General features: G+C 74.0%; 51 protein-coding genes and 2 tRNA genes (1 of these 53 running past the window's edge). 29 read left to right on the top strand and 24 right to left on the bottom strand.

The annotated features are described in order from the left end of the window. Positions 1–484, bottom strand: partial view of a hypothetical protein gene (locus ACIF6L_RS22015; RefSeq protein WP_396489905.1) — the 5' portion only. Its footprint begins 3,491 nt before the window's first position; only the first 484 of its 3,975 coding nucleotides appear in the window; it begins with the start codon at positions 482–484; its stop codon lies beyond the left edge, outside the window. A gap of 249 nt (positions 485–733) precedes the next feature. On the opposite strand from ACIF6L_RS22015, the gene ACIF6L_RS22010 reads away from it, so the two are divergent. Continuing rightward, positions 734–1,207, top strand: a complete 474-nt coding sequence (locus tag ACIF6L_RS22010) for a carboxymuconolactone decarboxylase family protein (RefSeq protein ID WP_329489958.1) — start codon at positions 734–736, stop codon at positions 1,205–1,207. A gap of 70 nt (positions 1,208–1,277) precedes the next feature. Next, on the top strand, positions 1,278–2,201 hold the full coding sequence (locus ACIF6L_RS22005) for an RNA polymerase sigma-70 factor (RefSeq protein ID WP_396489902.1): 924 nt from the start codon (positions 1,278–1,280) through the stop codon (positions 2,199–2,201). Positions 2,202–2,278: 77 nt separating this feature from the next. Here the strand turns inward: ACIF6L_RS22005 and ACIF6L_RS22000 are convergent. The 4 genes from ACIF6L_RS22000 to ACIF6L_RS21985 all read right to left on the bottom strand — a co-directional run bounded on the left by ACIF6L_RS22000 (position 2,279) and on the right by ACIF6L_RS21985 (position 4,903). After that, positions 2,279–2,362 (bottom strand) — tRNA-Leu (locus tag ACIF6L_RS22000). Between the two features lie 71 nt (positions 2,363–2,433). After that, complete coding sequence (locus ACIF6L_RS21995; RefSeq protein WP_396489900.1) at positions 2,434–3,762, bottom strand: hypothetical protein; 1,329 nt, start codon at positions 3,760–3,762, stop codon at positions 2,434–2,436. A 147-nt stretch (positions 3,763–3,909) separates the two neighbouring features. Further along, positions 3,910–4,041: a DUF397 domain-containing protein gene (locus ACIF6L_RS21990; protein WP_380385873.1), complete on the bottom strand. Its 132-nt coding sequence runs from the start codon at positions 4,039–4,041 to the stop codon at positions 3,910–3,912. Beyond that, positions 4,004–4,903, bottom strand: a complete 900-nt coding sequence (locus ACIF6L_RS21985; RefSeq protein ID WP_396489898.1) for a helix-turn-helix domain-containing protein — start codon at positions 4,901–4,903, stop codon at positions 4,004–4,006. The genes ACIF6L_RS21990 and ACIF6L_RS21985 overlap by 38 nt, the downstream gene beginning before the upstream one ends. A 219-nt stretch (positions 4,904–5,122) precedes the next feature. On the opposite strand from ACIF6L_RS21985, the gene ACIF6L_RS21980 reads away from it, so the two are divergent. Continuing rightward, positions 5,123–5,617: an ATP-binding protein gene (locus ACIF6L_RS21980; RefSeq protein ID WP_396489896.1), complete on the top strand. Its 495-nt coding sequence runs from the start codon at positions 5,123–5,125 to the stop codon at positions 5,615–5,617. A 188-nt stretch (positions 5,618–5,805) separates the two neighbouring features. Here ACIF6L_RS21980 and ACIF6L_RS21975 read toward each other — a convergent pair whose 3' ends face one another. The 3 genes from ACIF6L_RS21975 to ACIF6L_RS21965 form a co-directional block, all read right to left on the bottom strand. Beyond that, the gene (locus ACIF6L_RS21975; RefSeq protein WP_329489950.1) at positions 5,806–6,324 is read right to left on the bottom strand and encodes a cupin domain-containing protein; all 519 of its coding nucleotides are present in this window, start codon (positions 6,322–6,324) and stop codon (positions 5,806–5,808) included. 176 nt (positions 6,325–6,500) lie between these two features. Beyond that, positions 6,501–7,349 (bottom strand): ABC transporter permease, encoded by an 849-nt coding sequence (locus tag ACIF6L_RS21970; protein WP_396489894.1) that lies wholly within the window; start codon positions 7,347–7,349, stop codon positions 6,501–6,503. After that, positions 7,346–8,266 (bottom strand): ABC transporter ATP-binding protein, encoded by a 921-nt coding sequence (locus tag ACIF6L_RS21965; protein ID WP_396489892.1) that lies wholly within the window; start codon positions 8,264–8,266, stop codon positions 7,346–7,348. The genes ACIF6L_RS21970 and ACIF6L_RS21965 overlap by 4 nt, the downstream gene beginning before the upstream one ends. Before the next feature lie 132 nt (positions 8,267–8,398). Here ACIF6L_RS21965 and ACIF6L_RS21960 point away from each other — a divergent pair, with 132 nt between their 5' ends. The 3 genes from ACIF6L_RS21960 to ACIF6L_RS21950 all read left to right on the top strand — a co-directional run bounded on the left by ACIF6L_RS21960 (position 8,399) and on the right by ACIF6L_RS21950 (position 10,917). Beyond that, positions 8,399–9,634 (top strand): sensor histidine kinase, encoded by a 1,236-nt coding sequence (locus ACIF6L_RS21960; protein ID WP_396489889.1) that lies wholly within the window; start codon positions 8,399–8,401, stop codon positions 9,632–9,634. After that, a complete protein-coding gene (locus ACIF6L_RS21955) occupies positions 9,631–10,308 on the top strand; it encodes a response regulator transcription factor (RefSeq protein ID WP_329489946.1) in 678 nt (225 codons plus the stop codon). Before ACIF6L_RS21960 ends, ACIF6L_RS21955 begins: the two co-directional genes overlap by 4 nt. An 81-nt stretch (positions 10,309–10,389) precedes the next feature. Next, on the top strand, positions 10,390–10,917 hold the full coding sequence (locus ACIF6L_RS21950; RefSeq protein ID WP_396489887.1) for a hypothetical protein: 528 nt from the start codon (positions 10,390–10,392) through the stop codon (positions 10,915–10,917). Positions 10,918–10,965: 48 nt separating this feature from the next. Here the strand turns inward: ACIF6L_RS21950 and ACIF6L_RS21945 are convergent, their stop codons facing one another. Next, complete coding sequence (locus tag ACIF6L_RS21945; protein WP_396489885.1) at positions 10,966–12,078, bottom strand: FAD-dependent monooxygenase; 1,113 nt, start codon at positions 12,076–12,078, stop codon at positions 10,966–10,968. Between the two features lie 246 nt (positions 12,079–12,324). Here ACIF6L_RS21945 and ACIF6L_RS21940 point away from each other — a divergent pair, with 246 nt between their 5' ends. Further along, positions 12,325–13,359 carry a TetR/AcrR family transcriptional regulator C-terminal domain-containing protein gene (locus ACIF6L_RS21940; protein WP_396489883.1) on the top strand — a complete coding sequence of 345 codons (1,035 nt, stop codon included), beginning with the start codon at positions 12,325–12,327 and terminating at the stop codon, positions 13,357–13,359. On the opposite strand, the gene ACIF6L_RS21935 is transcribed toward ACIF6L_RS21940, so the two are convergent. Continuing rightward, positions 13,260–14,318 (bottom strand): GlxA family transcriptional regulator, encoded by a 1,059-nt coding sequence (locus tag ACIF6L_RS21935; protein ID WP_396489881.1) that lies wholly within the window; start codon positions 14,316–14,318, stop codon positions 13,260–13,262. The genes ACIF6L_RS21940 and ACIF6L_RS21935 overlap by 100 nt on opposite strands. Positions 14,319–14,435: 117 nt before the next feature. On the opposite strand from ACIF6L_RS21935, the gene ACIF6L_RS21930 reads away from it, so the two are divergent. Beyond that, complete coding sequence (locus tag ACIF6L_RS21930) at positions 14,436–15,032, top strand: cysteine hydrolase family protein (protein WP_396489879.1); 597 nt, start codon at positions 14,436–14,438, stop codon at positions 15,030–15,032. Between the two features lie 204 nt (positions 15,033–15,236). Here the strand turns inward: ACIF6L_RS21930 and ACIF6L_RS21925 are convergent, their stop codons facing one another. The 3 genes from ACIF6L_RS21925 to ACIF6L_RS21915 form a co-directional block, all read right to left on the bottom strand. Further along, the gene (locus ACIF6L_RS21925) at positions 15,237–16,649 is read right to left on the bottom strand and encodes a hypothetical protein (protein ID WP_396489878.1); all 1,413 of its coding nucleotides are present in this window, start codon (positions 16,647–16,649) and stop codon (positions 15,237–15,239) included. Between the two features lie 173 nt (positions 16,650–16,822). Then, positions 16,823–17,341: a DinB family protein gene (locus ACIF6L_RS21920; protein ID WP_396489877.1), complete on the bottom strand. Its 519-nt coding sequence runs from the start codon at positions 17,339–17,341 to the stop codon at positions 16,823–16,825. Positions 17,342–17,363: 22 nt separating this feature from the next. Continuing rightward, a complete protein-coding gene (locus ACIF6L_RS21915; RefSeq protein ID WP_329489938.1) occupies positions 17,364–17,939 on the bottom strand; it encodes a nucleosidase in 576 nt (191 codons plus the stop codon). A 359-nt stretch (positions 17,940–18,298) separates the two neighbouring features. Here ACIF6L_RS21915 and ACIF6L_RS21910 point away from each other — a divergent pair, with 359 nt between their 5' ends. From ACIF6L_RS21910 to ACIF6L_RS21865, 10 genes are all read left to right on the top strand, one after another. Continuing rightward, positions 18,299–19,693, top strand: a complete 1,395-nt coding sequence (locus ACIF6L_RS21910; protein WP_396489875.1) for a hypothetical protein — start codon at positions 18,299–18,301, stop codon at positions 19,691–19,693. A 16-nt stretch (positions 19,694–19,709) separates the two neighbouring features. Continuing rightward, positions 19,710–20,654: a glutamate ABC transporter substrate-binding protein gene (locus ACIF6L_RS21905; RefSeq protein ID WP_396489874.1), complete on the top strand. Its 945-nt coding sequence runs from the start codon at positions 19,710–19,712 to the stop codon at positions 20,652–20,654. Between the two features lie 161 nt (positions 20,655–20,815). Then, on the top strand, positions 20,816–22,171 hold the full coding sequence (locus ACIF6L_RS21900; protein WP_329489935.1) for a hypothetical protein: 1,356 nt from the start codon (positions 20,816–20,818) through the stop codon (positions 22,169–22,171). Between the two features lie 5 nt (positions 22,172–22,176). Further along, entirely contained in the window at positions 22,177–24,798 is a 2,622-nt protein-coding gene (locus ACIF6L_RS21895) for a tetratricopeptide repeat protein (RefSeq protein WP_396489872.1), read from the top strand. 2 nt (positions 24,799–24,800) lie between these two features. After that, entirely contained in the window at positions 24,801–26,159 is a 1,359-nt protein-coding gene (locus tag ACIF6L_RS21890; protein WP_396489870.1) for a PP2C family protein-serine/threonine phosphatase, read from the top strand. Positions 26,160–26,226: 67 nt separating this feature from the next. After that, entirely contained in the window at positions 26,227–27,582 is a 1,356-nt protein-coding gene (locus ACIF6L_RS21885; protein WP_352293844.1) for a VWA domain-containing protein, read from the top strand. A gap of 73 nt (positions 27,583–27,655) precedes the next feature. After that, positions 27,656–29,020, top strand: coding sequence for an FHA domain-containing protein (locus ACIF6L_RS21880; RefSeq protein WP_396489868.1), 1,365 nt, complete (start codon positions 27,656–27,658; stop codon positions 29,018–29,020). Positions 29,021–29,231: 211 nt separating this feature from the next. Further along, complete coding sequence (locus ACIF6L_RS21875) at positions 29,232–30,149, top strand: ABC transporter ATP-binding protein (RefSeq protein WP_396489866.1); 918 nt, start codon at positions 29,232–29,234, stop codon at positions 30,147–30,149. Beyond that, the gene (locus ACIF6L_RS21870) at positions 30,146–31,306 is read left to right on the top strand and encodes an ABC transporter permease (protein ID WP_359810468.1); all 1,161 of its coding nucleotides are present in this window, start codon (positions 30,146–30,148) and stop codon (positions 31,304–31,306) included. Before ACIF6L_RS21875 ends, ACIF6L_RS21870 begins: the two co-directional genes overlap by 4 nt. A 92-nt stretch (positions 31,307–31,398) precedes the next feature. After that, entirely contained in the window at positions 31,399–31,803 is a 405-nt protein-coding gene (locus tag ACIF6L_RS21865) for a globin (RefSeq protein ID WP_329489928.1), read from the top strand. Positions 31,804–31,886: 83 nt separating this feature from the next. Here ACIF6L_RS21865 and ACIF6L_RS21860 read toward each other — a convergent pair whose 3' ends face one another. The 5 genes from ACIF6L_RS21860 to ACIF6L_RS21840 form a co-directional block, all read right to left on the bottom strand. After that, positions 31,887–32,582, bottom strand: a complete 696-nt coding sequence (locus ACIF6L_RS21860; protein WP_396489864.1) for a hypothetical protein — start codon at positions 32,580–32,582, stop codon at positions 31,887–31,889. A 56-nt stretch (positions 32,583–32,638) separates the two neighbouring features. Next, positions 32,639–33,118 carry a thioesterase family protein gene (locus tag ACIF6L_RS21855; RefSeq protein WP_329489926.1) on the bottom strand — a complete coding sequence of 160 codons (480 nt, stop codon included), beginning with the start codon at positions 33,116–33,118 and terminating at the stop codon, positions 32,639–32,641. 111 nt (positions 33,119–33,229) lie between these two features. Continuing rightward, the gene (gene ettA, locus ACIF6L_RS21850; RefSeq protein WP_396489862.1) at positions 33,230–34,894 is read right to left on the bottom strand and encodes an energy-dependent translational throttle protein EttA; all 1,665 of its coding nucleotides are present in this window, start codon (positions 34,892–34,894) and stop codon (positions 33,230–33,232) included. Between the two features lie 302 nt (positions 34,895–35,196). Further along, positions 35,197–36,666, bottom strand: coding sequence for a Cys-Gln thioester bond-forming surface protein (locus ACIF6L_RS21845; RefSeq protein ID WP_359834427.1), 1,470 nt, complete (start codon positions 36,664–36,666; stop codon positions 35,197–35,199). Between the two features lie 347 nt (positions 36,667–37,013). After that, positions 37,014–37,565 carry a single-stranded DNA-binding protein gene (locus ACIF6L_RS21840; RefSeq protein WP_352293828.1) on the bottom strand — a complete coding sequence of 184 codons (552 nt, stop codon included), beginning with the start codon at positions 37,563–37,565 and terminating at the stop codon, positions 37,014–37,016. A gap of 635 nt (positions 37,566–38,200) precedes the next feature. On the opposite strand from ACIF6L_RS21840, the gene ACIF6L_RS21835 reads away from it, so the two are divergent. After that, positions 38,201–38,273 (top strand) — tRNA-Arg (locus ACIF6L_RS21835). A 315-nt stretch (positions 38,274–38,588) separates the two neighbouring features. On the opposite strand, the gene ACIF6L_RS21830 is transcribed toward ACIF6L_RS21835, so the two are convergent. Next, a complete protein-coding gene (locus ACIF6L_RS21830) occupies positions 38,589–39,218 on the bottom strand; it encodes a TetR family transcriptional regulator C-terminal domain-containing protein (protein WP_329489922.1) in 630 nt (209 codons plus the stop codon). 95 nt (positions 39,219–39,313) lie between these two features. Here ACIF6L_RS21830 and ACIF6L_RS21825 point away from each other — a divergent pair, with 95 nt between their 5' ends. Then, positions 39,314–39,862 carry a GNAT family N-acetyltransferase gene (locus ACIF6L_RS21825; RefSeq protein WP_396489859.1) on the top strand — a complete coding sequence of 183 codons (549 nt, stop codon included), beginning with the start codon at positions 39,314–39,316 and terminating at the stop codon, positions 39,860–39,862. Positions 39,863–39,960: 98 nt separating this feature from the next. Here ACIF6L_RS21825 and ACIF6L_RS21820 read toward each other — a convergent pair whose 3' ends face one another. Then, positions 39,961–41,433, bottom strand: a complete 1,473-nt coding sequence (locus ACIF6L_RS21820; protein WP_396489857.1) for an MFS transporter — start codon at positions 41,431–41,433, stop codon at positions 39,961–39,963. A 222-nt stretch (positions 41,434–41,655) separates the two neighbouring features. On the opposite strand from ACIF6L_RS21820, the gene ACIF6L_RS21815 reads away from it, so the two are divergent. Both ACIF6L_RS21815 and ACIF6L_RS21810 read left to right on the top strand, forming a co-directional pair. Then, on the top strand, positions 41,656–42,354 hold the full coding sequence (locus ACIF6L_RS21815) for a TetR family transcriptional regulator (protein WP_359810450.1): 699 nt from the start codon (positions 41,656–41,658) through the stop codon (positions 42,352–42,354). Positions 42,355–42,443: 89 nt separating this feature from the next. After that, positions 42,444–43,253, top strand: coding sequence for an enoyl-CoA hydratase/isomerase family protein (locus ACIF6L_RS21810; protein WP_329489918.1), 810 nt, complete (start codon positions 42,444–42,446; stop codon positions 43,251–43,253). A 63-nt stretch (positions 43,254–43,316) separates the two neighbouring features. On the opposite strand, the gene ACIF6L_RS21805 is transcribed toward ACIF6L_RS21810, so the two are convergent. Next, positions 43,317–44,540 carry an acyl-CoA dehydrogenase family protein gene (locus ACIF6L_RS21805; RefSeq protein WP_329489917.1) on the bottom strand — a complete coding sequence of 408 codons (1,224 nt, stop codon included), beginning with the start codon at positions 44,538–44,540 and terminating at the stop codon, positions 43,317–43,319. Positions 44,541–44,832: 292 nt separating this feature from the next. On the opposite strand from ACIF6L_RS21805, the gene ACIF6L_RS21800 reads away from it, so the two are divergent. Continuing rightward, positions 44,833–45,465, top strand: a complete 633-nt coding sequence (locus ACIF6L_RS21800) for a TetR family transcriptional regulator (RefSeq protein WP_396489855.1) — start codon at positions 44,833–44,835, stop codon at positions 45,463–45,465. Between the two features lie 76 nt (positions 45,466–45,541). Further along, positions 45,542–47,017: a cellulase family glycosylhydrolase gene (locus tag ACIF6L_RS21795; protein WP_396489853.1), complete on the top strand. Its 1,476-nt coding sequence runs from the start codon at positions 45,542–45,544 to the stop codon at positions 47,015–47,017. A 36-nt stretch (positions 47,018–47,053) separates the two neighbouring features. On the opposite strand, the gene ACIF6L_RS21790 is transcribed toward ACIF6L_RS21795, so the two are convergent. Further along, positions 47,054–49,078: a M3 family metallopeptidase gene (locus tag ACIF6L_RS21790; protein ID WP_396489851.1), complete on the bottom strand. Its 2,025-nt coding sequence runs from the start codon at positions 49,076–49,078 to the stop codon at positions 47,054–47,056. Positions 49,079–49,246: 168 nt separating this feature from the next. Between ACIF6L_RS21790 and ACIF6L_RS21785 the strand changes: the two genes are divergently transcribed. Next, the gene (locus ACIF6L_RS21785; protein ID WP_396489849.1) at positions 49,247–50,962 is read left to right on the top strand and encodes a bifunctional 3'-5' exonuclease/DNA polymerase; all 1,716 of its coding nucleotides are present in this window, start codon (positions 49,247–49,249) and stop codon (positions 50,960–50,962) included. A gap of 62 nt (positions 50,963–51,024) precedes the next feature. Here ACIF6L_RS21785 and dhaM read toward each other — a convergent pair whose 3' ends face one another. Then, the gene (dhaM, locus tag ACIF6L_RS21780; protein WP_329489912.1) at positions 51,025–51,417 is read right to left on the bottom strand and encodes a dihydroxyacetone kinase phosphoryl donor subunit DhaM; all 393 of its coding nucleotides are present in this window, start codon (positions 51,415–51,417) and stop codon (positions 51,025–51,027) included. 159 nt (positions 51,418–51,576) lie between these two features. Between dhaM and dhaK the strand changes: the two genes are divergently transcribed. Both dhaK and dhaL read left to right on the top strand, forming a co-directional pair. Next, complete coding sequence (dhaK, locus tag ACIF6L_RS21775) at positions 51,577–52,572, top strand: dihydroxyacetone kinase subunit DhaK (protein ID WP_396489847.1); 996 nt, start codon at positions 51,577–51,579, stop codon at positions 52,570–52,572. Positions 52,573–52,588: 16 nt separating this feature from the next. Then, positions 52,589–53,218 carry a dihydroxyacetone kinase subunit DhaL gene (gene dhaL, locus ACIF6L_RS21770; RefSeq protein ID WP_359834408.1) on the top strand — a complete coding sequence of 210 codons (630 nt, stop codon included), beginning with the start codon at positions 52,589–52,591 and terminating at the stop codon, positions 53,216–53,218. 19 nt (positions 53,219–53,237) lie between these two features. Here dhaL and ACIF6L_RS21765 read toward each other — a convergent pair whose 3' ends face one another. Beyond that, entirely contained in the window at positions 53,238–54,410 is a 1,173-nt protein-coding gene (locus ACIF6L_RS21765; protein WP_396489845.1) for a PP2C family protein-serine/threonine phosphatase, read from the bottom strand. Positions 54,411–54,656: 246 nt separating this feature from the next. Here ACIF6L_RS21765 and ACIF6L_RS21760 point away from each other — a divergent pair, with 246 nt between their 5' ends. Then, a complete protein-coding gene (locus ACIF6L_RS21760; RefSeq protein ID WP_329489908.1) occupies positions 54,657–54,875 on the top strand; it encodes a cation transporter in 219 nt (72 codons plus the stop codon). A 69-nt stretch (positions 54,876–54,944) separates the two neighbouring features. Next, a partial coding sequence (locus tag ACIF6L_RS21755; RefSeq protein ID WP_396489843.1) for a heavy metal translocating P-type ATPase occupies positions 54,945–56,084 on the top strand: 1,140 nt, incomplete at its 3' end.

The raw sequence follows: 56,084 nt of genomic DNA, 5'->3' as shown, positions 1-56,084 counted from the left end.
CGCCCGACGGGCTCTCGCAGGTCACCGCGGTGCCGTCCGGGGCGGCCAGGGACTGGTAGATCCCCGCTCCGCCGCTCGACCCGACGGCCTGGACGAACACGAGGTCCTGGGCCTGCGTCAGGGTGAACGAGAGGGTGGCGCTCTGGTAGCCCTCGAGGGTGCAGGTGACCACCGTCCCCGCGGTCAGCGTCTCCGGGCAGGCGCCGGTCGGCCCGGCCTCCGCGAGCTCGCGGGCCGCGGCCGCCTGCTCGGTCTTCGGGTCCATCGTGGGCGCGGCCTTCGGGCCGGCGGCGGGCGCCGTGCCCGGGCTCGCGGACGGCGCGGCGGGCGTGGCCGGCGAAGCGGCCGACGGCGCGGCGGAGGCCGAGGCGGCCGGCGGTGTGGCCGCCGCCGCGGGGGCGATCTGGCCCACCAGTGCGGCCAGCACGGCGAGCAGCAGGGTCCCCGGAGCGGCGATGCCCGCTCCCCTCCGTCTCTGTCGCACGCGTCTGCCTGACGGCAGCATGCTCATACGTACCCCCCAAGGTCTGGAACGCCCGACTGCCGTGACCGTCACAGCAGCTCCTGGGCAGGCGGAGTCTAGCGACGACGGCCCCGCCTTGATCGCCAATTTCGCGCCCCGCGGGACGCACCGGCGACGCGGAGACGCGGGTCACATCCGTGCGTGTCACAACCCGGCCGCCCAGTCCGTCTCAAGGGGTGCAGGGACGGACGACAACGGAGGAGCACCCCCATGGACGCGCGACTGAGCCTGTTCGCCACCCCGGCCGCCGGGAAGGCCTTCAAGCACCTGATGGCGCTGGGCAGGACGCTCAAGGACGGACCGCTGCCGGCGGCGACGCAGGAGCTGGTGGCGCTGCGGGTGAGCCAGATCAACGGCTGCGCGGTCTGCATCGACATGCACGGCAAGGAGGCCGCGGCCGCCGGCGAGACCGCGGCGCGGCTCAACCTGGTGGCGGCGTGGCGGGAGGCGACGGTCTTCACCGAGGCCGAACGGGCCGCGCTGGAGCTGGCGGAGCAGGGGACGCGGGTCGCGGACGCGGCCGGCGGGGTCGACGACGAGGTGTGGGCGCGGGCCGCCGCGCACTTCGACGAGGAGCAGTTGGCCGCCCTGACGATGCTGGTCTCGCTCATGAACATGGTGAACCGGCTCAACGTCATCACCCGGCAGCCCGCCGGCGACTACGAGGTCGGTCAGTTCCACTGAGTACGCGACGGGCGGGGGCGAGGGGCTCCCGCCCGCGGATGGTTCGGACGATCAGGAGAGGGGATCCGGCGTGAGCAAGGTCGAGGAGTTCGAGGAGCTGCGGTCGCTGCTGTTCTCGATCGCCTACCGCATCCTGGGCAGCGTGAGCGAGGCCGAGGACGCGGTGCAGGAGACGTGGCTGCGCTACGACGGCTCGGCGACCCGGCCCACGTCGATCAGGGCCTTCCTGTCGGCGACGGTGACGCGGATCTCGATCGACGTCCTGCGCTCGGCCCGGGTGCGGCGGGAGGCGTACGTGGGCGCGTGGTTCCCCGAGCCGCTGCTGGACGACCCCTACCAGGACCCGGCGCGGTCGGCGGAGCTGGCCGACTCGGTGTCGATGGCGGCGCTGCTGCTGCTGGAGCGGCTCAGTCCGCTGGAGCGGGCGGCGTTCGTGCTGCGGGAGGTGTTCGGCTTCGGGTACGACGAGGTGGCGGCGACGGTCGGCCGGTCCGAGGCCGCCTGCCGGCAGCTGGTGGTGCGGGCCCGCCGGCACATGGAGGCCGGACGGCCGCGCTTCGAGGCGGTCCGCACGGAGCAGGAGGAGCTGTCGGCGCGGTTCTTCGAGGCCCTGCGCGAGGGTGATGTGGCCGGTCTGCAGGAGCTGCTGGCCGCCGACGTGACGATGGTCGGCGACGGCGGCGGCAAGACCCCGCAGCTGGCCAGGGCCATCGTCGGCGCCGGGAACGTGGCCCGGCTGCTGGCCGCCTTCTTCCCCCGGCTGGCGCTGGTCGACGTGACCTGCGAGCCGCACGAGGTCAACCGCCAGCCGGGCGCGATCCTCCGCGACCGGGACGGCAGGGTGCTGCAGGCGCTGTCGCTCGACGTGCTCGACGGCCGGATCCAGGCCATCCGCCTGGTCCTCAACCCCGACAAGCTCGGCCACCTCGGCCCGGTCGCCGACGCCTGGGCCGTCCACGACGAGGTCCGGAAGGCCGGCCGCCCGAGGCGGTGACCCCGGACAACGAGAAGGCCGGTCGGCCCGACGTGGTGTCGGGCCGACCGGCCTTCTGCTGGTCTGACGACCAAGTGTGCGCGAGGGGGGAGTTGAACCCCCACGCCCTTTCGGGCACTGGAACCTGAATCCAGCGCGTCTGCCTATTCCGCCACCCGCGCATCTGGGTGATGAGGTAAATCGTAGCCCATCCGCGCGGGTGCTCCGAACCAGGTCAGTGGGGCCGCCGGGATCAGCCGGCGAGGCGCTCCACGATCCAGTCCAGCAGCACGGGGGACCCGTTGCTGTGCACGGTGTTGTCGTCGTCGAAGGCGACCTCGTCCAGGTGGCCCCGGTCGAGGTCCGCGTCGGTGATGGAGAGGTTCACGTCGACGTTCCACCGCACCGGGTCGAAGTCCAGCGCCGCCGCGCTGACGGACGGGACGAAGGCGCCGCTGCGGAAGTCCTCGGAGATCTTCGCCTTCAGCGCGTCCGCGACCTTGCCGAAGGAGTCCAGGGTGCCGCCGGGTGCCCCGTCCAGCGCCGGGACCTCGGTGGTGGTGCTGCGGCGCATCGCCAGGCCGAGGTGCATGCCGCCGATCGGCTGCTCCTCGCCCCGCTCCGGCTGGAAGCGGGCCGTGGCGCTGGCGATCAGGGCCTGCCAGTCGAAGGCGACCTCGCCCGCCGGCAGTGGACGGCCGACGCCGTCGCGGCGGCCGTTGGAGACGCCCAGCTTGCGCGGGATCGACGGGAACTCACCGAAGCGCTTGAGGTCCGCGAGGAACTCCTCGCGCAGCGGGCTGGAGGTGGCGACCGGCCCGGAGTACTTGGAGTTCTCCACCCAGGCCCAGAGCAGCTGCTGGGCGGCGGGGCTGCGGATCAGGTCGGCCTGCTTGGCGCCGTCCGGGCCCGCCGGGGTGTAGTCCTCGAAGAAGTAGGCCATCTGCTGGAGCACGAGCGGAATCCACGCGCCGTTGTGGGGCGAGTCGTAGGAGAGGTACGTCTCCGTCTGGTGGTCCATCTTCTGCGTCTCCAGCTTGGCGAGCGCGAAGCGGGTGACGATCCCGCCCATGCTCACCCCGCCGACGGTCAGCCGCTCGTCGCCCACCCGCTCGTCGATCAACCTCTGGATCGCCGCGATCGCGACCTCGGCGTTGGCCTGGATGTGGGTGTGCCGCTCCTCGAAGCCGAGCAGGACGATGTCGAAGCCCCGGGCGAGCAGCTGGTCGAAGAGCCCCTGCTTGTCGCCGTAGGGCTGGTTGAAGTACGCGAACAGCTCGGGGAGCTTGCTCGGGCCGTAGCTGAAGCCGTCCGCGAAGAGGAAGGGCTTGCGCAGGCCGAACTTCGGGTTGGCGTAGTAGACGGCCGCCTTGCCCTTCGCGGCCTGCCCCTTGTACTCGGCGCCGGTCAGCTCCCAGACCACGTCGGCCTGGCGTCCGCCAGGGGCCGAGCGCTCCAGCGCGGAGGCGAACCACACGTCGGTCGTCAGCGAGGCGGCGAGCTCCGCCACCTCCGCCTGGCTGGGTTCCGCCTGGCCCCCCTTGAGGGTCAGGGCTACGTCGATCCGGGGTTCCTGTGTCATGACTACCGCCTCGGTCCAGTCGAACGGGGATCACGTGCGCACAGTTGGTGACCGTAATGGTTTGATCACGCACCGCACCAGCGGAACACGCAGAGTGATCGAGATTGTTCGGCCGCAGTTGGCGGATGACCGGAGTTGGCCGACCGGTCAGACGGGGAAGTCGCCGGCCCGGACGGCGGCGAGGAAGGAGTCCCAGGCGGAGGCGGGGAAGAGGAGGGCGGGCCCGTCGGGGTCCTTCGAGTCACGCACCGGCACGAGGCCGGGGAACCCGGGGGCCACCTCGATGCAGTCGCCGCCGTTGCCGCCGCTGTAACTGCTCTTGCGCCAGCCGGCTGCGCTCAGTTCGTTCCTGGTCATCCCTGAACCCCTCCAGCGCATCAGCGATCAGCGCGACCGAGTCGTCCGCCGAGAGTACGTCCCCGCGGAGACGATCATAGCTTCGCTGATGCCCCGACACGACGGCCGCGATATCGCAAGGATGCCCGCGATCAAGGCTTTCCGAGTAGACCCAGTGCTGGCCGTCGGGCATCTCCAACAACACCATCGACTTGTCGATGATCGTGCGGCGCCGCGCAAACGGCGCAACTTGGATGATCACATTCGGGAGCTGCGCAACCTTCAGGAGGTGTTCCATCTGGCGCATCATCACCTTGGACCCACCGAAGACCGTCCGAATGGCGCTCTCATCCAAGATTGCCACCAGCAGCGGCCCATCAGGGTCGAGGAAGCGCTTCTGCCGCCCCAATCGGGCAGCCGTCCGCTCCTCGATCAACTCAGGGTTCCCGGCGGCATCGCTCGCTTCGAACACGGCCCGCGCGTACTCGCGACACTGCAGTAGCCCGTGCACTACGGAGTGTTGGAAGACCCTTACGGCAACGGCCTCCGACTCCATGTCCGCATGGTTCTGGAACCAGTCCGGGTGCTCGATCTCCGCGTTCCAGTCCACCCGGTCCCAAAGCCGCTTCAGCAAGCCGCCGGTACCCATCAACTGGTCGGCTTCCTCCACCGACTCAGGAGGCATCCGGCGCTTGCCGCTCTCATATCGGGTGATGTTCGTCCGATTGCAGTGCAGGAGCTTGCCCAACTCCTCCTGCGTATAGCCGCCCAACTCGCGGTAGAACCGCAGCTCTTCGCCGAACATCACGGCGGAGCTGGCCGTCGGCCCCTGCTTCGCCCTCCGGTGTGACATGCCGTCCCCCCTCACGTGCCGCATGTGACCGGTACTCCGGATTGGTCGTCACCGTACCTCCGTCCCCTCGATGATTGATGCCGGAACGCAATCTTCTGCTTGCACCGCGTGACCACGCGCCGTCCCGCGAGCCGCTTCCACTCCCCCATCGCCCCAGGAGGTAGCCACGCCATGTCCAAGAACTGCGCAGACCGCCGGCTGTTCGGCCCCCAGCACCGTCGGCCGCGTGAATTCGCGGCGCGATTGGACTCCCGGGCCGCGTGCACTCCCCTGGCCCGGCTGATGCTGCGGGCCTATCTGGCCGGGATGCCGCAGGGCGAACGCTATTCGGACGTCGGCGAGTTGCTGCTCGGCGAACTCTTCGCCAACGCCGTCCAGCACAGTGACGCGCCGCCGGACCGCATGATCGAGGTCCGGTTCGCGCTGATCACCGACCGGCTCCGGATCGAGGTGCACGACGCGGGCACCGGCCGCCCGACCGCCCGGCTCTCCGCCACCGACGACGAGCACGGGCGGGGCCTCTTCCTCGTCAACGAGCTCGCGGACCGGTGGGGTTGCCGCCCGCGTGCGGGCGGGGTGGGCAAGTTCGTCTGGGCCCTGGTCGCCCCCGGGCCCGAGTACACCGGTCCCGCCTTCGGTCGTTCTCCCGGCGTCATCGCCTTCTGACGGCAGCGCCGCCCGGCGCACTCACCGTGCGCCCCGCAACGGTTTCCCCCCAACGTGGGGTTTGGCTCAACCCATCGGCCCGTGCGTACCGATGCCCCATGCGGCGCAAGTCCCGGGCGGGGTGGCGGCGCTGAGGGCTGCCACCCCGTTCGCCGCTCCTCCCCCGGTCGACGACTATCCGCTGCTCGTTACTTCGCGGCGTCGAGGGTGGCGCGCCACAGCGGGCTGTCGACGTAGTGGTTGTCGTACTGCTCGGAAGAGTCCTTGATCTCCTGCGGGCTCGCCTCGCCGCGCATCACCCGGCCGAGCAGGCGCAGGTAGTCGAAGCGGGGCATGCCCGGGGTGAAGACGAAGAGCACGTCGGCCTCGGAGCCGGGCGCCGCCGCGAAGGCGTGCGGGGTGTGCGGCGGGACGAGCAGCAGGTCGCCGGCGCCGAGGACCTTGATCTCGTTCTCGACCAGCACCTGCAGCGAGCCGTCGATCACGAAGAACAGCTCCGAGGCCCGGGTGTGGAAGTGTGCCGGGGCGCCGACCGCGCCCTTGGCGAAGGTCGAGCGGTAGCTGGTGATCGAGCTGCCGTCGGTGCCGCAGTCGGCCAGCAGGGTCATCACGCTGCTCGGGTCACTGGTGGTCTCGGCCTCGGCCGCGCGGGTCAGCACGGGCTTGAGGTCGGCGGCGGCCGGGATGAGGTTCGCAGCGGTGTTCACAGTCGTTCTCCGTGTTTCGGGTGGTGGGCCCCGGGTCTCTCGCCGTGGCCTTGTGTCTACGACTCTACGCAGTCGAGAGACCCGGGCCAGGGTGCATTTCCGACCCACTTCCATGGGTCAATTCTCGATGCCACCCGACATGACTCGGCGTCATCCAAGCTCTCCACAGCAACCGTTCAGACATCCCGGCGCCGCACGACGACCACCGCGAGCACGACGGCGACCAGCGGCCAGAGCAGGTACACCGCCCACGAGCCGGGGACGGTCGCGGTGTACGCGAGGGAGTCGGGATCCGCCGGCCAGTTCTGGACCAGGCGCCGCCAGGCGGTGGACGGCATCAGGTGGTTGACGTCCGCCGACCAGCGCGTCCCCTCCGAGAACATCGGGGGCAGCAGCACCAGCGTGAAGACCCCGGTGACCACGGTGGTGGCGGTGTGCCGGATCAGCACCCCGAGACCCAGCCCGACCAGGGCGCAGATCGGGGCCACCAGGGTGCACGCCACCAGGGCCCGGGCCAGCCCGGGGTGGGTGGCCGGGGCTCCCCCGCCCCGCACGGCCTGGGAGGCCAGGAAGGAGCCGACGGCGGTCACCGCGCCGACCGCGGTCCACAGCACGGCGGTGACGGCCGCCTTGGCGAGGACCACCTGGCCACGGGCGGGGACGGCCACCGTGGTGGTGCGGATCAGCCCGCTGCTGTACTCGCTCACCACGGTGATGGCGCCCATCGTGGCGGCGACCAGCATCAGGGTCCAGTACCCGGCCGCCGGAAAGGCGTTGAAGGGGAGGAACTCGCGGGGCGCGCCCGGGACCGCGCCGCCGTCGTGCGCCGCCATCGTCGCCGCGACGGCGGAGCCGATGACGAACACCGTGGTGACCGCGATCGCCCACGGGGTGGAGCGCAGCGACCGCATCTTGATCCACTCGGAGGCGAGCAGATCTCCGAAGCGCACGGGGGAGGCAGCCGCCGGGACGGCTGCGGGGGCGACTGAGGGGGCTGCCGCCGGGGCGGCCGTGGACGTGGTCATCGGGGCTCTCCTGCCAGGTATTCGACGCTGTCGGCGGTGAGTTCCATGAAGGCCTCCTCCAAGGAGGCGTTCCGGGTGGTCAGTTCGTCCAGCAGGATCCGGTGCTCCAGGGCGAGCGCGCCGATCCGGTCCGCCGGCAGTCCGGTCACGGTGAGCCTCCCGGTACCGGCCGGGTCCGGCGGTGCGACCGAGCCGCCCGCGGCGGTCAGCACCGCCGCCAGTTCGGCGGCCTGCCGGGTGCCCACCACGACGCCCCGGCCGGTACTGCGGGCCGCGAACTCCCCGACCGGCTCGGCGGCGATGAGCCGGCCCCGGCCGATCACCACGAGGTCGTCGGCGGTGTGCTCCATCTCCGACATCAGGTGGCTCGACAGCAGCACCGTGCGCCCCTCGGCGGCCAGGCGCCGGAACAGCCGGCGCATCCAGAGCACGCCCTCCGGGTCCATGCCGTTGACCGGTTCGTCGAAGACCATCACGGGCGGGTCGCCGAGCAGGGCGGTGGCGATCCCGAGCCGCTGCTTCATGCCCAGCGAGAACCCGCCGATCCGGCGGGCCGCCGCCTCGGCCAGCCCCACCTCCCGCAGCACCTCGTCGACCCGGCGCAGCGGAATGCCGTTGCTGCGGGCCAGGGCGGACAGTTGGGCCGCGGCGCTGCGTCCGCCGTGCACCTGGTTGGCGTCGAGGAGCGCGCCGACGTGCCGCAGGCCGCGCGGGTGGGTGCGGAAGGGGAGGCCGCCGACGGTGGCGGTGCCGGCCGTCGGCGCGTCCAGGCCGAGGATCATCCGCAGGGTGGTGGTCTTGCCGGCACCGTTGGGGCCGAGGAATCCGGTGACCCGGCCCGGCCGCACGGTGAAGGTGAGACGGTCGACGGCGGTCCTGCCGCCGTAGTGCTTGGTGAGTTCCTTGACTTCGATCACGAGGACGACTCTGCCCGGGCGGTCCTCGTCCGGGCATCGGGCCCGGGGCGACACCTCGGTCGGCGGGATCCACCCACGGGCGTACGCCCCCGGGCCGATGCCGCGTGGCCGGCCGCTGGCTAACCTCACCGCATGAACGTCGGAACGATCACCCCGCGCACCGCCACGCCCCCGCCCCGGCCGAGAGGCGCCGTGCCGGTGACCGGCACGCGGGTCGCGGCCTGGGTGGGCGGCTCCGTCTACGTCCTCGCGACGGCCCTGCTGGCGGGGGCCACGCCGCGGGCTCCGCACGCGCTGCACGCCGTCGGGTCGCTGCTGGCCGTGAGCCTGCTCGTCGGTGTGCTGCGGAGGATGCCGCTGCTGGCGCTGACGATGGCTCTGCTCGGCTCCGCCCTCGTGGTGGTGGGCACCGGGAACTCCGGCGGTCCGCACCTGGCGCTGACCTACCAGAGCCAGTTCCTGCCCTTCCTGGCGGTGGACGCGCTCCTGGGCTTCGTCGTCGCCACCGGTGCGCGCCGGGCCTGGATCGGCGCCGTGACCGTGTCCACCCTCGTCCAACTGCTGCTGGTCGGCGGCTTCGCCCACGGGGACAACCTGACCGCCAACGCCGTGATCGCCGTCCTGGCGACGGCCGCGGCCTGCACCGTCGGCCTGCTGGTCCGCGAGCGCCGCGAGCACGCGGTGGCGCTGCGCTCGCAGGAGGTGGCCGAGGCGGTGACCGCCGAACGGCTCCGGATCGCGCGGGAGTTGCACGACATGGTCGCGCACAGCATCGGCATCGTCGCCATCCAGGCCGGGGTCGGGAGCCGGGTGATCGAGACCCAGCCCACGGAGGCCCGGGAGGCACTACGCGCCATCGAGGCCACCAGCCGCGAGACACTGGCGGGTCTGCGCCGCACGCTGGTGGCGCTGCGGCAGAGCGACCCGGGGTCCGCGGAGTCGAAGCGGGCGCCGCTCGCGCCCTCGCCGGGCCTGGCGGACATCGACGGGCTGGTGGCGGCGACGGCCGACGCGGGGGTGCGGGTCGACCTGCGCCACCGGGGGGAGCGGCGTCCGCTGCCGGCCGAGATCGAGCTGTCCGCCTACCGTATCGTCCAGGAGGCGCTGACCAACGTGGTCCGCCACGCGGCCACCGGGCACTGCCGGGTGACCATCGATCACGGGGACGGGGAGCTGTCGGTGGAGATCGTCGACGACGGGCGCGGCGCCGCCACGAGCGGGCCGGACCACGGCTTCGGGCTGGTGGGCATGCGGGAGCGGGTCGCCCTGCTGCACGGCCGGCTGAGCGCCGGGCCGCGCCCCGGGGGCGGCTTCCGGGTGGCCGCCCGGCTGCCGCTGCCCGCCGGAGTCACGGCGGTGGCCCGATGAGCGTCCGCGTCCTGCTCGTCGACGACCAGCCGCTGGTGCGGTCCGGACTGCGCGTGATCATGGCCGACCACCCCGACCTGCTGGTGGTCGGCGAGGCCGCCGACGGCGCCGAGGCCGTCCGGCTGGTCGGCGAGCTGGGCCCCGACGTCGTGGTGATGGACATCCGGATGCCCGGCATGGACGGGATCGAGGCCACCCGACTGATCACGGCCGGACCGGCGACGGCCCGCGTCCTCGTGCTGACCACCTTCGACGAGGACGACCACGTCTACGACGCGCTGCGGGCCGGGGCGAGCGGCTTCGTGGTCAAGGACATGGCGCTGGACGACATCCTCGCGGCGGTCCGGGTGGTCGCCGACGGCGACGCGCTGATCGCGCCGGGCGTGACGCGCCGGCTGATCGCGGACTTCGTCGGGCGCCCGGGCGCCGCCCGCCCCGGAGCCGCCCCGGAGGGCCCGCCCCCGACGGTCGAGGGCATCACCGAGCGGGAGCGGGAGGTGCTGACCCTGGTCGGGCGCGGCCGGTCGAACGCCGAGATCGCCGAGGACCTCTTCATCACGGTGGCCACCGCCAAGTCGCACGTGTCGCGGCTGCTCGCCAAGCTGGGCGCCCGGGACCGGGTCCAGCTCGTGATCACCGCCTACGAGGCCGGGCTGGTCACGCCGTCCCGGTGACGGCCCGACCCGGTCCGGGGGACCGGCCCGCCGTGGTGTACTGGGCCAAGTCGGCCCGCGCAGCACACACTTGGGGGAGCCGTGTTCCACAGCGACGACCGGCGCCCGCCCGGCATCCGGACGCCCGACCGGGAGACCGCCGAGGAGTTCGGCGAGCCGGTCGCCGTGCTCCGCGACGCCCCGGCCGGGTGGTTCACCCTGCTCGGGCGGCAGAGCTCGGACGGGTTCCTCCACTGCCTCGACGTCGGCTACCACCGCGGCACCGACCTGATGGCGACCGTCCAGACCTCCCGGCCGCTGCCGGAGAGCCACCGGGTCCGGCCGTTCAGCACGCCCGAGTCCGAACTCTGGGTCTTCCTCGCCAACTCCGGGCGGATCGACCACAGAACGTTCCCGGAGGACCTCGGGCCCGTCCGCCACGAGGTCGTCCTCCGCCTGGACGGGGTCGCCACCCGGGTGGCGGGGTACCGGTCCCACGGCTGCACCAGCGCCTCGCTGCCGTGCGGCGCCGGGCACCTCGTCGTGACCGCGCCGGACGCCCACTGGGAGGCCGTCGCCGACCTCGTCCTGCGCCGGGCGGGCGACTTCCAGGGGCGTCCTCGGCCCTGAGCCCCTGCCCCTGCCCCTGCCCCTGCGCCCGCTCGGCGCCTGAGCCGCTCAGCGGTCGAGGGCGATGGCGTGCTTGGCCCGCTCGACCGACTCCTCGGCCGGCGGGCCGCCGGGGTTCTCGGTGGCCAGCGCCTGGTTGAGGGCCACGAAGGGGCGCATCCGCTCCTCGTAGCGGGTGAAGGCGGCGCGGTGGTCCCCGCCCGCCGCCCTTTCCCGCCCGAGCTCGTCGGCGAGCACATGGGCGCCGACCAGCGCGAGGCTGGTGCCCTGACCGGAGAGCAGCGAGGCGCAGTACCCGGCGTCGCCGACCAGGGCGGTCCGGCCGACGGACCAGCGGTCGAGGTGCACCTGGGCCATCACGTCGGCGTAGAAGTCGGGCGCCCGCTCCAGCGCGGCCAGCAGCCGGGGCGTCTCCCAGCGCAGCGCGCCCATCCGCTCGGCGACCTGCCGCCTGGCCAACGCCATGTCGCGCACGGCCGGTTCGTCGCTCCCGTAGCCGAAGGTGATCCGCAGCTCGCGGTTGCCGCGCACCGGGTAGATGCCGTAGCCGGCGTGGCCGTCGCGCTGCCAGACCTGCCAGTCCTCCAGGCCGAGGAAGTTGTCCGCGCCGAAGATGGCGACGTGGGAGCCGAGGTGGCGCAGGAACCGCTGCTCGGGGCCGAAGGCCAGCCTGCGGACCCCGGAGTGCAGGCCGTCCGCGCCGACCACCAGGTCGAAGGTGCGGGGCGCGCCGTGCGCGAAGGTGACGTGCACGGCGTGCTCGTCCTCCCGGAGCCCGGTGATGCTGTCGCCGCTCACGAACTCGACGCCTTCGGAGGCGTGTTCGTGCAGCAGGGCGACGAGTTCCTCGCGCAGCAGCTCGACGTCGTCGCTGTCGAGCCGGCCACTGCTGTAGGTGGCCTCGGTGGAGCGGTGCACCTCGTTGCCGTCGGCGTCGAGGACGGACATGCCGCGCATCCGGGTCCGGGCGGCCCGGATCGGCCCGGTCAGACCCATCCGGTCGACGACGTCGAGTGCGACGCCCCGGATGTCGACGGCCTGGCCGCCACGGCGGGGGGCGGCGGCGAGCTCCACCACCGTCGGGGCGAAGCCGTTGCGGCGCAGCCAGTGGGCGAGGGTGAGGCCGGCGATGCCGCCACCGGAGACGAGGACGGTCTGCATGAGGAACTCCCCCTGTTCGCGGCCGGTCACCCGGACGCCTGTGTCTGTACGCTGTAAGCGAGCTGCTCGCGCGCAGCTCACGCTCTGAATGTACGACGTAAATTCAGAGGCACGCAAGGGCCTGACCAGCGGGTTAGGCCGCATCTGTGCTAGTACAGCAAGCCTTTCGGCAGGCATCTCGGCCGGTCGGCTCTGAGCTAGTACAGGGCGGACGACCGCGAAAAGATCTTCCGAGGAGTCGACAGCATGGCCACGGACATGGACCCGCCCTACCGGCGCATCGCCGCCGACCTCCGACGGCGGATCACCACCGGCACGCTCGCCCCGGGCGAGCGGGTGCCCTCGAACCGCCGGCTCGCCCAGGAGTGGGGCGTCGCCCTCGCCACCGCGACCAAGGCGCTGACCGTGCTGCGGCTGGAGGGGCTGGTGGAGGCCCGGGCCCGGGTCGGCACCGTGGTGGCCGGCGGACCGACCGGACCGACCGGACCGGGCGTGGCGGTTCCGGCGGTCACGCCGGCCGCAGCTGCCTTCGCGCCCGTGCCCGCCCCGCCCACCGCAGCCGCCACCACCCCCGCACCGGACCGCGCGCCCGCCGGGGACGGCGAGCTGAGCCGGGAGCGGATCGTCCGGGCCGCGCTGGAGCTGGCCGACGCCGAAGGGCTCGGCTCGCTCTCGATGCGCGCCGTCGCCGGGCGGCTCGGGGTGTCCGCGATGTCGCCGTACCGCTACGTCACCAGCAAGGAGGAGCTGGTCATGCTGGCCGCCGACGCGGCCTTCGGCGAGGCCCGCTACCCGGCCGACCCGCCCGCCGGCTGGCGGCCCCGCCTGGAGCTGGGCGCCCGCACCCTCTGGGCCCTGTTCCGCCGCCACCCCTGGCTCGCGCAGCTCAGCCCGGTGACCCGGCCGCTGCTGCTGCCCAACCTGCTGGTGCACGCCGAATGGGCGCTCGCCGCGCTCGACGGCCACGCCCTCTCCGCGCCGGCCATGCTCGACATCCACGTGCTGCTGTACAGCTACATCGAGGGCATCGCCGTCAACCTGGAGCGCGAGGACCAGGCCCGGGCCGCCACCGGCGTCACCGAGGACCAGTGGATGGACCGCCAGCTCCCCGTCATCGGCGCGCTCGCCGACTCCGGCCGCTTCCCGGTGTTCGGCCGGCTGATGGCCGACCTCCCGAACGGCTACGACCTGGACCTGGACACCCTGTTCGAGTTCGGCCTGGCCAACCTGCTGGACGGACTGGCCTCGCGCGTCGGCCCGGGGGCGCCCGCCGGTCCCTGATCCCCCTCGCGCCCCCGGAAGGCCCGGCGGTACTCGCGCGGGGCGACCCCGACCCGGGCGACGAAGACGGGCCGCAGCGAGACCGCCGCACCGAAGCCGCAACGGACCGCGACGGCGTCCACCGGCAGGTCCGTCTCCTCCAGCAACCGCTGGGCCAGGAGCACGCGTTGCTCCAGCAGCCAGCGAAGCGGCGTGGTGCCCGTCGCGCCGGCGAAGCGGCGGGCGAACGAGCGCTCCGACATCAGCGCCAGCCCGGCCATCCCGCGGACCGTCCACGGGGTGTCGAGGGCGGCCAGGACCTCGGCGCGGACCCGGGCCAGGACGTCGTCACCGCCGGCGTCCTCGGGGACCGGCGACGGGATGAACTGCGCCTGCCCGCCAGCCCGGAAGGGCGCGGTGACCATCGCCCGGGCGATCGTGGCGGCGGCCTGCTGGCCGTGCGCGGCGCGCACCAGGTGCAGACAGAGGTCGATGCCGGCTGCCACCCCGGCGGAGGTCCAGAGCCCGCCCTCACCGGTGAAGAGCACCTCCGGGCGGACGTCCACCGCCGGGAAGCGCCGGGCCAGTTCGCCGGCGAGCGCCCAGTGGGTGGTGGCGGTCCGGCCGTCCAGCAGCCCGGCCTCGGCGAGGACGAAGGCGCCCGCGCAGAGCGAGGCGATGGCGACACCGCCCTCGTGGGCGGCGCGCAGGGCGGCCGGCACGGCCGGGTCGCGCGGCTCGTTCAGCCGCTCCATCCCCGGGACGACGACCAGATCGCACTCCCGCAGCGTCTCCAGGCCGAAGTCCGGCACCCGCTCCAGCCCACCGCCGAGCCGCACCCGGGCGCCCTGCGGCCCGCAGACCCGCAGGTCGAAGGCGGGCAGCCCGGGCCGGGTCAGCCGGTTCGACCACACCTCGCCGATCACCGCGTAGTCGAACGCCCGCACGCCCTCGAAGATCAGGCAACCCACAGTCCGCATGGCAGAAATCTAGCGACGAAGGGCGCCCGGGCGCCCGGGGCGCGGTGGCAGGAATCGATCGATGGGTGGCGCCGGCGCCCCTCACCCGGGCTGCCCGGGCGCCGACACGATGGACGCATGACGAACACCGACGCATTCGACGCCCCGCTCACCATCGACTCCGACGCCGTACTCGTCGTCATCGACGTCCAGAAGGGCTTCGACGACCACGCGTTCTGGGGCGAGCGGGACAACCCGGAGGCCGAGCGGCGGATCGGCGAGCTGATCGACACCTGGCAGGAGACCGGGCGCCCGGTCGTGGTGGTGCAGCACGCCTCGCAGACCGGGCCGCTGGCGCCGGGCACCCCGGGGTACGAGCTGAAGGACGTGGTGGCGGACGTCAAGGCGGACCTGCACATCACCAAGCCGGTGAACAGCGCCTTCTACGGCACCCCGGACCTGCACGCCTGGCTCCGGCAGCGGGGCGCCCGCCAGGTCGTCATCGTCGGGATCATGACGAACGTGTGCAACGAGACCACCGCGCGGATGGCGGGCAACCTCGGGTACGACACGATCTTCCCGACCGATGCCATGCACACCTTCGACATGGCCGGGCCGGACGGCGTGACCGTGCCGGCCGCCGAACTCGCCCGGGCCACCGCGACGGTGCTGCACGCGATGCGCTTCGCCAAGGTGGTCACCACCGGCGCCGTCCTGGCGGCGGCGGTCAGCTGATCAGCGCCTCACAGGCCGTGACCTCCACCGCGTCGAGCAGGACGAAACCCCGCCCCGGCAGTCACTCCAGGCACCGACAGGACCCGGCGGCGGGGGGGCCCCCCCCCCCCGGGGGGGGGGGGGGGGCGCGGCCGCCCCCCCCCCCCCCCCCCCCGGGCGGGGCCCCCCCCCCCCCCCGGGGGGGGGGGGGCGGCCGCCAGGGGCTCAGCCCTTCTTGGAGAGGAAGTCGTACGCCCCCGCGGCGACGTCGTCCAGGTACGGGCCGGCCTGGTACATCGGGTCGCCGGTGTGCTTCCCGACCGAGACGTTGCTGACCAGCGCCGGCTTGCCGTCCTTGACCGCCAGCCAGCCGCCCCCGCTGGAGCCGCCGGTCATGGTGCAGCCGATGACCAGCATCGGCGGGCGGGTCGGCTCGTAGGACAGCCGGCCCGGCTTGCCGCTCTCGCAGCGGTTCAGCTCCATGCCGTCGAACGGCGGGGCGGCCGGGTAGCCGTACTCGGTGACGCTCAGCTGGTCGCGCGGCGCGTTGAACCAGACCGGCACCGCACCGCCGACCGTCTCCTCCAGCGACTTCGCGCCGTCCGCGGGCTTCACCCGGATGACCGCGAAGTCGTAGTGGGTGGCCGCGTCACCGGTCTTGCCGCCCTCGGCCTTCCACTGCGGGGACGTCACCGCCTGGGTCGCGCCCCAGATGCCGAACGGCGCGTACTGGGACTCGTCCGCCTGCTTGCCACCGCTCATCGCGGCATTGCTGTTGAAGGCCGGGATGAAGGAGATGTTGCTGTAGAACGAACCGCCCTTGCCCTGGTGGACGCAGTGGCCCGCCGTCCAGACCAGGTTGCTCTTGCCGGGGTGGGCCGGGTCGGCCACCACGGTCGCCGAGCACTGCGAACGGCCCAGACCGCCGCCGGCCGCGCCGGCGCCCGGCTCGTCCGCGAACAGCTTCCCGTGCACGGCGAGCTTGGTGTACGGGTGCTGCAGGGGCTGGGCGTTGACGGTCTTCGGCAGCGGGTCGTTGCCGTTGTCGGCGGGCTGCGCGGGCGGCTGCCCGGGCTGGGCCGGCGGCTGCGCGGGCTGGGAAGGCTGGGCCGGGGCCTGGGAGGGCTGCCGCGCCGGCTGCTTGGGCGGCGCCGGGGCCTGCGAGGCCGGCTGCTGGGTGTTGGACGGCTTCGGCGCCGCCGGGGTGGTCGCGGCGGCCGGCGTGGTCGGGTGCCCCGGCTGGGTGGGCTGGCCGGCCGGCGGCTTGCTGCCCGCCGCCGGGGTGCTCGGTCCCGGGGCCGACGGCTGGGCGGGCGCCTGGCTGCCCGCGGGCTGCGGCGCCGGCGGCTCGATCGGCTCGTTCGGCTTGGCCTGGAGCAGCTTCTCCAGGGTCCAGAACCCCTTGGTGGCAGCCGGGAGGGCGTAGTCCTTCGCCCACTTCTCCCAGTCCTCGAACTTCCACTTCTTCAGGTCGTCGAGGTTGGCGGGGAGGCCGAGGGCCGGCGCGCCCGCCGCGGCGGCGGTGTCCGCCGAGCTGTTGTCCGGCCCGCACGCCGAGGTGCCGAGCAGGGTGAGTGCGAGGACCGACGCCCCGAGGACGGCCCGGGCGGAACGCGTGGATCTGACTGACGATGACATGAACTTCCGAATCCCCCATGGGTGAAAGCGCGCGGCGCCGTCGAGACGGCGCCGCGGTGCGCGGGGGAGTATTCCACTGTCCGTCAGGTGCGGGCGCACCCGCCCCCGGCGTCGCGCCGCGGGCGGGTGCCCGGCAACGGGGTCCGGGGGCGGGGCGGGGTCCGGGCAGGGCCCTACCGGCCGACCGAGCCGTCCAGTTGCTCGCGGAGGATGTCGGCGTGGCCGGCGTGCCGACCGGTCTCCTCGATCATGTGGACCAGCAGCCAGCGCATCGACGGCGCTTCGGCGCCGGGCCGCAGCGACCGGACCCCGGGGCGGTCGAGCCGGTCGGAGGCGGCGGCGATCACCTCGTTGGCGCGGGCGATCGCGGCCCGGTAGGCGGCGACCGACCCGGCCACCGTCTCGTCGCCGGGCGAGGCGGCCTCGTCGTCCCACGGTTCGTCGCCCTCGCCCCGGTAGGCCCAGAGGAACCAGTTGAGCTCGACGGCGGTGAGGTGCCGGACCAGCCAGAGCAGGCTGGTGCCGGAGGCGACGCCGGGGCGCCGGGCGTCCTCGTCGGTGAGGCCGTCGGTCTTGCCGATGACGGCCTCGCGCAGGTAGTCCAGGAAGGTCAGCAGGGTGGTCGGTTCGTCGGCGTCGAGGCCCGGCGGGCGGACGTCACGGTGCTCGTTCGCGGCGGTGTTGTCGGTCACGCCCGCCAGGCTAACGAGCCCGTCACCAGCCCTGGTGGTGGACCCAGTCCCCGAGGTGGCGGGCGCAGTCGTCGACGGACTCCCGCCAGGAGTGCACGGCGCCCTCGCCCGCCTCGTCGCTGACGTGCTTCACCAGCCGCACGGAGAGCCCGGCCCGGTGGGCGACGGTGGCGACGGCGTAGCCCTCCATGTCGACGAGGTCCGCGTGCTCGGCGAGCCGGTCACGGGCGGCCGCGCCGGAGACGAACTGGTCGCCGGTGGCCAGCACCGGGCCGTCCCCCTTGCCGACCATCAGCGGAGCGCCGTAGGTACGGCCGGTCAGCTCCAGCAGCGCGGGGCTGTCGAGGTCGTGCTGGATCACCTGGACGACCGTGTGGGTGCCCGCCCAGCCGGAGCGCAGCGCGCCCGCGGTGCCGAGGTTGACCACCTCGGAGGGGTGCTCGCCACGGGCGAGGACGGTCGCCAGCGCGGCGGTCGCGTTGACCTTGCCGATGCCCGTCAGCAGGACCGGGAGCCGGTCACCCAGGTACGCGGCCTCCTCCCGGACGGCGACGACGAGCAGCGGACGGTCGGCGGAGATCGTTCCCAGAAGTCGCATGCCGCCATGGTACGGACGGCCCTTCCGGAGACCGGGGCGGCACAACCGGACCCCTCCCCTCCGACTGTCCGGGGAACCGCATAGGGTGCATCCCGCGTCGACCCGATCACCGACCCGCCCCGCGCACCGGGGCGACGGACCCCGGCGAGCCCTGGCGGCCGCCGGCAGGGCTCGACCCCGTGGTCGGCCGCACTCGTACCAGTGATCGCAGCAGTGCCCGCGGAGCGGGGCCCGGGACCGGGCCCCCGCGATGCTCAAGATCGGCGCAAGTCGGGTGTGGCCGCGGGGAGTGACGGCCATACTGCTGGCAACGGCCGGGCCCCGGATGACGGAGCCGGCCACAGGGGAGGGTGAGGCCGGTGGCGACACCAGTACGTACGGAGCGGCCCCGCACGGTGGCGCCGGCGCGGCCCGGCGGCACGGCCGCGGCCCGGGAGACCGGCCCGCTCGGCCGGCTGCGCCGCGCCACCCGGACGGCACCGGGCCGGCTGCGGCTGGCCGGAGCGCTGCTGGCGGTGCTCACCGTGGCCTTCGGCGCGCTCACCGCCTGGCAGGTCAACTCCCGCGCACAGGCGGCTCAGCGGGTGGTCTCGTACAGCCAGCCGCTGAGCCAGGCGGCCGCCGACATCCACCGCTCACTGGCCGACGCGGACACCACGGCGGCCACCGGCTTCCTGCTCGCGGGCGCCGAGCCGAAGGCCGTCCGGGACCGCTACGAACAGGACCTCGCGACGGCGTCCCGGCTGATCGCCGAGGCGGCGGCGCGCACCACCACCTCCTCCCCCGCCCAGGGCTGGCTCGCCACGCTCAACCAGCAGGTCCCGGTGTACGCCGGCCTGGTGGAGACGGCGCGGGCCGACAACCGCCAGGGCTTCCCGCTCGGCGGCGCCTACCTGCGCCACGCCTCGGACCAGATGCGCACCGTGCTGCTGCCCGCCGCGGCCCAGCTCAGCGCCGCCGAGAACCAGGCCCTGGCGGACGACTACGCCGAGGCGCAGTCCATCCCCTGGGCCGCGTACGGGCTGGGCGTGGTGACGCTCACCGCGCTGGTCTGGGTGCAGACGACGCTGTACCGGCGGACCAACCGGGTCTTCAACATCGGGCTGCTCGGCTCGACCGCCGCCGTACTGGCCGCGGTGCTCTGGCTGACGGTGGCCGGGACGGGCGCCAACTCCACGCTGCGCGAGAGCCAGATCGACGGCGCCAACCCGCTGAAGGCCCTCAACGCCGCCCGGGTCGACGTGCTGACCGCCCGGCTGGCGGAGAACCTCCACCTGGTGGCCCGCGGCTCCAGCACCCAGTACGCGGACCTCTGGACGAAGACCACCGAGCACCTCTTCAGCTCCGACACCGGTCGCCCCGGGACGGCCGGCACCCTGGCCGAGGCCCGGCGGCTGGCGCCCGAGGACGCCGGCGCGGCCATCCTCGACGCCATGCGGCAGTACGACCAGTGGCGCGAGCGGCACCAGGCGGCGAGCAACCTGGAGAACGTCGAGGCGGACTACCAGGGCGCGCTGGACGCCACGGTGACCGTCAAGGAGGCGGACGTGCCGAAGACCTCCGACGCCGCGTTCAACGCCACCGACCAGCGGCTGGCGCAGGCCGCCGCGACCGAGCTCCAGGAGTTCAAACGGGCCGCCGAGGGCACCGACGGGGACTTGCGCACCGCCGCCGCGGCGGTCGCGGTGCTGGCCCTGGTGGCCGCCGCCGCGGCCCTGCGCGGCCTCGGCCGGCGACTGGCCGAGTACCGGTAGAAGGGGGACGGACACGATGGGCAGGACAACGGTACGGGCCGGATCGGCCACCGCGGTGGCGCTGCTCGCCTGCTGCGCGACGGTGCTCGGCACGGGCGGCCCGCAGGGCGCGGTGCTGCCGGCGGGCGCCGCCGCGCCGGCCACGGCGCCCCGGCAGGAGCAGGCCGGCAACGACTGCGACGTCTACCAGAGCGTGCCGCCGAGCAACGAGGACGGCCCGGCGGTGAAGGCCGTCAAGGCCAAGCGCAGCCTGGTGATCGGCGTCGACCAGAACAGCTTCCGCTGGGGCTCCCGCAACCCCAACACGGGCCAGATCGAGGGCTTCGACATCGACCTCGCCCGGGCGATCGGCGCCGCGATCATGGGCGATCCGGACAAGGTGACCCTCAAGGCCGTCCCGACCGCCGAGCGGGTCAAGTTCATCCAGGAGGGCCGGGTCGACCTGATCGTCCGGACCATGACCATCACCTGCGACCGGCTCCAGCAGATCGCCTTCTCCAAGCCGTACTTCAACACCAGCCAGCGCGTGGTGGTCCCCAAGGCGTCTGCGGCGAGGACGATCGACGAGGCGGTGGACGGCAAGACCGTCTGCGCGGCGACCAGTTCCTCCGCCGAGGACGAGCTGAAGTCCCGTCCGAAGGTCGCGAAGATCGTCTCGGTGGAGAACCACCTGGACTGCCTGGTGCTGATGCAGCTCGGCAAGGTCGACGCGACCATGACCGACGACGGCCTCGCGGCCAGCCAGGCCGCCCAGGACCAGACCGTCCGGCTGGTCGACGGCGAGGTCCGGCCGGCCGTGATGGGCGTCGCGATGCTCAAGAACAGCACCGACCTGACCGCCCGGGTGAACCAGGTGCTCGCCGACTACCACGCGAGCGGCGCGTGGCGGGCGGCGTACGACCGCTGGCTCAAGCCGTACATGCTGAACGACGCCGAGCACTACTGGCCGGCGCAGCGTTGACCGGCCCGGCGCGACCCCGGCGCCCCCCGAGGAACCGATGACGGCCCGATGACGACCCGTCGGCGCCCGGCCCCGGTCCGGCCCCGCGGCCACAGGCTAGGGTCGGGGCGGATCGGTCCGGGGCAGCGAGAACGATCCAGGACAGAGAAGGAGAGAGGGCGTTGGCAGCTTCCGCTGGCCCGGTACTGAGCCGGGAGGAGGTCGACCGTGCGCTGGCACGCCTCGGCGCGGACCGCGACGCGGTCGAGTCGGCGCTGCTCTCGCTCCAGGACCACGCGGGCCTGCGGCTGCTCGACGGCGCCGCGCTGACCGGGCGGACGCAGGAGCGCTGGTCCGTCGCCGGGCAGGGCCTGCCGCTGCTCTGGTCGCTGTTCGACCGTTATTCGGAGGCCCTGGCCTCGGCCCGCGCGGTGCGCGCCCGCCGGTCCAGGCCGGGCGCGGCCGAACTCGCCGAGCTGAGCGAACTGCTCACCGGCGAGGCGGTCACCGTGCCCGGCGGCGCGGTGCCGGACGGCCCGCAGCTGCTCGGCGCACCCGCCAAGCTGGTCGAGCGGGTCAGCCTGGACGACCTGATGACCAGGATGAACTCCTGGTACGCCACCGTGCTGGAGGTGGTGAGCGCCGCCGACGCCGTCTGGTCGGCGCTGCCCGCCCGGATCGACCTGCTGCTGGCCGAACTGCGCCGGGTGCAGACGCTGGCGGCCTCGCTCGGCGTGCACACCGGCAACCACCCGCTCGGCGACGACCTGGCCGGGCTCGAAGCCGATCTGACGGAGCTGCGGACCGAGGTGCGCGGCGACCCGCTGGCGCTCTGGCGCCCGGCCCGGGTACCGGCCCAGCGCGGCACCCGCCCGGACGGCACCGCGCTCGCCACACCGTCCGGCGTGGTGGACACCGAGCGCTTCGACCGGGCCGGCCGGGCGCTGGACGGCGTCCGGGTCGAGCTGGAGGACCTGCTGCGGCTGCGCGACGACGCGGAGGAGCGGCTGCAGGGCGTCGGCGACCTGCTGCAACGGGCCGACGCCACGCTGGCGCAGGCCCGTCGGGCGCGCGGCGAGGTGCTGGCGAAGATAGCCGCCACCGAGGTGCCGGCCGTGCCGGGACCGGCCTCGGCGCTGCGCGAACAGATCGTGCTGGCCCTGGAGTTGCGCCAGAGCGGCCAGTGGCACCGGCTGGCGCCGCTGCTGGACGCGCTGGAGGACGCGGCCGCCAAGGAGCTGGGCCGGGCCCGGCAGTCGCTGACCGAGGTGACCCAGCCGCTGGCCGTCCGCTCCGAGCTGCGGGGGCGCCTGGACGCGTACAAGGCGATGGCGGCCCGGCTGCGGGTGGCCGAGGACCCGGTCGTGATCGAGCGCTACGAGAAGGCCCGCTGGCTGCTCTGGAGCGCGCCCTGCGACCTGCGGGCGGCGGCCGGCGCGGTGGCCCGCTTCCAGCAGTCGCTGCGGCCGGCGCAGGCCGAGCCGCCCGGCGCCGGGCCGGTCGACGGACAGACACAGCAACACGGACTGGGGGGCTGAGGTTCATGGCGCAGGCGTGCGTACGGCCGGAGTGCACCGGCGACGGGACGATCGACGCGGACGGCTACTGCGACGAGTGCGGGCTCGCCCCGACGGGCGCGGGCTCCCCTGCGGCCGCGGGCTCCCCGGCGGGCGCCGCCCCGACGGGCTCCCCCTCGACGGGCTCCGCTGCCCCGGCGGGCACGGCCGCGGCGGGCCCCGGCTCGCCCTGCCCCCGGGAGTGCGCCGGAACCATCGACGACGACGGGTACTGCGACGAGTGCGGCCTGACCGCCCCCGGCGGTGACACCGGACTGACCCAGCCGTACGTGCCGTCCGCGCGGGTCGACCCCGACTCGGCGCGCTCCTCCCGGACCGGCTCGTCCCGCTCGCTGTCCGGCCGCTCCCGCTCGCACCGCTCCACCCGGACCGGCAGCGGCCGTTCGGTCTCGGTGCGCAGCAGCCGGGGCAGCGTCAGCGCGGGCACCCGCCACCGGCTCGGCGCCGGTCTGGTGACGGTGCCGACCGTGCCGGCGGCCGATCCGACGGCGGCGGTGCTGGCCGACCCGGAGGTGCCGGAGCGCAAGCGGTTCTGCTCCAAGTGCGAGACCCCGGTGGGCCGGGAGAAGAACGGCCGGCCGGGGCGCCCCGACGGCTTCTGCACCAAGTGCGGCACGCCGTACTCGTTCACGCCCAAGCTCCGCCGGGGGGACCTGGTCGGCGGGCAGTACGAGGTGGTCGGCTGCCTGGCGCACGGCGGGCTCGGCTGGATCTACCTCGCCATCGACCGGCGGGTCAACGACAAGTGGGTGGTCCTCAAGGGCCTGCTGGACACCGGGGACGAGGACGCGCTCGCGGTGGCCGTGGCCGAGCGGCGCTTCCTCGCCGAGGTGGACCATCCCAACATCGTCCGCATCATCAACTTCGCCGAGCACCCGGACCTGCGCACCGGCTCCACCGACGGCTACATCGTGATGGAGTACGTCGGCGGCAAGTCGCTCAAGGACATCGCCAACGAGCGCCGGGCGCCGGACGGCCGACGGCTGCCGCTGCCGGTGGAACAGGGCATCGCGTACGCGCTGGAGGCGCTGCCGGCGCTCGGGTACCTGCACAGCCGGGGCCTGGTCTACTGCGACTTCAAGATCGACAACGTGATCCAGAGCGGCGACGCGCTCAAGATCATCGACATGGGCGCCGTCCGCCGCCTCGACGACGACGGCCCGATCTACGGCACCATCGGCTACCAGGCCCCGGAGATCGCCACCGACGGCCCCTCCCCCGCCTCCGACCTCTACACGGTGGCCCGCACGCTGGCCGTGCTCACCTTCGACTTCCAGGGCTACAGCACCACCTACCGGGAGAGCCTGCCCGGGCCGGAGTCGGTGCCGGCCTTCGCCGAGTACGAGTCCTACTACCGCTTCCTGGTCCGCGCCACCGACCCGGACCCGGCCCGCCGCTTCGGCTCCGCCGAGGAGATGGCCGACCAGCTCACCGGCGTGCTCCGCGAGGTGCTGGCGCTCCAGGACCAGCGGCCCCGCCCCGCCCTCTCCACCCTCTTCGGCCCGGAACTGCGGGTGGTCGACACCGAGCTGGTGCTCCCCGCGGTGCGCCGCGGCGAGCTGCGGGTGACCGCGCTGGACCCGGCCGCCGCCGCCCTGGCGCTGCCCGTCCCGCGGGTCGACCCGAACGACCCGAACGCGGGCTTCCTGGCCGCCCTGCTGGCCGCCGACCCGGCGGAGGCACTCGCCGCGCTGGCCGGCGCCCCCGCCGTCTCCACCGAGCGCCGGCTGCGCGAACTGCGCGCCCACCTGGAACTGCGCAGCCGCGCCGACGCCGACCGGATGCTCGCCGCCCTGGAGAAGGACCACCCGGACGACTGGCGGGTGGTCTGGTACCGCGGCCTCGTCGCCCTGGTCGACTCCGTCAGCGGCTCCTCCGGTCCCGGGTCCCCCGGCGAACCCGACGAGGCGAGGCTGCGGGCCGCCGCCGAGGCCTTCGACGCCGTCTACGACGCCTTCCCCGGCGAGTCCGCCCCGAAGCTCGCCCTCGCCATCTGCGCCGAACTGCTCGGCGACGGCGGCGACGCGGCCGAGTTCTACCGCCTGGTGTGGACGACCGACCAGGCCTACCTCAGCGCCGCCTTCGGCCTGGCCCGGGTCCGCCTCGCCGACGGGGACCGCCCCGGCGCCGTCCGGGCGCTGGAGTCGGTACCGGCCACCTCCAGCCAGTTCACCGCCGCCCGGATCGCCGCCGTCCGGGCCCGGCTGCGCGAACGGCCCGCCACCGACCCGCTCGGCGCCGACCTCGGCGCCTGCTCCGAGCAGTTGACCGCCCTGCGGCTGGACGACCGGACCCGCGAGGAGCTCTCCGTCGAGGTGCTCGACAGCGCGCTCGGCTGGGTGTCCGCCGGCTCGCCCGGCGGCGCCGGGCAGGCGGGCGCAACGGCCGGGGCGAGCGGGGCGGACGGGACCGGTGGGACCGCGACGACCGGCGCGGTCACCGTCCTCGGACGGCCGGCCGCCGACCGGGAACTGCGGCTCGCACTGGAGCAGTCCTACCGGGTACTCGCCCGGTTGGCCGACCGGGCCGAGATCAGGATCGAGATGGTGGAGCGGGCCAACCGCGCCCGCCCCAGAACGTGGGTGTAGCAATGCCGCAGCAGACCGTGTGCCAGAGCTGTTCCGAGCCGCTGGACCAGGAGGACGCGTACTGCGGCTCCTGCGGGGCGAGCCGGAACGGCCGTCCGGCTCCGGGCGCGATGCCCGCGAGCTGGTCCGCCGCCCAGGGCGCCGGCGGGGCGGACCACGCGCCGACCGTGCCGGTGCCGGTGGTGCCCGCCGCCGCGCCCGGAGCGGCGGTGCCCGCCCAGGGCGGCCCCGGCTGCGTGCACTGCGGCCTGCCGCAGGTCACCTCCGACGGCTACTGCGAGGCCTGCGGGGGCGCCCAGCCGCGCCCGCGCGACCACATGGAGAAGGCCCTCGGGGGCGTCGCCGGGGTCAGCGACCGCGGTCTGCGCCACCACCGCAACGAGGACTCCTTCACCGTCGCCGCCACCTCGCTGCCCGGTGGCGAGCCGGTCGTGGTGGCCGTGGTCTGCGACGGGGTCTCCTCCTCCGACCGGCCCGACCAGGCCTCCGAGACCGCCGTCGACGCGGCGTCGGAATCCCTGCTGACCGCGCTGGAGGCCGGCCGCGACCCCGAGGCCGCGATGCGCGACGCGATCGCCGACGCGGCCGCCGCCGTCGCCGCGCTCGCCGAGGACGGCGGCGCGCCCGCCCGGCCCGACGTCAACGCACCGGCCTGCACCTACGTCAGCGCCATAGCCTCCGGCGGCCGGGTCACCATCGGCTGGGTCGGCGACACCCGGGCGTACTGGATCCCGGACGACCGGGTCGCCGCCGAGCCGTTCCGGCTCACCCAGGACGACTCCTGGGCCGCCCGGATGGTCGAGGCCGGGCTGATGGGCGAGGCCGAGGCCTACGCGGACCCGCGCGCCCACGCCATCACCGGCTGGCTCGGCGCGGACGCCGAGGAGGTCGTCCCGCACACCCTGGACTTCACCCCGCACGTCCCCGGCGTGCTGCTGATCTGCACCGACGGCCTCTGGAACTACGCCGAGGCCGCCACCGACCTCGCGTTCTACGTGCGCCAGGACGCCCGGACCGAGCCGCTCGCCGCCGCCCGGACGCTGGTGAAGTTCGCGGTCGCGGCCGGCGGGCACGACAACATCACCGTCGCCGTGCTGCCGATCGACCCGCCGACCGGTCTGGCCGGTGCGGCGTGGCCGGACGCCGAGGACGAGCGCACCGCCACCGCCCTGGACCTGCCGGTGCTCCGCCCGGCGGCCGCCCCCGCCGGCGGACCGGCGGACGACGAGGAGGACCACGACCCGACGCTGCCGGACCTGCCGGTGATCGGCTCGCCCGCCGCGCCCCTGCCGCCGGCCCCGCCGGCTCCCCCCGCGCGGCCCGGCGTCCCGCCGCGCCCGCCGCAGCCGCCGCTGGGCTGACGCCCTGCCGCGGCCCACTCCACCGACCGTTCGCACCATCCGACCACCCGACGGGAGCCACCGGCCCATGGCAACACTGGCTAAGCCGAACCTGCCCAGGTTCGACGTGGAGATCTTCCAGAACGCGTTCCTCGCCGACGGCGCCCGCGAGGTGAACGCCATCGTCACCGTCACCGCGACCGGCGGCGGCACCTCCGGCGGTCGGCCGCTCGGGGTGACCGACAGCGGGCCGCTGGACGCGGGAGCGCACTCCGCCGCCGTGGTGATCATGGTGGACTGCTCCGGCTCGATGGACTACCCGGCCAGCAAGATGCGCGGCGCCCGGGAGGCCACCGCCGCCGCCATCGACACCGTCCGCGACGGCGTCGCCTTCGCCGTGGTGGCCGGCACCCACGAGGCCCGGGAGATCTTCCCCGGCGACGGCGGCCTCGCGACCGCCTCGCCGGCCACCCGGGCCCAGGCCAAGGAGGCGCTGCGCCGGCTCAGCGCGGCCGGCGGCACCGCCATGAGCACCTGGCTCGCCAAGGCCGACGCGCTCTTCCTGACCCGCCGTGACATCGCCATCCGGCACGCCATCCTGCTCACCGACGGCAAGAACGAGCACGAGTCGGCGGCCGACCTGGAGCGCGTGATCGAGCGCGTCACCGGCCACTTCACCGCCGACTGCCGCGGCGTCGGCACCGACTGGCGGGTGGACGAACTGCGCCGGATCTCCTCCGCGCTGCTCGGCACCGTCGACATCGTCGCCGAACCGTCCGGCCTCGCCGAGGACTTCCGCTCCATGATGGAAGGCGCCATGGGCAAGCAGGTCGCCGACGTCGCGCTGCGGATCTGGACGCCGGCCAACGCCGTGGTGACCTTCGTCAAGCAGGTCGCCCCCACCGTGGAGGACCTCACCGGCCGCCGCACCGAGGCCGGGCCGCGGGCCGGCGACTACCCGACCGGCTCCTGGGGGGACGAGAGCCGCGATTACCACGTCTGCGTGGAGGTCCCGGCCGCCGCCGTCGGCAACGAGATGCTCGCCGCCCGGATCAGCCTCGTCCTGCCGCCGCAGACCGGGAGCACCCCCGAGGTGCTGTCGCAGGGCCTGGTCAAGGCGGTCTGGACGGACGACCTGGCCTCGTCCACCCGGATCAGCCCGCAGGTCGCCCACTACACCGGGCAGGCCGAGCTGGCCTCCTCGATCCAGGAGGGCCTGGAGGCGCACCGCGCCGGGGACGTCGACCGCGCCACCGCCAAGCTCGGCGCCGCCGTCCGGATCGCCCACGCGACCGGGAACGAGGGCACCTTCAAGCTGCTGCAGAAGGTGGTGGACGTGGTCGACCCGAAGGAGGGTACGGTTCGGTTCCGTAAGAATGTGAGTGAGGCCGACTCGATGACCCTTGAGACCCGGTCGACCAAAACCGTCCGTGTGAAGAAATGACCGCTGAAGTACCGGTGGGGCCGCGGCCCGGCCGGACGCTGCCCCAGCTGGCTGGAAATCGAGGGGGGACCTGATGCCGATCTGCCCGAGGGGGCACGAGTCGCAGGCCGAGGACTGGTGCGACTTCTGCGGCTTTCCGATGACACCGCCACCGCCGATCCCGCCGCCGCCCGGCACCCACCCGGGCGCGCCCGGGGCACCGGCGGCGCACGGTGGTCACGGCGGGCACGACGGTTTCGGCGGCCCCGGGGCGCACGGCGGGCAGGGGTACCCCGGCCACGGCGGCGCGCCGTTCGGCGGGCCGGTGCAGCCGCGCCCCGAGCAGCCGGGCCCGGGCGCCGTCCCGCCGGGCGCGCAGGGCTTCCCGGACCTCACCGAAGGCCTGGTGGTCTGCCCGATCTGCCGCAGCCCGCAGACCGGCCGGTTCTGCGAGGAGTGCGGGTACGACTACGACCTCTCCTCGCCCTCGCGGCGCCAGCCCCCGCCGTCCGGCGGGGCACCGGCAGGCGGGCCCGGACCCGACCCGCTGAACATCCCGGCGGCGTACGGCGGCCCCCAGCCGCCGGCCCAGCAGCCGCAGCCGCCGCACGCCCAGCAGCAGCGGCCCGCCTACGGCTACCCGCAGCTCGGCGGCGAGCCGTACCAGGAGGCACGGCACCAGGAGCCGGCGTACCAGGAGCAGCCCTACCAGGAGGCCGCGTACCAGGAGCGCCCCCACCAGGAGTCCGGCTACCAGGAGCAGCAGCCCTACCAGGAGCGGCCGCGCGAGGACTCCGGTCCGGTCTACGCCCAGCCCGGTCCGAACGGGCGCGGCGCCGAGTTCGGCACCTCGTTCAACCTGGCCCCGCCGGTCCTGCCGCAGCCGCCGCAGGCCCCGCAGGCTCCGCAGCAGGTCCAGCAGCAGCCTCCGCAGCAGCACCCGCACGGTCAGCAGGTCCCGCAGCCGCCCCAGCCCGCCCCGCAGCCGGAGCAGGCCCAGCAGCAGGCGCACCAGCCGCCGTACCAGGGCGCGCAGCCCGAGCCGGTCCGGACCAACTGGATCGCCGTGGTCTCGGCCGACCGCGACTACTTCACCGACATGATGGCCCGCAGCGGTCCGGAGGCCGCGGGTCTCTTCTTCCCCCCGTACTGCCCCGAGCGGCGCATCCCGCTGACCGGCCGCGGCCAGCTGCGGATCGGCCGGCGCAGCCAGCACCGCGGCACCGTGCCGGAGATCGACCTCTCCGTCCCGCCGGAGGACCCGGGCGCCTCGCACCAGCACGCGCTGCTCGCCGAACAGTCGGACGGCAGCTGGGTGCTGGTCGACCAGGACTCCACCAACGGCACCACGATGAACGGCGGCGCCGAGTCGCTCACCCCGCACACCGCCGTCCCGCTGAACGACGGCGACCGGATCCACATCGGGGCGTGGACCACCATCACCCTGCACCGCGCCTGACCCCGAGGTCGGGCCCCTGATGCCCGGGCCCGGGCGGGAGTCGACTCCCGCCCGGGCCCCTCGGCGTCCGCCCCCGCGCGCAGTGGCCCTCACCCCGTACACGCACGGTCCGGACCCCTGGTCGGGGGCCCGGCGGCCCGGCAAAATGATCTTCAAATCACGTCCGACCGGTCTCCCCAGCACACCCCGTGTACCCCTACGCTCAGGCCACATGACTGCAGCTATATCCGCCGACGGAATCCGTCAGCGGTACGGGGATGTGCAGGCCGTCGACGGGGTGTCCCTCACCGTCGAGGTCGGCGAGTTCTACGGGATCCTGGGCCCGAACGGCGCCGGGAAAACGACCACACTGGAGATTCTGGAGGGAATCCGGAAGCCCGACGAGGGCCGGATCGAACTGCTGGGGATGGCGCCCTGGCCGCGCAACGCGAAACTGCTGCCGCGGATCGGCGTGCAGTTCCAGGCTTCGGCCTTCTTCAACAAACTGACGGCGCGGGAGACGATCCGCACCTTCGCCTCGTTCTACGGCGTCGGCCCCAAGCGGGCCGACGCGATGCTGGAGCGGGTGGGCCTCACCGAGTCGGCCGGGGTGATGACCGACAAGATGTCCGGCGGCCAGGCCCAGCGCCTCTCGATCGCCTGCGCGCTGGCCCACGACCCGGAGCTGGTCTTCCTGGACGAGCCGACCACCGGTCTCGACCCGCAGGCCCGCCGCAACCTCTGGGACCTCCTGCGGGACATCAACGCCGAGGGCCGCACGGTCGTGCTGACCACCCACTACCTGGACGAGGCCGAGGTGCTCTGCGACCGCGTCTCGGTGATGGACCACGGCAAGGTCCTGCGCACCGGCGCACCGGCCGCGCTGGTCCGCGAGATCGACGACACGGTGCGGATCAGCGTGGAGTCGGGGCTGCTGACCGTCGAGCGGGTGCGTGACCTGCTCGACGCGGCCGGCGCCGAGATCGCCTCGGTCGAGGACGACGGCGTCTCGCTCGCGGTCTCGACCCGCCTCCCGGCCCCGGTGCTCGCCGTGCTGGCCGAGCAGAACGCGCTGCGCGGACTCGAAGTCCGCGGCGCCACCCTGGAGGACGTCTTCCTCCAGCTCACCGGACGGGAGTACCGCGCATGAGCGCCGAACGCACGCGGGACGCGGCCGTTCCGGCCCAGCGCACGCCCGAACCCGCCGGCGCGCCCGCCGGGCAGCCGGAGCGCGAGCGGGTGAGCGCGTTCGCCAGCCTCTCGCGGGTGATGGTGGTCGCCTTCCTCCGGGACCGCACCGCCGTCTTCTTCGTGATCCTCTTCCCCCTGATGTTCCTGCTGCTGTTCGGCACCCTGCTCAAGGGCGCGACCAGCCCGCACGCCAAGGTGGCGCAGGTCGGCGCGGTCCAGGTGCTGGACTCGGTGCAGGGCGACGGCCGGGCCGCGCTGGAGAAGGTCCTCACGATCAGCCGCGGCGACGACGAGGCCGCCGCGCTGGAGAAGGTCCGCAAGGGCGACCTGGACGCGATGATCAAGGAGGGCCCGGACGGCAAGGTGGTGCTGCGCTTCAGCGCCGCCGACCAGGTCCGCGCCGGCTCCGTCCAGGGCATCGTCAACTCCGTCGTCCAGCAGGCCAACCAGGCCGCCAGCGGCAAGCCCGCCGCCTTCGTCCTGGACTCCGGCCAGGTCGAGGACAACTCGCTGAAGCCGATCCAGTTCCTCACCCCCGGCCTGCTCGGCTGGGCGGTGGCCACCGGCGCGGTGTTCGGTGCCTCGCTGACCCTGGTGTCCTGGCGGAAGAAGCAGGTGCTGCGGCGGCTGCGGCTGGCCCCGGTGAGCGCCGGGTCGATCGTGGCCTCCCGGATCGCCGTCTCGGTGCTGACGGCCCTGGTCCAGACCGCCGTCTTCCTCGTCGTCGCCACCATGCCGTTCTTCGGGCTGAAGCTCACCGGCGACTGGTGGCTGATCATCCCGCTGGTGGTCTGCGCCACGATCGCCTTCATGTCGATCGGCCTGCTGGCCGGGTCGCTGGCGAAGACCGAGGAGGCGGCCAACGGCATCTCGCAGATCATCGTGCTGCCGATGTCGTTCCTGTCCGGCTCGTTCTTCCCGACCGATGACATGCCGACCTGGCTGAAGGCCGTCTCCGAGGCGCTGCCGCTCAAGCACCTGGTCACCGCGGCGCAGTCGGTGCTCTCCCGGGGCGGCGGCGTGATGGACGCGCTGCCGACCATGGGCGGGCTGCTGGCGTTCGCCGCCGTGCTCACCGCGATCGCCTGGCGGTTCTTCCGCTGGGAGGACGCCTGAGCCGAACGCTGACGGCGGCGGGGTCGTACGCCCCCGGTCCTGGTCCCCAGGTCCCGGTGTACGGCCCCGCCGCCGTCTGCGACCATGGTCGGGTGAAAGAGATCCGGCGTGGCACGCTCAGCGAGGAGACCTTCTTCGAACAGGTCGGCGGCGAGCCGACCTTCCGGCGACTGGTGCACCGGTTCTACCAGGGCGTCGCGGGGGACGAGTTGCTGCGGCCGATGTACCCCGAGGAGGACCTCGGCCCGGCCGAGGAGCGCCTCACGCTCTTCCTGATGCAGTACTGGGGCGGCCCGCGCACCTACAGCGAGCAGCGCGGGCACCCGCGGCTGCGGATGCGGCACGTGCCGTTCCGGGTCGACCGCGCGGCGCACGACGCCTGGCTGAAGCACATGCGGGCCGCGGTGGACGAGCTGGCGCTGCCGGCCGACGCCGAGCGGCAGCTGTGGGACTACCTCACCTACGCCGCCGCCTCGATGGTCAACACCGAGGGCTGACCCGGGCCCCTTCGCCCGGGGCCCCGCGCATCGGGGTCCAGCAGCATCGGGGTCCGGCGCATCGGGGTCCAGCGCATCGGGGTCTAGCGCATCGGGCTGAGCCCGAGGCCGGCCCCGGGCGCCGCCGCGGTCCGCACCGCCACCGACCCCGCCGGTGCGCTCAACCGCAGCCAGCCACCGGCGCGGTGCACGGTCAGCGGCGCACCCGGCTTGAGGAACCCGATCACATAGGCCGCGTGCGCGGCGCGCAGCGGCAGCTCGGGAAGGGCGCCCACCGGCCGGGACCAGATCTCGTCGGCCAGCCCGTCCAGCACCGCACGGGTCCGGTGGTGCGCCGGGACGGCCTCGCTGCGCTCACGGAACTCCCGCACCCCGGCCATCAGTTCGGGGTACACCTCGGCCACCGGCGGCTCGCCGACCGGGCGCCAGCCGGAGCGCGGCGGCAACAGGCCGGCCCAGGCCGGACCGGTCACGGGCGCGGGCAGCTCCACGGCGTTCCCGGCACTGTCCAGGCCGTCCAGCAACTGCCCCGCCGAGACCGTGCGGTCGGCCGGCCCGACCGGCCCGGCGAGCCGCGCGGTCCGGACCGCCAGCGCGCCGGAGCTCCCCAGCGGCAGCCGGCCGAAGACGGCCAGCACGCCGTCGCCGCCGGCCTGCTTCGCCACCGCCTGCAAGCGCACCGCCGCCGCCCGGTCGAAGCGCAGCAGACGGACCAGGAAGGCGCCCAGGTCGGCGGCCTCCCCGGCGTCGGCGAGGGCGAGGGCGGCGGTGGGGGTCAACGCGCTTCAGCTCGAATCCGTGTATTCGGTGATGGGTGGTGGTCCGGGCCGGGGGCTCAGGCCGCCGCGGCGTCCAGGCTGCGTCCGTCCCGGCTGTGCCCGTCCGCGCCGCGGTCGTCGTCCGTGAAGCGGCCCAGGAACTCCCGCTCCACCGGGCTGATCCGGCGCGGGCGGCCCTCGGCCAGGTCGTAGGGGACGACCACGGTGGACGCCCGGACGTACACCGTCTCGGTGCCGTCCTCGGCGGTGTCCTTGATCTCGTACGACACGGTCAGCGAGGCGCCGCCGATCTTGGTGACCCAGGTCTCGATGGTGACCGGCTCGGGCCGGTGCACCAGCGGGCGCTTGTAGTCGATCTCGTGGCGGGCCACCACCGAGCCGCCCGCGAACTCCCCCGCACCGGCCGCGGCGGCCTGGGTGAACATGAAGTCGATCCGGGCCTCCTCCAGGTAGCGCAGGAAGACCACGTTGTTGACGTGCCCGAAGGCGTCCATGTCGGACCAACGCAGCGGACAGGCGTAGATGTGGCGTGCCACGGGTGTTCTCCTCGATGTCCGGTGACCCGCCGGCGGGTGACGGCCGGTGGGCCGCGGCCCGGCAGGCCGCCCCCGGGGGGCAGTCTGCCGGGCCGTTGTGACAGCTGGGTGTCAGCCTCGGGTCAGCTTCTTGTAGGTGGCCCGGTGCGGACGGGCCGCGTCGGCGCCCAGCCGCTCGATCTTGTTCTTCTCGTACGACTCGAAGTTGCCCTCGAACCAGAACCACTTGCTCTCGCCCTCGTAGGCGAGGATGTGGGTGGCCACCCGGTCCAGGAACCAGCGGTCGTGGGAGATGACCACGGCGCAGCCGGGGAACTCCAGCAGCGCGTTCTCCAGCGAGGAGAGGGTCTCGACGTCCAGGTCGTTGGTGGGCTCGTCGAGGAGCAGCAGGTTGCCGCCCTGCTTGAGGGTGAGCGCCAGGTTCAGGCGGTTGCGCTCACCGCCGGAGAGCACGCCGGCCGGCTTCTGCTGGTCCGGGCCCTTGAAGCCGAACGCCGAGACGTAGGCGCGGGACGGCATCTCGACCTGGCCGACGTTGATCCAGTCCAGGCCGTCGGAGACGACCTCCCAGAGCGTCTTCTTCGGGTCGATGTTGGCGCGGCTCTGGTCGACGTAGCTGATCTTGACGGTCTCGCCGACCTTGACGATGCCGGAGTCCGGGGTCTCCATGTCCTGCAGCATCTTGAACAGCGTCGTCTTGCCGGCGCCGTTGGGGCCGATGATGCCGACGATGCCGTTGCGCGGCAGGGTGAAGCTCAGGTCGTCGATCAGGACCTTCTCGCCGAAGGCCTTGTTGAGGTTCTCGACCTCGATGACGATGCTGCCCAGACGCGGGCCCGGCGGGATCTGGATCTCCTCGAAGTCCAGCTTCCGCATCTTGTCGGCCTCGGCCGCCATCTCCTCGTAGCGGGCCAGACGCGCCTTGGACTTCGCCTGACGGCCCTTGGCGTTGGAGCGGACCCACTCCAGCTCCTCGCGGAGCCGCTTGGCGCGCTTGGCGTCCTTCTGGCCCTCGACCTTGAGGCGCGACTGCTTGCTCTCCAGGTAGGTGGAGTAGTTGCCCTCGTAGCCGATCGCGCGGCCGCGGTCGAGCTCCAGGATCCAGCCGGCCACGTTGTCCAGGAAGTACCGGTCGTGGGTGACGGCGACGACGGTGCCGGCGTACTTGGCCAGGTGCTGCTCCAGCCAGTTCACCGACTCGGCGTCCAGGTGGTTGGTGGGCTCGTCGAGCAGCAGCAGGTCGGGGGCCTCCAGCAGCAACTTGCAGAGCGCCACGCGGCGCTTCTCGCCACCGGAGAGCTTGGTGACCGGCCAGTCGCCGGGCGGGCAGCCCAGCGCGTCCATGGCCTGCTCCAGCTGGGCTTCGAGGTCCCAGGCGTTGGCGTGGTCCAGGTCCTCCTGGAGCTTGCCCATCTCGTCGAGCAGCGCGTCCGAGTAGTCGGTGGCCATCAGCTCGGCGATCTCGTTGAAGCGGTTGAGCTTCCCCTTGATCTCCTTGACGCCGTCCTCGACGTTCTCCAGAACGGTCTTGGTCTCGTCGAGCGGCGGCTCCTGGAGCAGCATGCCGACGGTGAACCCGGGCGAGAGGAAGGCGTCGCCGTTGGACGGCTGCTCCAGGCCGGCCATCATCTTCAGCACGGTGGACTTACCCGCGCCGTTGGGGCCCACGACGCCGATCTTCGCCCCCGGGAGGAAGCTGAGCGTCACGTCGTCAAGGATGACCTTGTCTCCGTGCGCCTTGCGTACCTTGCGCATCGTGTAGATGTATTCCGCCACGTGAGATCGCTCCGGCGTCGTCGGGAGTAATTCGGCTTGCAGCCTTCCATTGTGCCGCACCCGGCCGAGAGCCCGAACCGCCAGCCTTGCCCCACTGGGGTATCCCGCCGGTATCCCGCCCCTGACGCCCGCGCCGGCCCCGGCCACCACCGCCCGGCGCGGCCCCGCCCGGACGCACCGCGGCCCGGCTCCCCGCAGCGAGTGCGGGGAACCGGGCCGGGTGGTGGGCGCCCGCCCTGCCGGAGCAGGCCGGGCGCCCTTCACTGCGTTCAGTACTGCTTCAGTACCGGTGCGGCGCTGCCTCAGGCGGCGCTGCGACCGTGGCGACCGCGGCGGCGCAGGACGAAGACCGCGGCACCGCCCGCCACGACCAGGCCACCGGCGACGGCGGCGAGGATCGGGGTGGCGTCGTTACCACCGGTGGCGGCCAGGCCGCCCGTGGTGCCGGGAGCCGGGCTGCTGGCGGCCGGGGCCGGGTGCGCCGAGGAGCTGGACGGAGCGGCGGTCGGCGTACCGGTACCGCTCGGGGTCGGCGTGGCCGTGGCCGTGGCGCTGGTGCCGGCCGACGGGGTGGCGGTCGGCGTGGTCACGCTGGTGACCTTGCAGTCCAGGATGCCCTTGAACTCCTTGGTGAAGCCGTTCGGGCCGGTCACCTTGATGTCGTAGGCGGTGTCCTCGTTGACCTGGACCAGCACGCTCTCCATCTTGCCGGGCTGGACGGTGACCGTCTTGCCCGGTGCGACGGTCACGGAGGCCGCCTCGTCGCCGCCGTTGGCGACGTTGACGCGGACGCCGTTGGAGTCGCACTCGACCTGGGCGTTGCTGTCCAGCAGCGGGCCCTTGCCGGCCTTCCACGCGGCCTTGGCCGCGTCCACCACGCTGAGCTTGGTGGAGCCGGCCAGGATCATGGTCTGGCTGTGCTTCTCGGGGGTGTAGCCCTTGCTCAGGAAGACCCGGCCGTTGGGCACGACGGTCTCGGCCGAGGCCGTCACCGTGGCCGTGCCGTCCGGGGTGCCGGCCGGCACGTCCAGGAACAGCTGGGTGTCCTTGGCGACCGGGCCGGTCAGGCCGGTGACCGGCTTGCCGTCCTTGTCGACCAGCTTCGCCTTGTCCGCGGCGTCGCCGGAGAGCGCGAGCTTCACCTCGGAGGCGCTGGTGTTGATGGTGAACGGACCGAGCTTGTTGCCCGGCTTGCCCGACACCGAGTCCGGAGTGAGGCTCAGCGAGGGCTTGGGCTCGGCCGCGATGCCCTTGTTGGCGTCGCTGACCAGGTAGTCGCGCAGCTTCTTGGCCTGCGCGTCGACCGGGGTGGCGTTCTTGCCGTCGGAGAACTTCCAGATCGCGGCCTGGGTGCCCGCGGCGGCGTCGTCGGCGGTGAGCTGACCGTCCTTGATGCCGGCCGCGTCGGCCAGCTTCTTGAGGTCGGTGACCTGCGGGTAGGAGTTCTCCAGGATCCAACGGATCTTGGCGGCGTCCTGAGCCTTCTCCTTGCGGCCGAGCGAGCTCGACTTCCAGTCCGACTCCTGGTACTCGACCCTGCTCTCGATGTTGACCGGGTGGTCGATGTCGATGCAGTACGTACGAAGCTCGCCGTTGGCCGTCTTGAGGGTGAACAGACCGCCCTGAACGGAGTGACCGCCCTCGATGGCGATCTCCTCGCTCTGCATGGTCGGCTGGATCACCGCCGTGACGCCCGCACCCGGTGCGTCGGCCGCAGCCGCCGCACCGGCTGCGAGCAGGCTCCCGCCCAGCGCTACGCTGGTCGTGAGCATGACAGTGGTTATGCGCGGAAGACTCCGCCCCTGCCTCTGGAACATCTGGGATCCCTCCGGGCCGGGCCATGCCGATGGGCTGCCCGCCTTGCATTGCCGCGCCCCCTGTGGCGCCGCTGCACGTGTGTGAACCAGACGAATCCTATTGAGCCAGGGAGGCGCGCAAACCCCCATGCGAAATCAGGACGATTCCGTATCTGTATCGTTATCAATGCTCCCATCACCCACACAAGCTGACGATCAGCCAGAAACTCCCGATCTTTCACTTAACCGGTCCGGTGTTTGCACGCGCGGGCACAACAACCGTCTCGATCAACATATTTGTCGACAGTTGAGACGGTCGACGGTCAGACCGAAGAAGCCAGGGCGTCACTCTCCGTTCCCCCGCCGTCCACCCGCGCCCCGACCCCGGCGACCGCCAACAGGGGTGCCACCGGCGGGCCGACCGCCGCCCTCCGCGCCTGCAGTGCGTCCGCGATCCAGCCCGGTACCGCCTCGCCCACGGACACCTCCCGACCCTCCGCCGGCTCCGCCCGCGAGGCCGCACCCCACGTGAAGACGGCGGTGCCACGACTGAGGTCGTGCCCGACCGACCGGGCGTCGATCTCGACTCTGCTGCGCCGCGCCTCGCCGTCCATCCACTCCCGGACCCTCAACCGCCCGCTCACCACCACCGGATCACCCTTCGACAGCGAGCCGATCAGATGAGCCGCCAGCGCCCGCCAGGCCGTCACCGTCACCCACTGCGTCTCGCCGTCCACCCAGGCCTCCCGCAGCCGGTCGTACCGGCGCTCCGTCGACGCCAGCCGGAAGTTGGCCACCGCCACCCCGTCCGCCGTCCGCGTGCAGCTCACCTCGGTCGCGACATTGCCGATGACCGTCACCTGGGTCTCGTTCACAGAACACGCTCCGTTCTCCCGGATGCACCGTACGGAATCGACCGGCGCGAGTTGAGAGTGCGCTTCCCGGAAAATCCGCACCAGGCAGATCGGAAATCCTGTGGACAAGTCGGCCCTGTGGAAAACCGGTGTCACTCACAGGGGTGAATTTCGGCCCTTCCGGTCCTACTTTCGGCCTGGCTTCTACGGGGCCATGACAACAAACGCCCCGCTTCCCGCCGTACCCGCGCACCCCCAGGGGTGGCCTGCCCGGCCGTCCGCCCACGTCATCCGACCGAACGAACCCGAATACGGCCCCCCACCCGCGCCGAGACCGGTAGTTTCTCCGTGCCGAATCCATAACGGGTGGGGCGGCAGCCCCGTAACGACTGCACAACGTCCGGCGCCGAAGCGGGCCAGACCGCTGCACGCACGGCCGTCACCTGCGATTATCGGACCGCTCCACCGAAGCCGACACACCCGCGACGGTGTTGTTACACCCGGCCGAGGTTCTGGACACCCTTATCCTGTCCCCGACAGGGCAAGGCCCCGCCAACCCCCACCCCACCCTCAGGCAGGGGCCGGACAGCGGGCGCCCCGCGCGCTCGTCGCCCGATCCCGGCAACGGTCACGCCCATCAGGGCGCCGTCCGTCCCGCCCCCATAGCTCAGCGGATAGAGCACCCGCCTTCTAAGCGGTAGGTCGCAGGTTCGAATCCTGCTGGGGGCACCGCACCGAATTCCCGCAGGCCACGCCCTCGGCGAGGGCTTTGCCCGGCCGGGCCGCCGGATAATCCCGTGTACCGAACGCGCATAGCCCGTGACAATGCGTGTCGTGGCGGGGGCGGAAACGACACCGGGGGAAACACCGGTACGAACCGGTCGTACGGCCCGAACGGAAACAACGGGCGAATCAGACAACACCCCCGGGGCCGCCGCGCCACTCGCCTCCGGTGCCGCTCCGGACGGCGGCCGCGGGCCGTCCCCGGCGCCGCGGAGCCCCGCTCAGCGCCGCTCAGCACCGCGAAGTCCCGCTCGGCTCCGCTCAACCCTGGCCGGCGGCCGCTCCGGGCAGCCCCGCCAGATAGGCGTCCAGTAGCGCCACCTGCCGCTCGGGCGGGAACTCCGCCGGGGCGAACAGCGCCTGCACCACCAGCCCCAGCGCGAAGGCCTGCGCCCCCGCGGCGAGCTGCCCGGCGTCCACGCCGTCCGGCAGCTCCCCCAGCCGCTGCGCGGCGGCCACCGACTCGGCCAGCAGCGCCCGCGCCCGCCCGTAGCGGGCCGCGTGCGCGGCGGCCAGCTCCGGGTCGGCCAGCGCGACGTCCCAGGAGCCGACCCAGATCCGGTTGCCGGCCGTGCCGGCCCCGTCCAGCGGAAGGATGTCGAGCAGAGCCGCCCGCAGCCTGGGCAGTCCGGCGGGCGGCGGCGGGCTGCCGTCCGCCGGGGCGGTCCGGCGCGGCCGCTGCTGGGAACGCCGGTCCAGTACGTCGAGGGCGTGTGCCACGAGCGCCCGCTTGTTGGGGAAGTAGTGCGTCAACAAACCGGTGGAGGCGCCCATTTCGGCGGCCACCGCACGCAGCGTCAGCCCCTCGAAGCCGCGCGAGGAGAGCACCCGCCAGACCGCCTCGGAGACGTCCTCGCGGCGGGCTTCATGGTCTCCCCGGGCTGGTGTCATAAGCGGTATGGTACCTACCAAACGTTTGTTATGTATGCCGGAACGGCCGGGCCGCGCCCCGCCCCCACACCCGGCCCCGCCCGAAAGGCCCGCCGATGTTCGCCATCCCGCTCGCCGACCGTGCCGAACTGCGCCCTCTGGAACCGTGGCAGGCCACCGAGTTCCTGACCCACATGGACCGCGCCCGCGACCACATGAACCCGTGGATCACCTGGGCCCACCGCTCCACCGACCTGGCGTCAGCCCGCGCCACCCTGCAGGGCTACGCCGACCGGCAGGCCGCCGACGCCGGCCGGCTCTACGGCATCTGGCTGGACGGCACGCTGGTCGGCGGCACGATGTTCGTCTCCTTCGACGCCGTCGCCGGGGTCGCCGAGATCGGCGTCTGGACGGAGCCCGCCGGCGAGGGCCGGGGCCTGGTGGGCGCCGCCGTCCGCCACCTGGTCGACTACGCGTTCACCACCCGCGGCCTGCACCGCCTGGAGTGGCACACCAGCCCGACCAACCTCCGCAGCCGCTCGCTCGCGCAGCGGCTGGGCATGCGGCTGGACGGTGTCATGCGGGAGTCGTACCTGGTCAACGGCGTCCACCAGGACTCCGAGATCTGGTCGCTGCTCGCCCACGAGTGGCAGCCGACCGGCTGACGGCGGCGCACAGCGCGGGGCCCGGTGGACGGTCGTCCACCGGGCCCCGCGCCGCACCACTCCCGCGCCGCACCACTCCTACCCCGTACCGCTCCCGCTCAGGCGGCCAACGCCTGCCCCTGCGCCGCCGGCTCGGGCACCGGGCGCGGGCGCAGCCGCAGGGCCAGGACGAGGACCAGCGCCATCACCCCGGCCGCCGAGAGGAACACCACGTCCACCGCGCCGATGAAGCTGTGCACCGCGTGCGTCCTGGCGGCGCCGGTCAGCCGGCCCACCGCACCGAGCGCGGTACCGGGCTCGCCGCTGTCGAAGACCCGGGCCAGCACGGTGCCGAAGAGCGCGGCGCCCAGCGCGCTGCCGAGCGTCTGGAAGAACCGGACACCGGTGGTGGCGACACCCAGCTGGTGGGCCGGGGCGGCCTCCTGGACGACGGTGATGAGGCGGCCGATCAACTGGCCGAGGCCGAGGCCCAGCAGGACGAGCTCGGCCCGCACCAGCCAGAGCGAGGTGTCCGGGCCGCTCAGCCCGAGCAGCAGCAGGGCGACCGTGGCGCAGGCGGCGCCGGAGGCCAGGATCGCCCGGACCGACCAGCCCCGTGCGGCGAACCGGTTGGCCGCGAGACCGACCGCCGTCATGCCGAGCGCCATCGGGATCAGATAGAGGCTGGCGGAGGTCGCGGCGACCCCGCGGGCCACCTGCAGGTACAGCATCACGTACATGATCGCGCCCATCAGGCCCATTCCGACCAGCCCCTGCACCGCGAAGCCGATCCGGATCTCCGGGATGCGGAACAGCGAGAGCGGCAGGACCGGCTCGGCGGCGGTGGCCTGGCGCCACAGGAAGAGGCCGAGGGCCGCGAGGGTGGCGGCGGCCAGACCGAGGATCTCCGGCGACGTCCAGGCGTAGGTCTTGCCGCCCCACTCGGTCACCAGCAGCAGCCCGGTGGCGAACGCGGCCGCCAGGGCGGCGCCCAGGAAGTCCAGGCCGCGCCGGCCGGCCGAACGCGGAAGCTTGAGCACGAGCGCGGAGCCGACCAGGACGAGCAGGCCGAGCGGCAGGTTGATGTAGAAGATCCAGCGCCAGTCGAGGTGGTCCGCCAGGAGCGCGCCGATCAGCGGGCCCACGGCCATGCCCGCGCCGCCCACGATGCCGCCGACGCCGCCACCGCCGCCCTTGGCGTCGTCCGGGTCCTTGAGCTGCGCCATCACCACCATCGTCACGCTCATCAGCCCGCCGCCGCCGATGCCCTGGACCGCCCGGAAGGCGATCAGCTCGGTCATCGACTGGGCCGCTCCGCAGAGCGCCGAGCCGAGCAGGAAGACGCCGACCGCCCCCAGCAGCGCCCGCTTGGCACCGTAGAGGTCGCAGAGCTTGCCGTAGAGCGGCAGCAGCGCCGTCGCCGCCAGGGCGAAGGCACTCACCAGCCAGGGCAGTCGGTCGACGCCGTGGACGGGGTCGAGGTCCTGGACGATCGGCACGGTGGCGGCCGACACGATGTTCATGTCGAGCACCGCCAGGACGATCGTGATCAGGCAGAGCAGCATGCCCAGCTTGCGCTGGGGCTCCGTCATCAGAGCTGCTGCCGGCGCGGTGGCGGCCATGGGAAGTCCCCCCGGGGATCGCGGAATTCGGGCATTCGGCTACGGACCGGACCGCACCGGACAGGTGCGGCTCGGCGGCACGCCCTCACCATGGCAGGTATTTTTGACCCGGTCAATTGTTTGCTGGAGTCAATAGTTCGCCACAGTCCATCATTAAGCCCGGTCAATCTTTGATCCTGGTACAGTCATGCCATGGCAGAGCGCAGCACGACCACCGGGCCCGAGGCAGTGGAGGCGGCCGCGGACGCGGCACTGAGCCTGCGCGAGCGCAAGAAGCGCCAGACGGCCCGTCGGATCTGGCACAGCGCGATCGCCCTCTTCGCCGAGCGCGGCTTCGACGAGGTGTCGGTCGCCGAGATCGCCGCCGCGGCCGACGTCTCGAAGATGACCGTCTTCAACTACTTCCCGTCCAAGGAAGACCTGGTCATGAGCCCGATGGAGCGGCACACCGGCGAGGCCGCCGAGGCGGTCCGCGACCGTGCCCCGGGCGTCTCGGCGGTGGCCGCGCTGCGCGCCGGGTTCGCGGCGGGCCTGGAGCGGTTCGACCCGGCCACCGGTCTGAGCGACGACCGCTTCGTGCTCGACGTGATCCGCCTGATCCACCGGACACCGGCATTGACCCTGCGCGCGACCACCGCGTGGGGCCGGGCGGCGAACGAGCTGCTCGCCGCCGAGCTGCTCGCCCAGGACCCGGCCGGCGACCGGCTCCGGGCCCAGGTCGCGGCCGCCCAGCTGATGAGCGTCCGGCTGGCGCTGACCAACGAGAACCACCGCCGGATGCTGGCCGGCGAACGGGCCGCCGACGTGCTGCCGGAGGCCCTGGAGAACGCCCGGCGCAGCTTCGACCTGGCCGAGCACGGCCTCGGCGACTACGGCACCCGGCCCGCCTGACCGTTCGCCGCCCGGCGGCGGACGGTCCGCCCGACGGGGCCGCGGCCGCGCCTGAGAGAGTGTCCGCACCACGAACTCCGGAGGTGCGCATGGACCAGCCGCTGCTCACGCGGGACCGCTCCCCGCTGCCCACCCACGTCGACGGCCTCCACGCCTACACCGGCGAGGACGGCGTCGCGGTGCTGGAGTTCGCCCGGCCGCACCGGCGCAACGCCGTCACCCTGGCGATCTGGCAGGCCCTGCCGAAGGTCCTGCTCCGGCTCGCCGAGCAGCCCGGCCTGCGGGCCCTGCTGGTCACCGGCGCGGGCGGCACCTTCAGCGCCGGCGCGGACATCGCCGAACTGTCCGGGATCTACGCCGACCCGGACCGCGCCGACGACTACCACGCCGTCAACGTCGCGGCCGAGGAGGCGCTGGCGGACTTCCCGCATCCGACCGTCGCGGTGGTGCACGGCGCCTGCGTCGGCGGCGGCTGTCAGCTGGCCGTCGCCTGCGACCTGCGGTTCGTCGCCGAGGACGCCCGGCTGGGCATCACCCCGGCCAAGCTCGGGGTGGTCTACCCGGCGGTGCCGACCCTTCGGCTGGCCCGGCTGGTGGGCCCGTCGCGGGCCAAGTACCTGCTCTTCTCCGGCGAGTTGGTGACCGGCCGGGAGTGCCTCACGCTCGGTCTCGCCGACCGGGTCCTGCCGGGCGCCGAACTCGACGCCGGGGCGCTGGAGTTCGCCCGGCTGCTGACCACCCGCTCGTCGCAGACCATCGGCGCGGTCAAGGCCGCGCTGGCCGTCCCGCCGGAGCGGGCCGCCGAGGCGCTGCACCCCTGGGAGCGCCGCTCCCGGGAGGCCCCGGACGTCCGCGAGGGTCTCGCCGCCTTCCTGGAGGGCCGGCCGCCCCGGTTCTGACCGGCCCGGGCCGGACGGACGCACGGGCGCACCCGCCGGTCGCGCCGCCCGGCCCCGCCGCACTCAGCGGATCGGCATCCCCGAGATCGCCCGGGCGATCACCAGCCGCTGGATCTCGCTGGTGCCCTCGAAGATCGAGTAGATCGCGCTGTCCCGGTGCATCCGCTCGACCGGGTACTCGCGGGTGAAGCCGTTGCCGCCGAGGATCTGCATCGCCTGCGCGGTGACCCACTTGGCGGTCTCGCCCGCGTAGAGCTTGGACATCGAGCCCTCGGCGGCGGTGAACGGCTGGTTGTTCGCCGCCATCCAGGAGGCCCGCCAGACCAGCAGCCGGGCGGCGTCGATCCGGGTCTTCATGTCCGCCAACTGGAAGGCGACGCCCTGGTTGTCGATGATCGGGCGGCCGAACTGCACCCGGGTCTTCGCGTAGTCCAGCGCCACCTCGTACGCGGCGCGGGCGATGCCGATCGCCTGCGCCCCGACGGCCGGCCGGGAGGCCTCGAAGGTGGCCATCGCCGCGTTGCCCCGGCCGCCGCCGCGCTTGGCCCCCTCGCGGGCCCGGGCCAGCCGCTCGTCCAGCTTCTCCTTGCCACCGAGCAGGCAGTGCCCCGGCAGTCGGACGCCGTCCAGGACCACCTCGGCGGTGTGCGAGGCGCGGATGCCGTGCTTCTTGAACTTCTGGCCCTGGCTCAGCCCGGGCGTGCCCGGCGGCACCACGAAGGAGGCCTGGCCGCGCGCTCCGAGCGCCGGGTCGACGGCGGCCACCACCACGTGGACGGCGGCGATCCCGCCGTTGGTCGCCCAGGTCTTGGTGCCGTTCAGCACCCACTCGTCCTTGGCCTCGTCGTAGACGGCCCGGGTGCGCAGCGCGGACACGTCGGAGCCGGCGTCCGGCTCGGAGGAGCAGAAGGCGGCCACCTTGAGGTCGTCCGGGGTGCCGAACATCTGCGGCGCCCAGGTGCCGATCTGCTCGTCGGTGCCGTTGGCGAGCACGGCGACGGCGGCCAGCGTCGTGCCGACGATCGAGAGGCCGATGCCCGCGTCGCCCCAGAACAGCTCCTCCATGGCGATCGGGATGCCGACCCCGGAGGGGTCGAAGTACTGCTGGGCGTAGAAGTCCAGGGAGTAGATCCCCAGCTTGGCGGCCTCCTGGATGACCGGCCAGGGGGTCTCCTCGCGCTCGTCCCACTCGGCCGCGGCGGGGCGCATCACGTCGGCGGCGAAGCCGTGCAGCCAGTCGCGTACGGCGAGCTGGTCCGCACCCGGGTCCAGCGAGAACGTGCTCATGATGCCTCCGGTCGAAGGGGCCCCTCGCCGCCCGGCGGGGCGGCGGACGCAAGGGCGGGGCAGTGGGGGTGTCGGACAGGTGTTACCGGGGGTAACATCGCGGGGAGTCTGCTACTCATAGGTAGGAATGTCAACGCCCCGGGGCCGTCGACGCCCCCGCCGGGCAGCTCCGCGGCACGCTGCCCCGCGCCACGCCCCCGTACGCCCCCGACCGCTCCGCCCGACCGCCCGCACCGCGCCCGCACCACCCCGCAGCCGCAACCCCCGTCGGCCCGACCCGCCAGGAGACCTCATGCCGCCCTCCGACGCACCCCGCCGGGAGCAGCTGCTCAACGCCGCCGACCGGGTGGTCCAGCGGGAGGGCCCGGGCGCCAGCATGAACGCCATCGCGGCCGAGGCCGGGATCACCAAGCCGATCCTCTACCGCCACTTCGGCGACCGGAACGGTCTGATCCGGGCACTGACCGAGCGCCACACCAGCGGTCTGCTGGCCGCCGTACGGGCCGCGCTGAGCGAACCGCTGGAGCGCCGCGACCGCGTCGAGCACGTGCTGGACACCTACCTCGCCGGGATCGAGGCCCGCCCGCAGGTCTACCGGCTGCTCACCCACCCCGAGCCCGGCGACCCGTCCGGCGTCGGCAACGCGCTCGCCCCGGCGCTGCGGCAGATCGCCGAGGAGATCACCCGGGCCGTGCAGAGCCAGGTGGACCTCGGGGCCGACCGGGAACTCCTCGCGGAGGCCTGGGGCCGGGGGATCACCGGCATGGTGCTGGCCGCCGGGGACTGGTGGCTGGAGTCCAGACCGTGCTCGCGCACCCGGATGGTGCAGGCGCTCGCCGACCTCCTCTGGGGCCGGCTGGCCGCCGCCGCCGACCTGCCGACCGCCGCCCTGCCGGCCCCGGCGCAGGACCCGACGTCGAGCTGAACTCTTGTGCTGTGCATGCCAGTTCGGGCATCATCGGGCCCCACCCCCACGCTCCGCGAGATGCCGCGAGGTACCGATGCGCTTGCGCCGCACCGCCGTTGCCCTCCTACTCGCCGCCACCGCCGCCCTGGCCGCCCCCACCCCCGCCCTGGCCGCGTCGCCGGACGCCTCCCGGTCACCGGCCCCGTTCCGGGCCGGGTTCCCCACCGGCACCGCCACCGCGCCGGACGGCACCACCGACCTCACCGACGCCACCGGCCGCCGGCTGCGGCTCCGCGGCTTCAACCTCGACAAGTACGCCGAGGCCACCGAACAGGACGTCGCGTCCCTGGCCGCCCAGGGCTTCACCCTGGTCCGGGTGGCCGTCTCCTGGACCAGGCTGGAGCCCGTCCGCGGGCACCTCGACCCGACCGAACTGCACCGCGTGCAGCGGGTGCTGGACTGGGCCGAACGCTACGGCGTGCTGGCCCTGGTCGACTTCCACCAGGACGTCTACGGGCCCAAGTTCGGCGGCGGGGACCGCGGCGTCCCGCTCTGGGCCACCCGCGACGACGGCCTTCCGTTCACCCCGGATCCGGACGACTGGTTCGCCGGCTACTTCCAGCCCGCCGTCCAGGCGGCCTTCCGCCACCTCTACGACGACCCCGACCTGCGCGCCTGGCAGGCCGACTTCTACACCCGGCTGGCCCGCGAACTGCGCGGCCACCGCTCGCTGCTGGGCTACGACCTGTTCAACGAGCCGTTCGGCCCGGTGGACGGCGACCCGACCGACCCGGCCGTGCTCGCCGCCTCCTCCGCCGCCCTCGAAGAGGGCCGGCTCGCCGACATGTACCGCCGGCTGATCCGGGCCGTGCGCCGCGTGGACTCCCGCGCCTGGCTGTTCGTCGAGCCGACGGTACTGGTCGGCCAGGGCGTCTCCACCCGGCTGCCCGGCTTCGGCGACCCGCGCCCCGGCGCGCCCCGGCTCGGCTACGCGCCGCACTTCTACGACACCGCGGTCGAGGGCGGCGCCGACTGGGACCCCTCCGGCGGCTTCGTCGAGAACTACACCGCCGCGATCACCGCCTACCCCGCGGCCCACCGCCTGCCGGTCCTGGTCGGCGAGTGGGGCCCGCCGGACGCGCGGACCCCGGGCAACTCCCAGCTGGTCCGCCGTCAGGTCGCCGCCATGGACGGCTTCGCCGCCGGCTGGACGATGTGGTACTGGTGCCGGGGCAACGGCGGCTACTGCGCGTTCGATCCGGCCGGCCGGCCCGCCCCCGGCGACGAGCCGGTCTTCGGCCCCTACCCGGCGGCGGTCGCCGGGACGGCCGTGCGCACCGGCGCCGCGGCGGGCGGGCATGTAGTGCGCTGGAACGCCGACGGCAGCGGCCGGACCACCGACCTGGTGCTGCCCGCCGCCGCCTTCCCGGCCGGTGCGCGGATCACCGTCACGCCGGCGGCCCGGGTCGAGGTCGACCAGCCGGCCGGCGGCCGGGCCGGCACCGCCCGGATCCGCCTGCCGCACACCCGCCCGGGCACCCCGGTCACGGTGACCGTCACGCCCCGCTGAGGCCCGGCACCGGGCTCCTAGCGGGCTCGAACCGGCTCAGGCCAGACCGCGGCGGGCCAGCAGCGGCCCGGTCCGCGGGTCACGCCCGACCACCGCCCGGAAGGAGTCCAGCGGGTCCCGGCTGTCCCCGCGCGAGAGCAGCTCCCGGCGGAACACCTCGCCGCTCTCCCGCACCCCCCGGCCGTTCCCCTCGAACCAGTCCACCGTCTCCGCGTCCAGCACCTCGGACCAGATGTACGCGTAGTACCCCGCGCTGTACCCGCCGGCGAAGATGTGCGAGAAGTACGCCGTCCGGTAGCGCGGCGGGATCGCCGCCACCGCGAGCCCGGCCTTCGCCAGCGCCTGCGCCTCGAACTCCTCGGCGTCCGCGATCTCCTGGCCCGGCGCCACGGTGTGCCAGGCCAGGTCCAGCAGGGCCGCCGCCAGGTACTCCACGGTCCGGAACCCCTGCCCGAAGCCGTCGGCCGCCGCCATCCGCTCGACCAACTCGGCCGGCAGCGGCTCGCCGGTCACGTGGTGCTTCGCGTAGTTGGCCAGCACCTCGGGCCGGACCATCCACATCTCGTTGACCTGCGAGGGGAACTCCACGAAGTCCCGCGGCACGTCCGTCCCGGCGAAGTACGGGTAGCGCACGTCCGAGAAGAGCCCGTGCAGCGCGTGGCCGAACTCGTGGAACAGCGTGCGCACCTCGTCCCAGGAGAGCAGCACCGGCTCGCCCGGGGCCGGGCGGGGCACGTTCAGGTTGTTCATCACCACCGGCCGCCGGCCCAGCAGCCGCGACTGGGTGACCAGTTCGTCCATCCAGGCGCCGCCGCGCTTGGACGCCCGGGCGTGGAAGTCCGCGAGGAAGAGGCCGAGCGAGCCGCCGTCCTCCTCGAACACCTCGAAGACCCGCACGTCCGGGTGGTACGCCGGGAGGTCCGGCCGCTCGGTGAAGGTCACCCCGTAGGCCAGGTTCGCGGCGAAGAAGACCCCGTCGCGCAGCACCCGCTCCAGCTCCAGGTACGGGCGCAGCGCGGCCGCGTCCACCTGGTAGGAGGACTGCCGGACCAGCTCCGAGTAGTACGCCCAGTCGTGCGCGGCGATCTCCTCGACACCGTCGACGGCCGCCGCCGCGGCGAGCTCGACCGCCTCCCGCCGCGCGTTGGCCACCGCCGGCGGCACCAGCCGGGTCAGCAGCGCGTCGACCGCCTCGACGGTGCCGGCCGTCTCGTCCGCCACCACGTGGGCCGCGTGCGTGTCGTACCCCAGCAGCCGGGCCCGCTCGGCGCGCAGCGCGGACATCCGGATCGCCAGCGGGCCGTTGGCGTCGGCCGCCCGGCCCAGCGAGGCCGCCAGCAGGCGTTCGCGCACCGAGCGGTCGGTGAGGAAGGCCAGCTCGGTCTGGTTGGAGAAGTTCTTCAGGTTCAGCACGTACTTGCCCTCGTGGCCGAGCGCCCGGGCGTTCGCGGCCGCGCCGGCGATCGCGTCCGGCGAGAGCCCGGCCAGCTCGACCGCGGAGTCCAGCACCAGCGCCCGCGCCTTCGAGTCCGCCGACACGTTGCGGCGGAACGCCGAGGCGCCGGCGGCCAGTTCGGCGTTCAGCCCGCGCAGCCGCCGCTGGTCGGCGGCGCCGAGCCGGGCGCCGGCCCGGACGAAGGCGGTGTGCCGGCGCTCCAGCAGCCGCCGCGACTCCGCGTCCAGGCCGAGCCCGTCCCGTCGCCCGTGCAGCTCCTCGATCCGGGCGAACAGCGCGGCGTCCAGGTGGATCGCGTCCCGGTGGGCCGCCAGCCTCGGGCTGATCTCGGTGTCCAGCCGGTCCACGCCCGGGGTGGTGTCCGAGGAGACCTGGTTGTCGAAGACCGCCCGGACCCGCTTCAGCAGCGCACCCGAGCGCTCCAGCGCGATCAGGGTGTTGTCGAAGGTCGGCGGCTCCGGGTTGGCGGCGATCTCGGCGATCTCGGCGAGCTGCTCGGCCATCCCGCGCTCGAACGCGGGCAGGTAGTGCTCTTCCCGGATCTCGGCGAAGGGAGGCAGTTCGTAGACCAGGGTGCTGGGCTTGAAGAACGGGTTCTCGGTCATTTCGCCGACCCTACGCCGTGGCAACGGCCGGGCACACGCGTCCGGCCCGGCGGGCGGCGCACCGTCGGCGCACGGGCGCACGGATCGGCTCGCGCGCCTGCGCCGGTTGTCGTACCCACCGGTTACCGTCGAGGTCCGCAGCCCGTACGCCCGAGAGGAGGAGCCCCCGTGGCACCCCGGATCGCCCTCGCCCCCGACCCGCACGGCCCCGGCGGCCGGCTGCTGCCCCTCGACGACGCCGGGGCCCCGCTCGGGCCGCCCGCCGCCGTGGCGGACCTCGCGGCCGCCGTCGCCGAGCGGGAGGCCGCCGAGCACCCGCGCTGGGTCTGGGCGGCCGCCGACAGCGCCTACGCGCCGCTGCTCCCCCGGCTGCCCGACCGGCTCGCCCGCTGCCACGACCTCCGGCTGACCGAGGCCCTGCTGCTGGCGTACGAGGGCCGGTTCGGCGCGCCCCGCTCGCTCGGCGCCGCCTGGGCCCGGCTGAACGGGCGGCCCGTCCCGGCCGACCTGCCCGAGCCCGGCTCCGCCGACTCCGGGGACGGCCAGGACACCCTGTTCGCCCCCGACCGGCTGCAACTCCCGCCCGGGGCCGACGCGCTGGCCGCCGTGGCGGCCGTCCACGCCGAGCAGCAGCGCCGGCTCGCCGCGATCGCCGAGCCGGGTGACCGCGCCCGGTTCCGGCTGCTGGTCGCCGCCGAGTCGGCCGGCGCGCTGGTGGCCGCCGAGATGGCGCACGACGGCCTGCCCTGGCGCACCGACGTCCACGACCGGCTGCTCACCGAGCTGCTCGGCCCCCGTCCGACCGTCCCCGGCACCCAGCCCAGACTGCTCGCCGAGCTGGCCGTCGAGCTCCAGGAGGCCCTCGGCGGCCGGCCGTTCAACCCCGACTCGCACAGCCAGGTGCTGCGCGCCTTCGCCGACCGGGGCGTCCAGCTCGGCTCCACCCGGTCCTGGGAGCTGAAGGCGGTGGACCACCCGGCCGCCGCGCTGATGATCCGTTACAAGGAGCTCTCCCGGATCCACGCCGCGCACGGCTGGGCCTGGCAGGACGCCTGGGCCCGCGGCGGCCGGTTCCGCCCCGAGTACGTGGTCGGCGGCGTGGTCTCGGGCCGCTGGGCCAGCCGGGGCGGCGGCGCGCTGCAGATCCCGCGCATCCTGCGCCGCGCCGTGGTGGCCGATCCGGGCTGGCTGCTGGTCGTCGCCGACGCCGCCCAGCTGGAGCCCCGCGTCCTGGCCGCGCTCTCCCAGGACGCCGGCCTGGCCCGCACCGCCGCCGGCGGGGACCTCTACGAGGCACTGGCCGCCTCCGCCTTCCAGGGGGACCGCGACAAGGCCAAGCTCGGTCTGCTCGGCGCCATGTACGGCCAGACCAGCGGGGACATCGGCGTGCTCCTCGCCACCCTGCGCCGGCGCTACCCGGCCGCGATGGGCTACGTCGAGGCGGCCGCCCGGACCGGCGAGGACGGCGGTGTGGTCGCCTCCCGGCTCGGCCGGGCCTGCCCGCCGCCCTCGGCCGACTGGCTCGACCTCACCGAGGCGCCGGAGACGGCCGGGGAGGCCGGCGGCCGCTCGGCGAGGGCCCGGGGCCGCTTCACCCGCAACTTCGTGATCCAGGCCAGTGCGGCCGACTGGGCGCTCGCCCTGCTCGCGGCGCTGCGCCGCCGGCTGAACGCGCTGCCCGCCACCGGCCCGGACGACCGGCCGCACCTGGTGTTCTTCCAGCACGACGAGGTGGTGGTGCACACCCCGGCGAACCTCGCCGACGAGGTGGCCGCCGCCGTCGCCGAGTCCGCCGACGAGGCCCGCCGGCTGGTCTTCGGGGACACCCCGGTCCGGTTCCCGCTCACCACCGCCGTGGTGGACTGCTACGCCGACGCCAAGTAGCCGGGGCCGGGCCGCGCGCCCAGGACCGGCCGCGCACCGGCGCCGGCCGCGCAGGCCGCCCGCTACAGCTTGCGGAACGCCCGCGCCTCCTCGGCCGCCGCGGCTACCTCGGTGACGCCCGCCCCGGTGGAGGCCGTCACCGCGGCCGCGACCGCGCCCTCCACGAACGGGGCGTCCACCAGCACCACCCCGGGCCGCGGCTCGTCCTCCAGCAGCGTGACGGCGGTCAGCACCGAGCTGCCGAGGTCGGCCAGCACCACCACGCCCGCCCCGCCGTCCGCCTCCGTGACGGCCCGGGCGATCAGGTCGTAGCTGGTCCCGAGCCCGCCGTCCTCCGTCCCGGCCGCCACCACCACCCGCACCGCACCGGAGGCGAGTTCCGCCAGCAGCTCCCGCAGCCCGGCGGCGAGCTGTGCGCTGTGCGAGACCAGGACGATGCCCACGTAGTCGCTCATACCGCCGACCCTACGACCGCCCCGGCGCTCCGCGGGAGGGGGCCGGCCGGCCCCGCGTGTCGTACCGCGGGCCGCCCGGGGGCGTGTCGCACCCCGTGCCGGGCACCCCCGTCTGGCGTAGCGTCGGGGCAGCACCGTCTGCCGAGGGAGCGAAGCGCTGTGAAGAAGCTGATCAACACCCCGGAGAGCGTCCTGGAGGACGCCCTGGCCGGAATCGCCGCCGCCCACCGGGAGTTGACGGTGGACATCGCGCATCGGGTGATCACCCGCGCGGTCCGCCCGGCGGCGTCGAAGGTCGCCCTGGTCTCCGGCGGCGGCTCCGGCCACGAACCGCTGCACGGCGGGTTCGTCGGCCCGGGGATGCTGGACGCCGCCTGCCCCGGCGAGGTCTTCACCTCCCCGGTGCCGGACCAGATGCTGGCCGCCGCCAAGGCCGTCGACTCCGGCGCCGGGGTGGTCTTCGTCGTCAAGAACTACACCGGCGACGTGATGAACTTCGCGCTGGCCGCCGAGCTCGCCACCGAGGAGGGCATCGAGGTCCGCACGGTGCTGGTCGACGACGACGTCGCGGTCGAGGACTCGACCTGGACGGCCGGCCGCCGGGGCACCGGCGCGACGGTGCTGGTGGAGAAGATCGCCGGCGCGCTGGCCGAGCGCGGCGCCGCGCTGGAGGAGGTCACCGCCATGGGCGCCCGGGTCAACGCGGCCTCCCGGTCGTTCGCGATCGCGCTGACCGCCGCGACCACCCCGGCCGCCGGCAAGCCCGGCTTCGACCTGCCGGAGGACGAGATCGAGGTCGGCGTCGGCATCCACGGCGAGCCCGGCCGCCGCCGCGAGAAGCTCCGCCCGGCCCGTGAGCTCGCCGCCGAGGTGGTGGAGACCGTGCTCGCCGACCACCACCTGAGCGCCGGCGACGAGGTGATCGCCCTGCTGAACGGCCTCGGCGGCACCCCGCTGCTGGAGCTGTACATCGTCTTCGGCGAGGTCGCCGCCCGGCTCGCCGAGCGCGGCATCACGGTGGCCCGCAGCCTGGTCGGGAACTACGTGACCAGCCTGGACATGGCGGGATTCTCGCTCACCCTGACCAAGGCCGACGCCCGGTTCCTGGAGCTCTGGGACGCCCCGGTGGACACCCCCGCCCTCAAGCGGGCCTGACGGAGGAGGGACGGCCATGGACTTCGACACCGCACTGGCCGAGGCCTGGGTCCGCGCGATCGCGGCCGCGGTCGACGAGGAACAGGGGCGGCTCACCGAGCTGGACTCCGCGATCGGCGACGGCGACCACGGCAGCAACCTGCGGCGCGGCTTCACCGCCGTGCTCACCGCACTGGACTCGCTCGCCCCCGACAGCCCGGGGGCGGTCCTGAGCAAAACGGGCAGCACGCTGATCTCCAAGGTCGGCGGCGCCTCCGGCCCGCTGTACGGCAAGGCCTTCCGCGCGCTGGGCGCCGCCCTGCCCGGGCCGGCCGACCCGGTCGCCTTCGGCGAGGCGCTGGCCGAGGGGCTGCGGGCGGTCCAGGCCCTCGGCAAGGCGGAGCCGGGCGACAAGACCATCGTCGACGCCTACACCCCGGCGCTGGCCGCGTACGCCGAGGCGGTGGCGGCCGGCGCCGACCTGCCGCGGGCCGTCGGGGCCGCGGCGGACGCGGCCGAGCAGGGCGCGCTGGCCACCGTGCCGCTCCAGGCCCGCAAGGGCCGCGCCTCCTACCTGGGCCCGCGCAGCGTCGGCCACCAGGACCCGGGCGCCACCTCCACCGCCCTGCTCTTCCGCGCCCTGGCGGAGGTGGTCGGCGCGGAGTAGCCCCGGAGCGGCCCCGGCCCTACCGGTCCGTCCGGGAGATCAGCAGGAGCAGCGCGTCGTCGCGCAGCTCCCCGCCGGTGTGCTCCAGCAGGTCGGCGTAGACCCGGCCGACCGCCGCCTCCAGCTCCGTCGCGGAGCGGGCCGCGCCCCGGACCAGCGGGCCGACCCGCTCCGCCAGCGGGTAGAAGTCGCCGTTCTCGCGGTGCCGGGCCTCGATCACGCCGTCGGTGCAGAGCACCAGCACGTCCTCCGGCCCGAACGGCTGTTCCCAGGTGGTCGGCTCGCCGACGGCCAGCCGACCCAGCCCGAGCGGCACCCACGGGTCGGGCGCGTGCAGCACGTGCGCGCCGCCGTCGTGGTCCACCCGGATCGGCGGGACGTGCCCGTACTGCAGCAGCTGCATCACGCCCGGCACCCGGAACTCGGCGAACAGCGCGGTGGTGAACTCCCCGTCCGGGGCGTGCCGCTCGACGCTGGCCTCGATCCGCGCCGCGACCCCGCGCAGCCCGGCCTCGTCGTAGGCCGCCTCCCGGAACGAGCCGAGCACCACGGCGGCGGTCTGCACCGCGCCGAGCCCCTTGCCGCGGACGTCGCCGACCGCCACCCGGGTGCCGTGCGGGGTCTCCAGCACGGAGTAGAGGTCCCCGCCGATCCGGGAGGCGTCGGCGGCGGACACGTACCGCACGGCCAGGTGCAGCGGACCGACCACCGGTCCGGGCAGCCGCAGCAGCGCGCGCTGGGCGGCCTCCGCGACGGAGCTGACGGCCGCGAAGGCGGCGGCCCGCCGCATGCGGATCTTGGCCACCCAGGCGGAGAACACGGTGAGCAGCAGATAGCTGACCATCGCGCCGTAGAGGAAGCGCTCGTCGTTGACGTTGTCGACCTCGTCGTAGTGGCTGAGGCCGAAGACCGCGAACAGGCCGACCAGGCAGACCATCAGCAGTTCGAGCGGCCGCAGGGTGAGCGCGGCGATGGTGGGGACGACCGTCATCAGCGGGGCGAGGTAGCGGTCCTTGCCGGAGAGCAGGTCGGCCAGCCCGACCAGGACGATCGCGATCAGCGCGGGGCTCGCCCGGCGCCAGAGCGGTACGTCCTGGAGGTCGGCCGCCAGCAGCGCGCCGCGCCGCCGCTCCGGCGGCAGTCCCGTGGCGGTGGGGGCCGCGGGCGACTGGGCTCGGCGGATCGGGAACACCTCTCGAACATAACGGACGCTCATCGTCCGCACCCCCCGGGAGGCGGCCGCCCCGGACGCGCCCGCCGCGCGGCGCGGATTCGGGCGCAGCGTATCCGGGCGCATACGCTCTGCTGTCGGACCGCGTCCCCGATGCGATCCGCACCACACCACCCCCTTCGGGGAATACCCCGCAGGGGTATGGTGTCATCAAGAGTGGGAGCCCGGGCGCACGCCCGCGGCCGAACAGACCTCCCGGAGGCCCCGATGTCCAGCACCATCACCTACACCGTGACCGGCATGAGCTGCGGCCACTGCGAGAGCTCGGTCAGCAAGGAGCTCACCGCGCTGGCCGGCGTCACCCAGGTGGCGGCCGACGCCAAGGCCGGCACCGTGACGGTCTCCTCCGCCGCCCCGCTCGACGACGACCAGGTCCGCGCGGCCGTCGACGAGGCCGGCTACGAGCTGGTCGGCCGGTCCGTCTGAGCCCCGCGGCGCGGCGGGGGCCGCTCGCCCCGGCCCCCGCCGTACGCCCTCCCCAAGGAGCTGATCAGCATGAGCACCGCCACCCCGGCCACCACCGCCGCCGGCCCGGGCGGCCCGCGTGACCAGGACGGCACCGCCCCGGTACGCGACCGCGTCGAGCTGTCGATCGGCGGGATGACCTGCGCAGCGTGCGCGGCCCGGATCGAGAAGAAGCTCAACCGGATGGAGGGCGTCGAGGCCACGGTCAACTACGCGACCGAGAAGGCCCGGATCGACTTCGGACCGGCGGTGAGCGTCGCCGACCTCATCAGCACCGTCGAGAACACCGGCTACACCGCCGAGCTCCCCGCACCGCCGGCCGTCGAACCGGCCGCCGCGCCCGCCGGGCCGGCCCCCGCCCCGGCGGAACCCGCGGCCGACCCGCTGCTGGACCGGCTGCTGATCAGCGCCGTCCTCAGCGTGCCGGTGGTCATGCTGTCGATGATCCCGTCCCTGCAGTTCGCCAACTGGCAGTGGCTGGCCTTCGCCCTCACCGGCCCGGTCGTCGTCTACGGCGGGCTGCCGTTCCACCGGGCCGCCTGGACCAACCTGAAGCACGGCGCCGCGACCATGGACACCCTGGTCTCGCTCGGCACGTTGGCCGCCTTCGGCTGGTCGTGCTGGGCCCTGTTCTGGGGCCGGGCCGGGATGCCGGGCATGCGCCACGAGTTCTCGCTGTCGATCGGCGCCACCGACGCCTCCTCCACCCTGTACCTGGAGACGGCCGCCGCGGTCACCGTGCTGATCCTCTTCGGCCGCTACCTGGAGGCCCGCTCCAAGCGCCGCGCCGGCGCCGCGCTGCACGCCCTGCTCGGGCTGGGTGCCAAGGACGTGGCGGTGCTGCGCGGCGGCGTCGAGGTCCGGCTGCCGGTGGACCGGCTGACCCCCGGGATGCGGTTCGTGGTGCGTCCGGGGGAGAAGATCGCGACGGACGGCACCGTGGTCGAGGGCTCCTCCGCGGTGGACACCTCGATGCTCACCGGCGAGTCCGTCCCGGTCGAGGTCACCGTCGGCGACACCGTCACCGGCGCCACCCTCAACGCCGGCGGCCGCCTCGTCGTCGAAGCCACCCACATCGGCGCCGACACCCAACTCGCCCGCATCGCCACCCTCGTCGAAGACGCCCAGAACGGCAAAGCCGCCGCCCAACGCCTCGCCGACCGCATCTCC

It is taken from the genome of Kitasatospora sp. NPDC086009 (assembly GCF_044540385.1).
Lineage (GTDB): Bacteria > Actinomycetota > Actinomycetes > Streptomycetales > Streptomycetaceae > Kitasatospora.
The sequence above is the reverse complement of the archived record's forward strand: the minus strand, read 5'-3'. Positions and strand labels throughout refer to the sequence as shown.

Bases quoted from the DNA above. Each gene is read 5' to 3' on its own strand.
- ACIF6L_RS22010 (WP_329489958.1), top strand. From the start codon at position 734: ATGGACGCGCGACTGAGCCTGTTCGCCACCCCGGCCGCCGGGAAGGCC.
- ACIF6L_RS21995 (WP_396489900.1), bottom strand. From the start codon at position 3,762: ATGACACAGGAACCCCGGATCGACGTAGCCCTGACCCTCAAGGGGGGC.
- ACIF6L_RS21985 (WP_396489898.1), bottom strand. From the start codon at position 4,903: ATGTTCGGCGAAGAGCTGCGGTTCTACCGCGAGTTGGGCGGCTATACG.
- ACIF6L_RS21980 (WP_396489896.1), top strand. From the start codon at position 5,123: ATGTCCAAGAACTGCGCAGACCGCCGGCTGTTCGGCCCCCAGCACCGT.
- ACIF6L_RS21970 (WP_396489894.1), bottom strand. From the start codon at position 7,349: ATGACCACGTCCACGGCCGCCCCGGCGGCAGCCCCCTCAGTCGCCCCC.
- ACIF6L_RS21960 (WP_396489889.1), top strand. From the start codon at position 8,399: ATGAACGTCGGAACGATCACCCCGCGCACCGCCACGCCCCCGCCCCGG.
- ACIF6L_RS21955 (WP_329489946.1), top strand. From the start codon at position 9,631: ATGAGCGTCCGCGTCCTGCTCGTCGACGACCAGCCGCTGGTGCGGTCC.
- ACIF6L_RS21945 (WP_396489885.1), bottom strand. From the start codon at position 12,078: ATGCAGACCGTCCTCGTCTCCGGTGGCGGCATCGCCGGCCTCACCCTC.
- ACIF6L_RS21940 (WP_396489883.1), top strand. From the start codon at position 12,325: ATGGCCACGGACATGGACCCGCCCTACCGGCGCATCGCCGCCGACCTC.
- ACIF6L_RS21935 (WP_396489881.1), bottom strand. From the start codon at position 14,318: ATGCGGACTGTGGGTTGCCTGATCTTCGAGGGCGTGCGGGCGTTCGAC.
- ACIF6L_RS21930 (WP_396489879.1), top strand. From the start codon at position 14,436: ATGACGAACACCGACGCATTCGACGCCCCGCTCACCATCGACTCCGAC.
- ACIF6L_RS21925 (WP_396489878.1), bottom strand. From the start codon at position 16,649: ATGTCATCGTCAGTCAGATCCACGCGTTCCGCCCGGGCCGTCCTCGGG.
- ACIF6L_RS21915 (WP_329489938.1), bottom strand. From the start codon at position 17,939: ATGCGACTTCTGGGAACGATCTCCGCCGACCGTCCGCTGCTCGTCGTC.
- ACIF6L_RS21905 (WP_396489874.1), top strand. From the start codon at position 19,710: ATGGGCAGGACAACGGTACGGGCCGGATCGGCCACCGCGGTGGCGCTG.
- ACIF6L_RS21895 (WP_396489872.1), top strand. From the start codon at position 22,177: ATGGCGCAGGCGTGCGTACGGCCGGAGTGCACCGGCGACGGGACGATC.
- ACIF6L_RS21890 (WP_396489870.1), top strand. From the start codon at position 24,801: ATGCCGCAGCAGACCGTGTGCCAGAGCTGTTCCGAGCCGCTGGACCAG.
- ACIF6L_RS21885 (WP_352293844.1), top strand. From the start codon at position 26,227: ATGGCAACACTGGCTAAGCCGAACCTGCCCAGGTTCGACGTGGAGATC.
- ACIF6L_RS21880 (WP_396489868.1), top strand. From the start codon at position 27,656: ATGCCGATCTGCCCGAGGGGGCACGAGTCGCAGGCCGAGGACTGGTGC.
- ACIF6L_RS21875 (WP_396489866.1), top strand. From the start codon at position 29,232: ATGACTGCAGCTATATCCGCCGACGGAATCCGTCAGCGGTACGGGGAT.
- ACIF6L_RS21870 (WP_359810468.1), top strand. From the start codon at position 30,146: ATGAGCGCCGAACGCACGCGGGACGCGGCCGTTCCGGCCCAGCGCACG.
- ACIF6L_RS21845 (WP_359834427.1), bottom strand. From the start codon at position 36,666: ATGCTCACGACCAGCGTAGCGCTGGGCGGGAGCCTGCTCGCAGCCGGT.
- ACIF6L_RS21830 (WP_329489922.1), bottom strand. From the start codon at position 39,218: ATGACACCAGCCCGGGGAGACCATGAAGCCCGCCGCGAGGACGTCTCC.
- ACIF6L_RS21825 (WP_396489859.1), top strand. From the start codon at position 39,314: ATGTTCGCCATCCCGCTCGCCGACCGTGCCGAACTGCGCCCTCTGGAA.
- ACIF6L_RS21820 (WP_396489857.1), bottom strand. From the start codon at position 41,433: ATGACGGAGCCCCAGCGCAAGCTGGGCATGCTGCTCTGCCTGATCACG.
- ACIF6L_RS21815 (WP_359810450.1), top strand. From the start codon at position 41,656: ATGGCAGAGCGCAGCACGACCACCGGGCCCGAGGCAGTGGAGGCGGCC.
- ACIF6L_RS21810 (WP_329489918.1), top strand. From the start codon at position 42,444: ATGGACCAGCCGCTGCTCACGCGGGACCGCTCCCCGCTGCCCACCCAC.
- ACIF6L_RS21805 (WP_329489917.1), bottom strand. From the start codon at position 44,540: ATGAGCACGTTCTCGCTGGACCCGGGTGCGGACCAGCTCGCCGTACGC.
- ACIF6L_RS21800 (WP_396489855.1), top strand. From the start codon at position 44,833: ATGCCGCCCTCCGACGCACCCCGCCGGGAGCAGCTGCTCAACGCCGCC.
- ACIF6L_RS21795 (WP_396489853.1), top strand. From the start codon at position 45,542: ATGCGCTTGCGCCGCACCGCCGTTGCCCTCCTACTCGCCGCCACCGCC.
- ACIF6L_RS21790 (WP_396489851.1), bottom strand. From the start codon at position 49,078: ATGACCGAGAACCCGTTCTTCAAGCCCAGCACCCTGGTCTACGAACTG.
- dhaM (WP_329489912.1), bottom strand. From the start codon at position 51,417: ATGAGCGACTACGTGGGCATCGTCCTGGTCTCGCACAGCGCACAGCTC.
- dhaL (WP_359834408.1), top strand. From the start codon at position 52,589: ATGGACTTCGACACCGCACTGGCCGAGGCCTGGGTCCGCGCGATCGCG.
- ACIF6L_RS21760 (WP_329489908.1), top strand. From the start codon at position 54,657: ATGTCCAGCACCATCACCTACACCGTGACCGGCATGAGCTGCGGCCAC.